The sequence below is a fragment of the Amycolatopsis sp. NPDC045836 genome, from assembly GCF_056431745.1.
The window spans coordinates 110,262-166,337 of the sequence record NZ_JBWKKF010000004.1 but is presented as its reverse complement, the minus strand read 5'-3'; the positions used below and the strand labels follow the sequence as shown (position 1 = coordinate 166,337).

The 56,076-nt window shown below is 72.1% G+C and carries 50 protein-coding genes and 1 pseudogene (1 of these 51 cut by a window edge); 28 read left to right on the top strand and 23 right to left on the bottom strand.

The genetic code is table 11. From position 1 onward, the window contains the following. Positions 1-249 precede the first annotated feature (249 nt). Both AC07EG_RS08170 and AC07EG_RS08165 read left to right on the top strand, forming a co-directional pair. Complete coding sequence (locus AC07EG_RS08170; protein WP_478252315.1) at positions 250-1,878, top strand: ABC-F family ATP-binding cassette domain-containing protein; 1,629 nt, start codon at positions 250-252, stop codon at positions 1,876-1,878. A 200-nt stretch (positions 1,879-2,078) separates the two neighbouring features. After that, on the top strand, positions 2,079-2,288 hold the full coding sequence (locus AC07EG_RS08165) for a helix-turn-helix domain-containing protein (protein ID WP_005437638.1): 210 nt from the start codon (positions 2,079-2,081) through the stop codon (positions 2,286-2,288). Here AC07EG_RS08165 and AC07EG_RS08160 read toward each other — a convergent pair. Continuing rightward, complete coding sequence (locus AC07EG_RS08160; protein ID WP_478252314.1) at positions 2,275-3,561, bottom strand: glycosyltransferase 87 family protein; 1,287 nt, start codon at positions 3,559-3,561, stop codon at positions 2,275-2,277. The two genes, AC07EG_RS08165 and AC07EG_RS08160, sit on opposite strands and share 14 nt — an antisense overlap. A gap of 169 nt (positions 3,562-3,730) precedes the next feature. On the opposite strand from AC07EG_RS08160, the gene AC07EG_RS08155 reads away from it, so the two are divergent. Continuing rightward, on the top strand, positions 3,731-5,596 hold the full coding sequence (locus tag AC07EG_RS08155; protein ID WP_478252313.1) for an ABC transporter ATP-binding protein: 1,866 nt from the start codon (positions 3,731-3,733) through the stop codon (positions 5,594-5,596). A gap of 26 nt (positions 5,597-5,622) precedes the next feature. Here AC07EG_RS08155 and AC07EG_RS08150 read toward each other — a convergent pair whose 3' ends face one another. Continuing rightward, positions 5,623-6,351 carry a sugar isomerase domain-containing protein gene (locus AC07EG_RS08150; protein ID WP_478252312.1) on the bottom strand — a complete coding sequence of 243 codons (729 nt, stop codon included), beginning with the start codon at positions 6,349-6,351 and terminating at the stop codon, positions 5,623-5,625. A gap of 89 nt (positions 6,352-6,440) precedes the next feature. Here AC07EG_RS08150 and AC07EG_RS08145 point away from each other — a divergent pair, with 89 nt between their 5' ends. The 3 genes from AC07EG_RS08145 to AC07EG_RS08135 all read left to right on the top strand — a co-directional run bounded on the left by AC07EG_RS08145 (position 6,441) and on the right by AC07EG_RS08135 (position 9,703). Continuing rightward, on the top strand, positions 6,441-7,145 hold the full coding sequence (locus AC07EG_RS08145) for an alpha/beta hydrolase (RefSeq protein WP_478252311.1): 705 nt from the start codon (positions 6,441-6,443) through the stop codon (positions 7,143-7,145). 14 nt (positions 7,146-7,159) lie between these two features. Next, the gene (locus AC07EG_RS08140) at positions 7,160-8,404 is read left to right on the top strand and encodes a class I SAM-dependent methyltransferase (protein ID WP_478252310.1); all 1,245 of its coding nucleotides are present in this window, start codon (positions 7,160-7,162) and stop codon (positions 8,402-8,404) included. A gap of 93 nt (positions 8,405-8,497) precedes the next feature. Then, positions 8,498-9,703: an LCP family protein gene (locus AC07EG_RS08135; RefSeq protein WP_478252309.1), complete on the top strand. Its 1,206-nt coding sequence runs from the start codon at positions 8,498-8,500 to the stop codon at positions 9,701-9,703. Here the strand turns inward: AC07EG_RS08135 and AC07EG_RS08130 are convergent. After that, complete coding sequence (locus AC07EG_RS08130; protein WP_478252308.1) at positions 9,696-10,619, bottom strand: AraC family transcriptional regulator; 924 nt, start codon at positions 10,617-10,619, stop codon at positions 9,696-9,698. The genes AC07EG_RS08135 and AC07EG_RS08130 overlap by 8 nt on opposite strands. Before the next feature lie 82 nt (positions 10,620-10,701). Here AC07EG_RS08130 and AC07EG_RS08125 point away from each other — a divergent pair, with 82 nt between their 5' ends. After that, positions 10,702-11,115 carry a pyridoxamine 5'-phosphate oxidase family protein gene (locus tag AC07EG_RS08125; protein ID WP_478252307.1) on the top strand — a complete coding sequence of 138 codons (414 nt, stop codon included), beginning with the start codon at positions 10,702-10,704 and terminating at the stop codon, positions 11,113-11,115. Here the strand turns inward: AC07EG_RS08125 and AC07EG_RS08120 are convergent, their stop codons facing one another. The 7 genes from AC07EG_RS08120 to AC07EG_RS08090 all read right to left on the bottom strand — a co-directional run bounded on the left by AC07EG_RS08120 (position 11,116) and on the right by AC07EG_RS08090 (position 21,211). Continuing rightward, positions 11,116-11,574, bottom strand: a complete 459-nt coding sequence (locus AC07EG_RS08120; protein ID WP_478252306.1) for a peroxiredoxin — start codon at positions 11,572-11,574, stop codon at positions 11,116-11,118. Between the two features lie 78 nt (positions 11,575-11,652). Then, a complete protein-coding gene (locus tag AC07EG_RS08115) occupies positions 11,653-13,515 on the bottom strand; it encodes a diguanylate cyclase domain-containing protein (RefSeq protein WP_478252305.1) in 1,863 nt (620 codons plus the stop codon). A 160-nt stretch (positions 13,516-13,675) separates the two neighbouring features. Beyond that, a complete protein-coding gene (locus AC07EG_RS08110; RefSeq protein ID WP_478252304.1) occupies positions 13,676-15,121 on the bottom strand; it encodes a cytochrome P450 in 1,446 nt (481 codons plus the stop codon). 167 nt (positions 15,122-15,288) lie between these two features. Continuing rightward, complete coding sequence (locus AC07EG_RS08105) at positions 15,289-16,368, bottom strand: ribonucleotide-diphosphate reductase subunit beta (protein ID WP_478252303.1); 1,080 nt, start codon at positions 16,366-16,368, stop codon at positions 15,289-15,291. Positions 16,369-16,380: 12 nt separating this feature from the next. Further along, entirely contained in the window at positions 16,381-19,371 is a 2,991-nt protein-coding gene (locus AC07EG_RS08100; protein ID WP_478252302.1) for a ribonucleoside-diphosphate reductase subunit alpha, read from the bottom strand. Between the two features lie 386 nt (positions 19,372-19,757). Continuing rightward, the gene (locus AC07EG_RS08095; RefSeq protein WP_478252301.1) at positions 19,758-20,369 is read right to left on the bottom strand and encodes an acetoacetate decarboxylase family protein; all 612 of its coding nucleotides are present in this window, start codon (positions 20,367-20,369) and stop codon (positions 19,758-19,760) included. Then, the gene (locus tag AC07EG_RS08090) at positions 20,366-21,211 is read right to left on the bottom strand and encodes an enoyl-CoA hydratase-related protein (protein ID WP_478252300.1); all 846 of its coding nucleotides are present in this window, start codon (positions 21,209-21,211) and stop codon (positions 20,366-20,368) included. Before AC07EG_RS08090 ends, AC07EG_RS08095 begins: the two co-directional genes overlap by 4 nt. A 246-nt stretch (positions 21,212-21,457) precedes the next feature. On the opposite strand from AC07EG_RS08090, the gene AC07EG_RS08085 reads away from it, so the two are divergent. From AC07EG_RS08085 to AC07EG_RS08040, 10 genes are all read left to right on the top strand, one after another. Next, positions 21,458-22,249 (top strand): TIGR03084 family metal-binding protein, encoded by a 792-nt coding sequence (locus AC07EG_RS08085; protein ID WP_478252299.1) that lies wholly within the window; start codon positions 21,458-21,460, stop codon positions 22,247-22,249. Beyond that, complete coding sequence (locus tag AC07EG_RS08080; RefSeq protein WP_478252298.1) at positions 22,246-23,928, top strand: acyclic terpene utilization AtuA family protein; 1,683 nt, start codon at positions 22,246-22,248, stop codon at positions 23,926-23,928. Before AC07EG_RS08085 ends, AC07EG_RS08080 begins: the two co-directional genes overlap by 4 nt. Continuing rightward, positions 23,925-25,073, top strand: a complete 1,149-nt coding sequence (locus AC07EG_RS08075) for an acyl-CoA dehydrogenase family protein (RefSeq protein ID WP_478252297.1) — start codon at positions 23,925-23,927, stop codon at positions 25,071-25,073. The genes AC07EG_RS08080 and AC07EG_RS08075 overlap by 4 nt, the downstream gene beginning before the upstream one ends. Further along, positions 25,070-26,668 carry an acyl-CoA carboxylase subunit beta gene (locus AC07EG_RS08070; RefSeq protein ID WP_478252296.1) on the top strand — a complete coding sequence of 533 codons (1,599 nt, stop codon included), beginning with the start codon at positions 25,070-25,072 and terminating at the stop codon, positions 26,666-26,668. Before AC07EG_RS08075 ends, AC07EG_RS08070 begins: the two co-directional genes overlap by 4 nt. Positions 26,669-26,671: 3 nt before the next feature. After that, the gene (locus AC07EG_RS08065) at positions 26,672-28,636 is read left to right on the top strand and encodes an acetyl/propionyl/methylcrotonyl-CoA carboxylase subunit alpha (protein WP_478252295.1); all 1,965 of its coding nucleotides are present in this window, start codon (positions 26,672-26,674) and stop codon (positions 28,634-28,636) included. A gap of 2 nt (positions 28,637-28,638) precedes the next feature. After that, entirely contained in the window at positions 28,639-29,802 is a 1,164-nt protein-coding gene (locus AC07EG_RS08060; RefSeq protein WP_478252613.1) for an acyl-CoA dehydrogenase family protein, read from the top strand. 15 nt (positions 29,803-29,817) lie between these two features. After that, positions 29,818-30,654, top strand: a complete 837-nt coding sequence (locus AC07EG_RS08055) for an SDR family oxidoreductase (RefSeq protein ID WP_478252294.1) — start codon at positions 29,818-29,820, stop codon at positions 30,652-30,654. Between the two features lie 5 nt (positions 30,655-30,659). Continuing rightward, a complete protein-coding gene (locus tag AC07EG_RS08050) occupies positions 30,660-31,319 on the top strand; it encodes a TetR/AcrR family transcriptional regulator (RefSeq protein ID WP_478252293.1) in 660 nt (219 codons plus the stop codon). A gap of 63 nt (positions 31,320-31,382) precedes the next feature. Next, positions 31,383-31,646, top strand: a complete 264-nt coding sequence (locus tag AC07EG_RS08045; RefSeq protein ID WP_478252292.1) for a hypothetical protein — start codon at positions 31,383-31,385, stop codon at positions 31,644-31,646. A gap of 515 nt (positions 31,647-32,161) precedes the next feature. Continuing rightward, positions 32,162-33,412 (top strand): GGDEF domain-containing protein, encoded by a 1,251-nt coding sequence (locus tag AC07EG_RS08040; protein ID WP_478252291.1) that lies wholly within the window; start codon positions 32,162-32,164, stop codon positions 33,410-33,412. A gap of 3 nt (positions 33,413-33,415) precedes the next feature. Here AC07EG_RS08040 and AC07EG_RS08035 read toward each other — a convergent pair whose 3' ends face one another. Together AC07EG_RS08035 and AC07EG_RS08030 are read right to left on the bottom strand one after the other, a co-directional pair. Beyond that, positions 33,416-33,862 carry a nucleoside deaminase gene (locus tag AC07EG_RS08035; protein WP_478252290.1) on the bottom strand — a complete coding sequence of 149 codons (447 nt, stop codon included), beginning with the start codon at positions 33,860-33,862 and terminating at the stop codon, positions 33,416-33,418. Between the two features lie 5 nt (positions 33,863-33,867). After that, the gene (locus AC07EG_RS08030; protein ID WP_478252289.1) at positions 33,868-34,980 is read right to left on the bottom strand and encodes an epoxide hydrolase family protein; all 1,113 of its coding nucleotides are present in this window, start codon (positions 34,978-34,980) and stop codon (positions 33,868-33,870) included. Positions 34,981-35,036: 56 nt separating this feature from the next. On the opposite strand from AC07EG_RS08030, the gene AC07EG_RS08025 reads away from it, so the two are divergent. Then, positions 35,037-35,984, top strand: coding sequence for a helix-turn-helix transcriptional regulator (locus AC07EG_RS08025; protein WP_478252612.1), 948 nt, complete (start codon positions 35,037-35,039; stop codon positions 35,982-35,984). A 43-nt stretch (positions 35,985-36,027) separates the two neighbouring features. Here the strand turns inward: AC07EG_RS08025 and AC07EG_RS08020 are convergent, their stop codons facing one another. Continuing rightward, positions 36,028-36,576, bottom strand: a complete 549-nt coding sequence (locus tag AC07EG_RS08020; protein WP_478252611.1) for a TetR/AcrR family transcriptional regulator — start codon at positions 36,574-36,576, stop codon at positions 36,028-36,030. A 217-nt stretch (positions 36,577-36,793) separates the two neighbouring features. On the opposite strand from AC07EG_RS08020, the gene AC07EG_RS08015 reads away from it, so the two are divergent. The 7 genes and pseudogenes from AC07EG_RS08015 (at position 36,794) to AC07EG_RS07985 (ending at position 41,767) form a co-directional block, all read left to right on the top strand. Beyond that, the gene (locus AC07EG_RS08015) at positions 36,794-37,546 is read left to right on the top strand and encodes an SDR family oxidoreductase (RefSeq protein WP_478252288.1); all 753 of its coding nucleotides are present in this window, start codon (positions 36,794-36,796) and stop codon (positions 37,544-37,546) included. Continuing rightward, entirely contained in the window at positions 37,543-38,325 is a 783-nt protein-coding gene (locus AC07EG_RS08010) for an SDR family oxidoreductase (protein ID WP_478252287.1), read from the top strand. The genes AC07EG_RS08015 and AC07EG_RS08010 overlap by 4 nt, the downstream gene beginning before the upstream one ends. 293 nt (positions 38,326-38,618) lie before the next feature. Then, the gene (locus tag AC07EG_RS08005) at positions 38,619-38,801 is read left to right on the top strand and encodes a hypothetical protein (RefSeq protein WP_478252286.1); all 183 of its coding nucleotides are present in this window, start codon (positions 38,619-38,621) and stop codon (positions 38,799-38,801) included. Further along, positions 38,801-39,457, top strand: a pseudogene (locus AC07EG_RS08000) (carboxyl transferase domain-containing protein); the annotation flags it as partial. The gene AC07EG_RS08005 and the pseudogene AC07EG_RS08000, both read left to right, overlap by 1 nt. A gap of 76 nt (positions 39,458-39,533) precedes the next feature. After that, positions 39,534-39,881 carry a carboxyl transferase domain-containing protein gene (locus AC07EG_RS07995; RefSeq protein ID WP_478252285.1) on the top strand — a complete coding sequence of 116 codons (348 nt, stop codon included), beginning with the start codon at positions 39,534-39,536 and terminating at the stop codon, positions 39,879-39,881. 72 nt (positions 39,882-39,953) lie between these two features. Further along, positions 39,954-41,273, top strand: a complete 1,320-nt coding sequence (locus tag AC07EG_RS07990) for a bifunctional transcriptional activator/DNA repair enzyme AdaA (protein WP_478252610.1) — start codon at positions 39,954-39,956, stop codon at positions 41,271-41,273. Next, a complete protein-coding gene (locus AC07EG_RS07985) occupies positions 41,270-41,767 on the top strand; it encodes a methylated-DNA--[protein]-cysteine S-methyltransferase (protein ID WP_478252284.1) in 498 nt (165 codons plus the stop codon). Before AC07EG_RS07990 ends, AC07EG_RS07985 begins: the two co-directional genes overlap by 4 nt. On the opposite strand, the gene AC07EG_RS07980 is transcribed toward AC07EG_RS07985, so the two are convergent. Continuing rightward, positions 41,749-42,564, bottom strand: coding sequence for an enoyl-CoA hydratase-related protein (locus AC07EG_RS07980; protein WP_478252283.1), 816 nt, complete (start codon positions 42,562-42,564; stop codon positions 41,749-41,751). The genes AC07EG_RS07985 and AC07EG_RS07980 overlap by 19 nt on opposite strands. A 99-nt stretch (positions 42,565-42,663) precedes the next feature. On the opposite strand from AC07EG_RS07980, the gene AC07EG_RS07975 reads away from it, so the two are divergent. Beyond that, positions 42,664-44,310, top strand: a complete 1,647-nt coding sequence (locus AC07EG_RS07975) for a class I adenylate-forming enzyme family protein (protein WP_478252282.1) — start codon at positions 42,664-42,666, stop codon at positions 44,308-44,310. Between the two features lie 105 nt (positions 44,311-44,415). Continuing rightward, on the top strand, positions 44,416-45,045 hold the full coding sequence (locus AC07EG_RS07970) for a TetR/AcrR family transcriptional regulator (protein WP_478252281.1): 630 nt from the start codon (positions 44,416-44,418) through the stop codon (positions 45,043-45,045). Here the strand turns inward: AC07EG_RS07970 and AC07EG_RS07965 are convergent. The 8 genes from AC07EG_RS07965 to AC07EG_RS07930 form a co-directional block, all read right to left on the bottom strand. Then, a complete protein-coding gene (locus AC07EG_RS07965; protein WP_478252280.1) occupies positions 45,042-45,440 on the bottom strand; it encodes a DUF7715 family protein in 399 nt (132 codons plus the stop codon). The two genes, AC07EG_RS07970 and AC07EG_RS07965, sit on opposite strands and share 4 nt — an antisense overlap. 846 nt (positions 45,441-46,286) lie before the next feature. Beyond that, on the bottom strand, positions 46,287-47,372 hold the full coding sequence (locus AC07EG_RS07960) for an acyl-CoA dehydrogenase family protein (RefSeq protein ID WP_478252279.1): 1,086 nt from the start codon (positions 47,370-47,372) through the stop codon (positions 46,287-46,289). After that, positions 47,369-48,547 carry an acyl-CoA dehydrogenase family protein gene (locus tag AC07EG_RS07955; protein ID WP_478252278.1) on the bottom strand — a complete coding sequence of 393 codons (1,179 nt, stop codon included), beginning with the start codon at positions 48,545-48,547 and terminating at the stop codon, positions 47,369-47,371. The genes AC07EG_RS07960 and AC07EG_RS07955 overlap by 4 nt, the downstream gene beginning before the upstream one ends. Next, entirely contained in the window at positions 48,544-49,767 is a 1,224-nt protein-coding gene (locus AC07EG_RS07950) for an acyl-CoA dehydrogenase family protein (protein WP_478252609.1), read from the bottom strand. Before AC07EG_RS07950 ends, AC07EG_RS07955 begins: the two co-directional genes overlap by 4 nt. 2 nt (positions 49,768-49,769) lie before the next feature. Then, positions 49,770-50,798: a phosphotransferase family protein gene (locus AC07EG_RS07945; RefSeq protein ID WP_478252277.1), complete on the bottom strand. Its 1,029-nt coding sequence runs from the start codon at positions 50,796-50,798 to the stop codon at positions 49,770-49,772. A 78-nt stretch (positions 50,799-50,876) separates the two neighbouring features. Continuing rightward, the gene (locus AC07EG_RS07940) at positions 50,877-51,329 is read right to left on the bottom strand and encodes a MaoC family dehydratase (protein WP_478252276.1); all 453 of its coding nucleotides are present in this window, start codon (positions 51,327-51,329) and stop codon (positions 50,877-50,879) included. A gap of 5 nt (positions 51,330-51,334) precedes the next feature. Next, complete coding sequence (gene fabG / locus AC07EG_RS07935; protein WP_478252275.1) at positions 51,335-52,096, bottom strand: 3-oxoacyl-ACP reductase FabG; 762 nt, start codon at positions 52,094-52,096, stop codon at positions 51,335-51,337. 74 nt (positions 52,097-52,170) lie between these two features. Then, complete coding sequence (locus tag AC07EG_RS07930; protein ID WP_478252274.1) at positions 52,171-52,863, bottom strand: DUF998 domain-containing protein; 693 nt, start codon at positions 52,861-52,863, stop codon at positions 52,171-52,173. Positions 52,864-53,037: 174 nt separating this feature from the next. Between AC07EG_RS07930 and AC07EG_RS07925 the strand changes: the two genes are divergently transcribed. Continuing rightward, positions 53,038-53,682: a FadR/GntR family transcriptional regulator gene (locus AC07EG_RS07925; RefSeq protein ID WP_478252608.1), complete on the top strand. Its 645-nt coding sequence runs from the start codon at positions 53,038-53,040 to the stop codon at positions 53,680-53,682. 6 nt (positions 53,683-53,688) lie between these two features. Here the strand turns inward: AC07EG_RS07925 and AC07EG_RS07920 are convergent, their stop codons facing one another. Then, on the bottom strand, positions 53,689-56,076 hold the 3' portion of the coding sequence (locus AC07EG_RS07920; RefSeq protein ID WP_478252273.1) for a helix-turn-helix transcriptional regulator. Its footprint extends 411 nt past the window's final position; the window shows 2,388 of its 2,799 coding nt (coding positions 412-2,799); its start codon lies beyond the right edge, outside the window; it ends in the stop codon at positions 53,689-53,691.

The window sequence follows — 56,076 nt, the reverse complement described above, 5'->3', positions numbered from 1 at the left end:
GCCCACCGAAACTCCCCCCCCCCCCTCCCCCCCCCCTCCCCCCCCCCCCCCCCCCCCCCCCCCCCCCCCCCCCCCCCCCCCCCCCCCCGGCCGGGGTGATCCAGGTCATGGCCCGGGGTAAACCGCTGGACGGGGACCGTACACTGGGGTCGTGGACATCCTCCTGGAATAGCGTGCCGCCCGCGTGAACGCACCGCGGGGCATCCGCCGCTGCCCGGAATCCACCACCTCTCACCTGGGGAGTTTCCCTTGATCACGGCCTCCGGCCTGGAGCTGCGCGCCGGCTCCCGCATCCTGCTCGCCGACACCGCGCTGCGCGTCCAGCAGGGCGACCGCATCGGCCTGGTCGGCCGCAACGGCGCCGGCAAGACCACCACGCTGAAGGTGCTCGCCGGCGAGGGCGAGCCCTACGCCGGTGAGGTCCGCCACACCGGTGAGCTCGGCTACCTGCCGCAGGACCCGCGTGAAGGCGACCTGTCGGTCACCGCCAAGGACCGCGTGCTCTCCGCGCGCGGGCTCGACGCCCTGCTGCGGGACATGGAGAAGGCCCAGTCGGCGATGTCCGAACTGGTCGACGAGAACCAACGCGACAAGGCGATCCGCCGCTACGGCAGGCTCGAGGAGCGCTTCGCCGCCCGGGGCGGGTACGCGGCCGAAAGCGAAGCCGCGCGCATCTGCGCCAACCTCGGCCTCGCCGACCGCGTGCTGGCGCAGACCCTGCGCACCCTCTCCGGTGGCCAGCGCCGCCGGGTGGAACTGGCGCGCATCCTGTTCGCCGCCTCCGAGGCCGGTGCCAGCGGCCGCTCGGACACCATCCTGCTGCTGGACGAGCCGACCAACCACCTCGACGCCGACTCGATCACCTGGCTGCGCGGCTTCCTCAAGGCCCACGACGGCGGGCTGGTGGTGATCAGCCACGACGTGGAACTGCTCGCCGAGGTGGTCAACAAGGTCTGGTTCCTCGACGCCACCCGCGGCGAGCTGGACCACTACAACATGACCTGGCAGCGCTACCTCGACGCGCGCGCCACCGACGAGAAGCGCCGCCGCCGCGAGCGCGCCAACGCCGAGAAGAAGGCGTCCGCGCTGCAGCAGCAGGCGGCCAAGCTGGGCGCCAAGGCGACCAAGGCGGTGGCCGCGAAGAACATGGCCCGCCGCGCCGAGCAGATGCTGGCCAACCTGGACGAGACCCGCCAGGCGGACAAGGTCGCGCACATCAAGTTCCCGGCGCCCGCGCCGTGCGGGCGCACCCCGCTCACCGCGGAGGGGCTGTCGAAGTCCTACGGTTCGCTGGAGATCTTCACCGGGGTGGACCTGGCCATCGACCGCGGGTCCAAAGTGGTGGTGCTCGGGCTCAACGGCGCCGGCAAGACCACCCTGCTGCGGTTGCTCGGCGGCATGGAGCGGCCGGACACCGGGGAAACCATTCCCGGGCACGGCCTGCGGCTGGGCTACTACGCCCAGGAACACGAAACCCTCGACCACGACGCGAGCGTCTGGGAGAACATCCGGCACCTCGCGCCGGACACCGGCGCGCAGGAACTGCGGAACCTGCTCGGCTCCTTCCTCTTCAGCGGTGAGCAGCTGGACCAGCCGGCGGGCACGCTCTCCGGCGGCGAGAAGACCCGCCTCGCGCTCGCCGGGCTGGTTTCCAGCGCCGCCAACGTGCTGCTGCTCGACGAGCCGACGAACAACCTGGACCCGGCCAGCCGCGCCCAGGTGCTCGAAGCGCTGCGCACCTACAGCGGCGCGGTGGTGCTGGTGACGCACGACCCCGGCGCGGTGGAGGCGCTCGAACCCGAGCGCGTGATCCTGCTGCCCGACGGCACCGAGGACCATTGGTCGGCGGACTATCTGGAACTGGTGCAACTGGCCTGAGGTACTTCGCCGCCGAAACCACCGGATCGCGTTGATCATGTGGTTAGTTGATGTTGGACAAACACTGGAATGGCCCAATGTCATAGCGGTTTCGCAGGTTTTTCGCCTGTCGTCTGGCATTCCGCGGCTCAGTGTTCGATCATTGCGGCGGCAGGGGTCGAATGTGGCCCAGAACACGCTCATGCGGAAGGCGGAGAGACGTGGCTGACCTGAAGAAGGGCGCGCGGATCACCGGTAACACGCGCGACAAGCTGGCCGCTGACCTGAAGAAGAAATACGAGAAGGGCGCGAGCATTCGCGCGCTGGCCGAGTCCACCGGACGGTCCTACGGATTCGTCCACCGGGTGCTTTCGGAATCCGGCGTGCAGCTGCGCGGGCGCGGCGGGGCCACCAGGGTCAAGAAGAAGTAACAATCCGCTCGTCCGGGGTTTCACGCGGAAAGCACAGCATCGCGCCGAACAGGGCCACCGGGTACACCAGATAGCCGAACCGGGTGGCCGGGGTGAGCAGGATCGAGGTGCCCAGCCCCACCGCGATGCGGAACATCGCGTCCGCCCCGGTGACCGGTGGCCGCCGCAGCAGCCACCAGCTCAGCGCCAGCGCCGCGGCCACCAGCAGCGCGATCGCCAGCAGGTGGCCGAGTTCGCCGGTGCTGGCGAGCAGGTAGCCGGGGAACGGGCTCGTCGCCGGTGAGCTGACCGCGCCGAGCCCGGCGGGGAACCGCACCACGTGCTCGGCGAAGGCGGCGGGGCCGGTCAGCAGCACGGGCAGGTTGACCGTGGCGCACACGCCGGTGAAGGCGAGGGTGGCGGTGCCGAGCGCGCGAGCGCCGAGGCGGGCGGCGATCAGCACCGCGACCACCACCGCGGCGGGCAGCGCGGTGAGCTTGGCGCTGACCACCAGCGCCATCACCGCGGCGGCGGCCAGCGGGCGGTCCCGCGCGGCGAGCGCGGTGCCGAGCACCACCAGGCCGATGATCGCCAGGTCGGGCCCGGCCACCGCGAAGGTCAGCGCGGTGAGCGGGAAGACCGCGGCCAGCTGCGCGGCGAGCACCGGCACGCGCGGGCGCCCGAGCAGGCGCAGGCTCGCCCACGCGCACACCGCCGCGGTGAGGGCGAAGTACAGCCGCGCGTCGGTGAACGGCCCGTGGCCGAACAACGCCCGCGGCAGGCCGAACACGGCCATCACCGGGCCGTACGGGGTGTAGTCGTTGACCTCGGGCAGGCGGCCGAGCGCGTGCACGTTCACGTACGGCGTACCGTGCTCGAGCAGGAGCGTGGCCGAGCGCTCGATCACCCACACCTCGGGCTGCGCGCTCCACGACCACGGCGTGGCCAGCCAGTCCACCCCGGTCAGCCGCCGGAAGACCAGGGTCAGCAGCGGCGCGAGCATGCCGAGCACGCCCACGCAGGCCACCCCGAGCCAGCGGCTGCGCCACCAGCCACCAGCACCGGCACCGGCACCGGCACCGCGCCGCCCGGCCGCGAGCAGCCAGGCGGTGTGGGCGAAGGCGAGCCCGTAGGCCGCGGTGGCGAAACCGCCCCAGATGCGGAAACCGTAGAACTCGTTGGTGCGGGACAGGATCAGCGCGTAGACCGCGCAGGCGGAGTAGACGGCGAGATCGACGGCCAGCGGGCGCGTGGACAACAGCCGCCGCGGGCCCTCCCAAACTTGACGGACCACGCGCTTTCGCTCACCTTCGCCCCGGAGACCTTCCTGTGGGTGCAGGTTACCGAGCCGGGCACCCGGAAATCCGCCCGATCGGGAACAAGAAGCGGAATTTCACCGTTGTCCAGGGCATATCGGGTGAAAACCTCTATGTTACTTGAGGTTCTGGGGCGGAGGACGGTCGATGGACAACACGTGGTCGCTGATGATGAGCGCGATGCGGGCCGGTGAGGCGCCGCGCGGGCTGGCCAGGGGCACGGTGAAACGCGTGGCGGTGTTCGCACGGCCGCACTGGCGGCGCCTGGCGGTCTTCGCCGGGCTGACCGTGGTCTCCGCGGTGCTGGCGGTGAGCACCCCGCTGCTGGCCGGCCGGGTGGTCGACGTGATCACCGGCGGCGGGCAGGCGTCGGTGGTGGTGTGGCTGGCGCTGGCGATCGCCGGGCTGGCCGTGCTGGACGCCGCCCTGGGCCTGGCCGAGCGGTGGCAGTCCGCGCGCATCGGGGAGGGCGTGATCTTCGACCTGCGGCGCGTGGTGTTCGAGCACGTGCAGCGCATGCCGGTGGCGTTCTTCACCCGCACGCGCACGGGCGCGCTGGTGAGCAGGCTGAACAACGACGTGATCGGCGCGCAGCGGACCTTCACCGCGACGCTGTCCGGCCTGCTGACCAACTCGATCCAGCTGGTGCTGACCCTGGTGGTGATGCTGGCGCTGTCCTGGCAGGTGACCCTGCTCGCGCTGGTGCTGCTGCCGGTCTTCGTGCTGCCCGCGCGGCGGATGGGCCGCCGGATGGCCGCGCTGCAGCGCGAAGCCTCCGGGCTGAACGCCTCGATGACCACGCAGATGACCGAGCGGTTCTCCGCGCCGGGCGCCACCCTGGTGAAGCTGTTCGGCAGGCCGCAGGCCGAGGCGCAGGAGTTCGCCGCGCGGGCCGGGCGCGTGCGGGACATCGGCGTGCGCACCGCGATGCTGACCCGCTGGTTCATGACCAGCCTGACCCTGGTCTCGGCCCTGGCCCTGGCCCTGGTCTACGGCCTCGGCGGCTGGCTGGCGCTGCACGGGCAGCTGGCCGCGGGCACGGTGGTCGCGCTGGCGCTGCTGCTGACCCGGCTCTACACCCCGCTGACCGCGCTGGCCAACGTCCGGGTGGACGTGATGACCGCGTTCGTCTCCTTCGAGCGCATCTTCGAGGTGCTCGACCTCGACCCGATGATCAAGGAGAAGCCGGAGCCGGAGGCCCTGCCTTCCGGCGCGGTCTCGGTGGAGTTCGACGACGTGCGCTTCAGCTACCCGGCGGCGGACCGGTATTCGCTCGCCTCGCTCGAGGAAGTGGCCACTGTGGACGGTCGCGGTGGTGAGGAGGTGCTGCACGGCATCAGCTTCCGCGCCGAGCCGGGGCAGATGGTGGCGCTCGTCGGTTCCTCGGGTGCGGGCAAGTCGACCATCGCTTCGCTGCTGCCCCGGTTGTACGACGTGGATTCCGGCGCGGTGCGGCTGTCCGGTGTGGACGTTCGCGACCTGAGCTTCCCGGACCTGCGCTCGGCGGTCGGCGTGGTCACCCAGGACGGTCACCTGTTCCACGACACCATCCGCGCGAACCTGCGCTACGCGCGCCCGGACGCGGCCGAGGAAGAGCTGTGGGACGCGCTGGAGCGGGCACGGCTGGCCGAGGTGATCGCCTCGCTGCCCGACGGCCTGGACACCCTCGTCGGGGAACGCGGTTACCGCCTTTCCGGCGGCGAACGGCAGCGGCTGACCATCGCGCGGCTGCTGCTGGCCCGCCCGCGGGTGCTCGTGCTCGACGAGGCCACCGCGCACCTGGACTCGTCCTCGGAAGCGGCCGTGGGGGAGGCGCTGTCGGACGCGCTGCGCGGGCGGACCGCGCTGGTCATCGCGCACCGGCTCTCCACCGTGCGCGCGGCCGACCTGATCCTGGTGGTCGAAGGCGGCCGCATCGTCGAACGCGGCACGCACCAGGAACTGCTCGCCGCCGGCGGCCGCTACGCCGAACTGCACCGCACCCAGTTCACCGGCGACCCGGCTCGCGTCTGAGCGGGCGCCGGTGAACCGGGGCGGGCTCAGCCGAGCATCGGCACCCGCGGCTGGTACCGCTCGAACAACGCGGCGTTGGCGGCGTCCCCGCCGTCGACGTTGGAGCTGCGCCACAGCGGGACCTCGACGCCCTCGGCGGCGGCCTGCTCCAGCACCGCGGTCAGCACCTGGCTCCACAGGAAGGCGTTGACCACGGTGGACAGCGGCCCGGTCACCGGGTTCTCCTCCGGGTAGCTGGCGTCACCGGGGCGGATGCCGGTGTCCAGCACGATCGTGCCCTGCTCGACCAGCGTGCTCGCCGACCGCCGCGGGGCCGCGGCGACCGAGGCCCGCGAGCTGACCGCGATCACCGGGGCACCGGCTTCGCGGGCGGCCACGGCCAGCTCCACCGGGTACGGGTTCACCCCGGAGGTGGAGAAGACCACCAGCAGGTCCTCCGGGCCGGGGGCCCTGGCCGCGAGCACCTCGGCGGCCAGCCCGGAACGCCGCTCGGCCCCGGTGCTGCGCTGCGCGCCGTGCAGCGGCAGCAGTTCCTCGTGGTAGAGCGGGTAGACGTTGGCGAGCCCGCCGGCGCGGTAGAAGGTCTCCGCCACCGCGGCCAGCGAATGCCCGGCCCCGGCGGTGAAGACCAGCGCGTCCGCCCGGATGGTGCGCACGATCAGCCGGGCGGCTTCGGTGACGGCGCCGGCGTTGTCCGCGCGCGCCCGGTCCAGCGCGGCCGCGGTGAGGTCGGCGAATGAAGTGGTGCTCACCACATCGTCCCTTCGTGGGAATGGTCGGCTACTAGGCAATTACAAGGCAACTGCGAGGGCAACCTTGCCATGATCGGAGCAGGAGGTGGGCGGTGCGGGAAGAACCCGGCAGGCAGCCCGCGGTCACCGTTCGCCGGGCCCGCGGACCAGTGCGCGCGGTGGTACTGGTGCTGCACGGCGGCGCCGAGCGCGGCCGGGCGGTGGTGCGCCCGTGGCGCCTGGCCTACCTCCGGATGGTCCCGATCGCGAAGTCGGTGCACCGGGCCACCGCCCGCCACGGCGTCGAGGTGCGGCTGCTGCGCAACCGCGTGCGCGGCTGGAACGCACCCGAGCTGGACGCGGTGCGGGACGCCCGCTGGGCGCTCGCGCGCATCCACGACGAGCACCCCGGGGTGCCGGTGGTGCTCGTCGGCCACTCGATGGGCGGACGGGTGGCGCTGCGCGTGGCCGACGACCCGGCGGTGGCCGGTGTGTGCGCGCTCGCGCCGTGGACCCCGCCCGGTGAACCGGTCTCCGGTGTGCGCGACCGGGCGGTGCTCATCGCGCACGGCACCGAGGACTCGATCACCAGCCCGGCCGACTCCCACGGCTTCGGCAGCCGGGCCGAGACCGCCGCTTCGCGGATCGCCCGGTTCGAGGTCACCGACGAGGGGCACGCGATGGTGCGCCGCGCGCCGGTGTGGACCAGGCTGGTCTGTGCTTTCACCCTGGACGCACTCGGGTTGCCGCCGGCGGACGGCATGCTGACCGACGCGTGGACCAGGCCGGCCACCCAGCGGCTGCGGATGCCGCTGTAGGCACCGGGGAGGGGATGTTCACCGTGACGGGTTCCAGGGTCGATGCGGCGGCGCCGGGCGGCGGGGCGTGGGGTGAACTGGCCACCCCGCCGCATTCCCCGTTCCGGGCGAAGATCGCCGAAGCGTTGTTCCGGCGCGCGGTCCGGCCGCTCGACGTGCGCGTGGTGCTGCCGGGCGGGCGCTGGCTCGGCGCGGGCGGCCCCGGCGCCCCGCGCCTGTACCTGCGCCGCCCGGCCGCGTTCTTCCACCGGCTCGGGGTGGACGCGAAGATCGGCTTCGGCGAGGCGTACATGGCCGGGGACTGGACCTCCGACGCGCTGGCCGAGGTGCTCACCCCGTTCGCCGAGCGCACGGCCACGCTGATCCCGCCGGTGCTGCAGCGGTTCCGGCGCTTCGTCGACCGGCGCCAGCCGCCGGAGGAGGCGAACACGGTGGCCGGTGCGCGGCAGAACATCCACCGCCACTACGACCTGTCCAACGACCTGTTCGCCACCTTCCTGGACGAAACGATGACGTATTCGTCTGCGCTGTACGGTTCACCGGGGGAGGACCTCACCACCGCCCAGCGCCGCAAGATCGACGGCGTGCTCGACTACGCCGGGGTGCGCGCGGGCAGCGAGGTGCTCGAGATCGGCACCGGCTGGGGTGAACTGTCCATCCGGGCCGCCCAGCGCGGTGCCAGGGTCACCTCGCTGACCATTTCGGCGGAACAGGCGGCGCTGGCCACCCGGCGCATCGCCGGCGCCGGGCTGGCCGACCGGGTGGACGTGCAACTGCGCGACTACCGGCAGGCCGACGGCGACTACGACGCGGTGGTCAGCGTGGAGATGATCGAGGCGGTGGGCGCGGCCTACTGGCCCGCCTTCTACGACACCATCGGCAGGCGCCTGCGCCCGCACGGCAGGCTCGGGCTGCAGGCGATCACCATGGACCACGACCGGATGCTCGCCAGCGCCTCCTCCTACACCTGGATGCACAAGTACATCTTCCCCGGCGGGCTGATCCCCTCACCCGAGTCGATCGAGACCGGGCTCGCCGAGCAGGCCGGGCTGAAGCTGCGGGCGGCCCGCGAGTTCGGCCAGGACTACGCGCGCACCCTGCGCGAGTGGCGCGAGCGGTTCACCCGGCGCTGGGCCGAGGTGTCCGGCCTCGGCTTCGACGAGGTGTTCAAGCGGATGTGGGAGTTCTACCTGGCCTACTCCGAAGCCGGGTTCCGGTCCGGGTACCTCAAGGTGCGGCAGCTGTCGTTCGGGCGGTAGGCACAACCGGACGGGGGTGTCGCACGTCCTCCTTCTCGGGTTGCGGTTCACTGGACACCGCAGGCGAATCGGACGGCAGGGATCGGTGAGTTGATGACCTACGGCGGAGACTACGGCGGGCAGGAACCCCGCCCGGCCCCCCGAGGCCCGCGGCAGCACCAGCGGGCGCAGATGCTGCCCATCCCCGGCCGGGAGCAGCCGCCGCGGCGCGAGCCGTACCCGCCGCGCCAGGAGCAGCACCGGCCACCCCAGCCGACGATGCGCGCCCCGGTGCCGCCGCGTGAGGCCGAGCCGCCGCCGCGCGGCCCGGAGCGGCCGCCGCGCCCGCCGCTGCGTGAGCGCCTGCCGCGCCGCCGTCCCCGGCGCCCCGGCAAGGTGCTGCTCAGCCTGCTGATGGTCTTCGTGGTCTTCCTCGCCGCGGTGTGGGTGTACCTGGAGTTCTCCATCAACCGGATCGACGCGCTGGCCGACTACGAGGGCCGCCCGGCCGCCGCCGAGGGCACGAACTGGCTGGTGGTCGGCTCGGACTCGCGGGCGGGGCTGGACCCGGAGGACGAGGCGCGGCTGTCCACCGGGGACACCGCCGGGCAGCGGACCGACACCATCATGGTGGCGCACATCCCGGACAACGACACCCCGCCGACGCTGCTCAGCCTGCCGCGCGACTCGCAGGTGAAGATTCCCGGCCACGGCACCAACAAGATCAACGCGGCCTTCTCCTTCGGCGGCCCGCAGCTGCTGGCCAAGACCGTGGAGGGCGCCACCGGCCTGCGCATCGACCACTACGCGGAAATCGGCTTCGGTGGTTTCGCGAACATCGTCGACGCCATCGGCGGGGTGGAGATGTGCATCGAGACCGAGATGAACGACTCGATGACCGGGGCGAAGCTGGCCGCCGGCTGCCAGGAACTCGACGGCGCGCAGGCGCTGAGCTTCGTGCGCATGCGCTACAGCAGCGCGACCCCGCGTTCGGACCTCGACCGGGTGGCCAACCAGCGCAAGTTCATCGGCGCGATGGTCTCCGAGATGGCCAGCCCCGGCACCCTGCTCAACCCGTTCTACCTGTTCCCGCTGCTGTCGGAGGCGCCGGAAGCGCTGACCATGGACTCCGGCGACCACCTGCACAACCTGGTCGGGCTGGCGTTCGCGATGCGCGGCATCTCCAGCGGCGGGGTGGTCACCACCACCGTGCCGGTCACCTCGGCGTCGGCGGAGAACTGGGACAAGAAGAAGTCCGAGCTGCTGTTCGACGCGCTGAAGAACGACAAGCCGATCCCGGACAGCGTGATCGTCAACTGACCGCGGCGCGGAATTCGCTGGGATTGACCCCGCGGACCCGTTTGAACGCCGCGCTGAAGCCGAACGGGTCGGCGTAGCCCACCCGGCGGGCGACGTCGGCGATGGTCGCGGTGTCCCGTTCGGCGAGCAGGTCCGCGGCGAGGGTCATCCGCCAGCGGGTGAGGTAGGTCAGCGGTGGTTCGCCGACCAGCTCGGTGAACCGCTTGGCCAGCGTCGACCGCGAGACCCGGGTGCGCTCGGCCAGCGCGGCGACCGTCCACGGCGCCGCCGGTTCGGCGTGCAGCAGGCGCAGCGCGTGCCCGACCACCGGGTCCCGCTGGGCGGACCACCACCCCGGGGCCCGGCTGCCGGACCGGTCGAACCAGCCGCGCAGGGTGCACACCAGCAGCCAGTCCAGCAGCCGGTCGAGCACCACCTGCTGGCCGGGGGTGTCGATGGCGACCTCGGCGGCCAGGTGGTCCAGCACGGGGTCGGCGGTGCCGTCGGCGTCCACCCGCAGCACCACGGGCAGCGCGTCGAGCAACCGGCGGCTGATCTCACCGCGCACCGGGTAGGCGCCGACGATCAGCGTCGTCGCGCCCTCCCGGGCCTCTTCATGCCAGCCGAGCCGGTGCCGGGTGCCACCCAGTTCGGGTGTCGAGCAGTGCTCACCGCACTCGACCGGTTCGGCCCGGGTGCCGACCTCGTCGACGAAGGTGAACGTCGCGGGCCCGCGCACGACGATCGTCTCGCGGGCACGCAGCGGCTCGGGCGGGCGGCCCTCCGGCACGATCCACCCCGCCCCGGTCAGCACGGTGCACAGGGTCAGCGGCGCGCCGTCGACGAAGTGCAGGGCCCACGGCGGGGTCAGGGTCGAACTGCCGAACAGCGAGCCGTGGGCCCGCACCCCGCGGATGAGGTCACTGAACACGTCCACGTGAGTCAGGTTAGACGAACGGACAGGCGATCCGGCTTCTCACCTATGGGCTCGTCCGAGCGGGCCGGGTTGAATCGGCGGCATGAGTTCACTGACGGAGCAGGACCTCGAATTCCTCCGGCGCCCCCTGCACGGCTTCCTGACCGTGGCCGGTGGGCCGGTCCCGCCGCAGCCGCGGCCGGTGTGGTTCGAGGTCACCGACGACGGCAAGATCCAGCTGTTCACGACATCGGACTCGGCGAAGGTGGCGAGCCTGCGCCGCGACCCCCGCGCGTCGCTCGTGGTCGCCGCGCCGGTGGGGGAACGCGAACGCTGGGTCTCGGTGGCCGGTCGCACCACGTTCGAGCCGGGAGAAGCGCATTTGATCCGCCGCCTGGCCGCCCGGTACTGGGACCTCGGCGACCCGGTCCGCGCCGAACAGCTCGCCGGGATCCTGGCCGACGAACACCTCCGGCTGATCATCCACCCGGAGCGGGTGCGCCGGTACTCGTTCTGATCAGGCGGTGCGCCGGGCGCGCAGCGCGGCCAGCGCGCGGTCGGCGTGCACGCCCATGCGCAGCTCGCTCTTGATCACTTCGAGCACGCGGCGGTCGGTGTCGATGACGAAGGTGTGCCGCTTGGTCAGCAGCGGCCCGAACTTGCGCCGCACGCCGAATCGGGTGGCCACCGCGCCGTCCGGGTCGGACAGCAGCGGGTAGTCGAAGCCGTGGGTGGCGGCGAACAGCTGCTGCTTGGCCACCCCGTCCGGGCTGATCCCGACCCGCTGCGCGCCCACGGCGGCGAATTCGGCGGCCAGGTCCCGGAAGTGGCAGCTCTCCGCGGTGCAGCCGGTGGTCATCGCCGCCGGGTAGAAGAACAGCACCACCGGGCCGTCGGAGAGCAGCCCGGACAGCGTGCGCGGTTCACCGCGGTCGTCGTCGAGGGTGAAGTCCGGGGCCAGGTCTCCCTGCTGCATGAAGCACTCCTCTGCCGTGCGCGTGGTCGCCGCCGATCCTCCCCGGTGCCGGGGGCTGCGCGCGCGGCGGGGCGGTGCTCACCCGGCGTGGCGGCCGATGAGCTCCTCGACGTCGGCGGTGGTGGCCGATTCGGCGATGAACGGGCCGCGCCCGGCGAGCACGCCGAGGCAGCGCAGCCGTTCGGCGTGCGCGGCGTTCTTGACGCCTTCGGCGCCGATGCGCAGCCCCATCTCCTTGGCCCGGGCGACCAGCTGGCCGAGGTGGCGGGCGGCGACCTCGTCGTCGTGCCTCGCCAGCGCGTCGACCACCTCGCCGGTGAGGATGACGTGGCGCACCGGCAGCTGGTGGGTGCGGATCAGCTCCAGGTCCGCGCTGCCGGACACGGCCAGCACCAGGTGCGCGCCGAGGTCGGCGAGCACGGCGAGGGAGTCGATCACCTCACCGTTCGGGTCGAGCACCGACGGGCCGTCCGTGCACAACCGCAGCGCGCCCGCGGGCAGGTCGTTGCGGTCGAGTTCCTCCTTGACCAGCAGCACCAGGTCCGGGTCGGTGGCCAGCCGGTACGGCAGCCGCACGCACACCTCGGGTGCGGCGCCGCCGAACTTCTCCCGCCAGCGCGCCGTCGCCGCCAGCGATTCGGTGAGCAGCCAGCGGCCGAGCGGGATCATCATGCCGGTGGTGGCGGCCAGCGGGTAGAAGTCCTCGGACTCCAGATCGCCGAACTCCGGGTGGTTCCAGCGCAGCCCGGCGTTCACCACGGCCAGCTCTTCCTGCTTGGCCAGCTTCACCGTCGGCTGGAACACCAGGGAGAACTCGCCGTTCTCCAGCGCGCCGGCGATGGTGGCGCCGAGGCGGTAGCGGTTGCGGTCCCGCGCGTCGAGTTCGGGGTCGAACAGCATCCACTGCGCCTTGCCCGCCTCCTTGGCGCGGTGCAGCGCGATCTCGGCGGCGCGCAGCAGGTCGTCGGCCGAGCCGCCGGCCGCCTTGCGCACCACGATGCCGGCGCTGGCGCTCACGCCGATGCCGAGTTCGGCGTAGTAGACCGGCTCGGTCAGCTCGTCGAGCACCTGCTGCACCAGCGCGATCACCTCGGTGGCGTTCAGCTCGCCCTGCAGCAGCACCGCGAACCCGTCACCGGAGAGCCGGGCGATGAAGGCGTTGTGCTCGGCGAAGACGGTGCCCAGCTTGCGGCCGACGGTGCGCAGCACCTGATCGCCCAGCCCGGCGCCGAGGCCGTCGTTGATCACCTTGAAGCCGTCGATGTCCAGGTACACCAGCGCGAGCTGGCCCGCCGCGTCCGCGGCCACCGCCGTGTCGAGCTTGGTGGAGAAGCTCAGCGCGTTCGGCAGCCCGGTCAGCGAGTCGTGCAGGGTCTGGTGGCGCAGCCGCTCCTGCAGCAGGTGCAGGTCGTTGACGTCCTCGACCATCAGCACCGGGAACACCGCGTCGCCGTGGTCGGCGGGCAGCTGGGACAGCGTGATGTTGACCCACAGCGGGTCGTCCTCGGCGTTGGACAGCACGAGCAGCTGGCGGTACAGGGAGAGGTCGGTGGTGGCGAGTTCGGCCAGGCCGGTGCTCAGCGTCGCGGCGCCCTTGACCGTCGAAGCCAGGCTCGGGATCGGCGTGCCGCGCAGCGTTTCCGGCGGGCGGCCGAGCATCCGGCCCAGCGCCGGGTTCGCTTCGACGACCACGCCCTCCTCGTCGGCCAGCGCGATGCCCAGCGGGGAGGCCGAATACAGCTTGGCGAACCGGCGCTTGGCGCCCTCCCGCGCGGGATCGGTGTCGGCGCGCAGCTCTTCGGCGAAGGAGAGCAAGCTTCCCTCGAGTTCCTCGCGCGGAAGCGATACTCCTTCCGTGTCGGCCAATGTGGCCGCCCACCTGCGGGCGATCTCCACCAACCCTGGCGCGTCACCAGGTCTCGGCACACTCCACCTCTTCATGTGATGCAAAGGCCAGCTCACCGCCGGTGCGGGGAGGTTTCCGCCCGCCACGGGCACGAGTCAGCCAAGAGTCATGCCACGTCATCATGCAGCAAGCAGAGTGTCTACCGGCTGAAAGGGTGATGATCGGTACTCGAACGGGTACTCTCAGTGTGACAGTTTATCGCCTGGTCAGGAGGATCGGCAGGCCGTCCGCCGGGACCGGTAGCGAAACGTAGTCCCAGCGCGCCCGGTAGTCCGCCGGGACCGACCAGCGGAACCGCCGCAGCATCTCGTGCAGCAGCGCCTTGACCTCGAACACGCCGAAGTGCAGCCCGATGCACTTGTGCGCCCCGCCGCCGAAGGGCATCCAGGCGTAGCGGTGGCTGCGGTCTTCGCGCCGCGCCTCGGAAAACCGCTCCGGGTCGAAGCGCATCGGGTCGGTCCAGCACTCGGGCGCGAAGTGGTTGACCGCCGGGGACACCCCGACCAGCGAGCCGCCCGGCACGTGGAAGCCCAGGACTTCGGTGTCGTGCAGGGTTTTGCGGACCAGCGACGGCACCGGGGCGAGCAGCCGGAGCGACTCCTTGACCACGAGTTCCAGTGTGGACAGTTGACCGAGCGCGGCGGCATCCGGTACGGCGTCACCGAGGCGCAGCGACTCCTCCCGCACGCGTTCCTGCCACTCCGGGTGCTTGGCCAGGTAGTACACCGCGGCGGCGCTGGTGATCGTGGTGGTGTCGTGCGCGGCCATCATCAGGAAGATCATGTGGTTGACCACGTCCTGGTCGGAGAAGCGCTCGCCGTCCTCGGTGGTGGCGTGGCAGAGCGCGGAGAACAGGTCCTCCCCGTCGGCGCGCCGCTTGGCGGGCAGGTTCTCGCGGAAGTACCGTTCGAGCACCCGGCGGCCGTGGAGCCCGGCGGCCCAGCGCCCGCCGGGCACCGGGACCCGCACGATCGCGGTGCCCGCGCGCACCGAGTCGACGAACGCGCGGTTGAGCCGGGCCGCGGTGGCGCCGCCGGTGCTCGGCATGTCCATGAACACCCGGCCGGCCACGTCGAGCGTCAGGCGCTTGAGCGACCAGTACAGCCGCGGGCGCGAACCCGGTGCCCAGGCGGCGATCCCGTCGCGCAGGGCCGGTCCCATCTGCCCGACGTACCCGGCGAGGCGGTCGCGGGTGAACGCGGACTGCATGATCCGGCGGTGGGCGTGGTGCTCACCGAAGTCGAGCAGCATCAGGCCGCGGTGGAAGAACTTCTCGATGAAGAAGTTCCAGCCCTGCTGGGAAAACGCCTTGTCCTTGTTGACCAGCGCGATCTGCGTGGCCTCGGGCCCGGACAGGCTGATGATCCGGCGGCCGAAGGCACCCATCCAGGAGACCGGCCCGTAGGTCTCGTGGCGGCGCAGCGCCCAGTCGACGCCGAAGCGCATGAAGTCCAGCGAATGCCCGATCAGCGGCGCCCCGTCGTCGCCGGGAATGGCCTTGAGCCCGCTGCCCGGCGGCGGGGTGGTCAGCTCGCGGACCGGCCAGCTCTGCCCGAGCAGCCGCCGGTCGACGGCACGGGGGAGCGGGATGGAGGTCAGCGGCGGGACGCGTTCGCGCAGGGCGGTGGTCACCTTGGGCACGGCCGGCTCCTCTCGGTGCTGAGAGACCTACACCGGTACACCTTGCCGCCTTGTTGGCGCCCTGACAAGAACGCGAAGGGGTGGAGTCGGCCGAACCCCGCACCCCGGAACGGGCTCGGCCACGCCACGGGTGATCCCGTGACGTGGCCGAGTTCGACGCCGGGGGATCAGTCCCAGTCGAGGGCGCCGCCGCTCTGGTACTCGATGACGCGGGTCTCGAAGAAGTTCTTCTCCTTCTTCAGGTCCATCGCCTCCGACATCCACGGGAACGGGTTCTCGTTCTCGCCGTAGATCGGGGCCAGGCCGATCTGCTGGGCGCGGCGGTCGGTGATGAAGTGCATGTACTGCTCGCACAGCTGCGCCGAGAGCCCCAGCATGCCGCGCGGCATGGTGTCGCGGGCGTAGGCGACCTCCAGCTCGCACGCCTCCACCAGCATGCCCCGCACCTCGGCCTGGAACTGTTCGGTCCACAGGTGCGGGTTCTCGATCTTGATCTGGTTGATGCAGTCGATGCCGAAGTTCAGGTGGATCGACTCGTCGCGCAGGATGTACTGGTACTGCTCGGCGATGCCGACCATCTTGTTCCGGCGGCCCAGCGACAGGATCTGCGCGAAGCCGGTGTAGAACCACATGCCCTCGAAGATCACGTAGAACGCCACCAGGTCACGCAGGAACGCCTGGTCGGCCTCCGGGGTCCCGGTCTCGAAGTCCGGGTTCTCCAGGTTCTGCGTGTACTTCAGCGCCCACGCGTCCTTGTCGGAGATCGACGGCACCTCGCGGTACATGTTGAACAGCTCGCCCTCGACCAGGCCGAGGCTTTCGCAGATGTACTGGAAGGTGTGCGTGTGCACGGCCTCCTCGAACGCCTGGCGCAGCAGGTACTGGCGGCACTCGGGATTGGTGATCTGCCGGTACACCGCGAGCACGATGTTGTTCGCCACCAGCGACTCCGCGGTGGCGAAGAAGCCCAGGTTCCGCTTGAGCATCTGCCGCTCGTCCTCGGTGAGGCCGTCCGGCGACTTCCACAGCGCGATGTCGGCCTGCATGGCGACCTCGGTCGGCATCCAGTGGTTGTTGCAGCCGGCCAGGTACTTCTCCCACGCCCAGCGGTACTTCAGCGGGAGCAGCTGGTTCACGTCGGCGCGGGCGTTGATCATGCGCTTGTCGTCCACGCTGATCCGCTCGGCGCCCCGCTCGATCTCACCGAGGCCGGTGGCGTCGGTGAGCGGGATTTCGGTGTTCGTCATGCTCGATGTTCCTTACTGGCAGGCTTCGCAGTCGGGGTCGTCGATCCGGCAGGCGGCGCCTTCGGTGGCGGCGAAGTCGACGTCGGTGACCTTGGGCAGTTCCTGGGGCTGGGCCGGCGGCACCGCCGGCACGGCCGCCGAAGCCGACGGCGACGGCGACGGCGAGGGTGCCGGGGCGGGCGAGGGTGCCGGGGCGGGCGAGGGTGCCGGGGCGGGCGAAGCGGCCGGGGCCGGGGTCGCCGAAACCGCGTTCAGCTTGCCGTCGGTGCCGCGCAGGGTGCTCTTCTCCACGTGCGTCGCGGACTGCGCCCGCAGGTAGTACGTGGTCTTGAGGCCCTTGTGCCAGGCGTAGCGGTAGAGCTCGTCGAGCTTGCGCCCGCTCGGCGCGGCGATGTAGAGGTTCAGCGACTGCGCCTGGTCGATCCACTTCTGCCGCCGCGAAGCCGCGTCGACCAGCCACTTGCTCTCCACCTCGAACGCGGTGGCGTAGAGCGCCTTGAGGTCGTCCGGCACGCGGTCGATCTGGCCGAGGCTGCCGTCGAAGTACTTCAGGTCCGAGACCATCACCTCGTCCCACAGGCCACGCTCCTTGAGCGAGCGCACCAGGTGCGGGTTGACCACGGTGAAGTCACCGGACATGTTCGACTTGACGAACAGGTTCTGGAACAGCGGCTCGATCGACTGCCCGACCCCGCAGATGTTGGAGATCGTCGCGGTCGGCGCGATCGCCATCACGTTGGAGTTGCGCATGCCGACCGTGCGCACGCGCTGGCGCAGCGGCTCCCAGTCCAGCGTGGTGGAGGTGTCGACGTCGAGCGCGTCCCCGCGGCGGGCGCTGATCAGCAGCTGCAGCGAGTCGATCGGCAGGATGCCCTTGCTCCACAGCGAGCCCTCGAAGGTCTGGTACTGCCCGCGCTCGGCGGCCAGGTCCGTCGACGCCGAGATGGCGTAGTAGCTGATGTGCTCCATGCTCCGGTCGGCGAACTCGACCGCGGCCTCGGACGACAGCGGCAGGCCCAGCTCGAACAGCGCGTCCTGGAAGCCCATCAGGCCCAGCCCGATCGGGCGGTGGCGCAGGTTGGACCGGCGGGCCTCGGGAATGGTGTAGAAGTTGATGTCGATGACGTTGTCGAGCATCCGCACCGCGGTGCGCACGGTCTTCTCGAGCCGCTGGGTGTCCAGCCCGTCCGGGCCGACGTGCTTGAGCAGGTTGACCGAGCCGAGGTTGCAGACGGCGACCTCGTCGGCGCTGGTGTTCAGGGTGATCTCGGTGCACAGGTTCGACGAGTGCACCACGCCGGTGTGCTGCTGCGGCGAGCGCAGGTTGCACGGGTCCTTGAAGGTGATCCACGGGTGCCCGGTCTCGAAGAGCATGGTCAGCATGCGGCGCCACAGGTCCACCGCGCGGACCTTGCGGAAGACCTTGATCTCCCCGCGCTCGGCGGCGGCCTCGTACTCGCGGTAGCGCTCGGCGAAGGCGTTGCCGTAGAGGTCGTGCAGGTCCGGCACCTCGTTGGGGGAGAACAGGGTCCAGCCCGCGTTCGCCTCCACCCGGCGGAGGAACTCGTCGGGCACCCAGTTCGCGGTGTTCATGTCGTGGGTGCGGCGGCGGTCGTCACCGGTGTTCTTGCGCAGGTCGAGGAACTCCTCGATGTCCACGTGCCAGGTCTCGAGGTAGGCGCAGGCCGCGCCCTTGCGCTTGCCGCCCTGGTTCACCGCGACCGCGGTGTCGTTGGCGATCTTGAGGAACGGGACCACGCCCTGCGACTGCCCGTTGGTGCCCTTGATGTGCGCGCCGAGGCCGCGGACCGGGGTCCAGTCGTTGCCCAGCCCGCCCGAGTACTTCGCCAGCAGCGCGTTGTTCTTGTACGCCTGGAAGATCGAGTCCAGGTCGTCGTCCACCGTGGTGAGGAAGCAGGAGGACAGCTGCGGGCGGGTGGTGCCGGAGTTGAACAGGGTCGGCGTCGAAGCCATGAAGTGGAACGAGGACAGCAGCTCGTAGAACTCGATGGCCCGGGCTTCCCGGTCGCTCTCGCGCACGGCCAGGCCCATCGCCACGCGCATGAAGAACGCCTGCGGCAGCTCGAACCGGGTGCCGTCGTGGTGCTGGAAGTAGCGGTCGTAGAGGGTCTGCAGGCCGAGGAAGCCGAAGTCGAGGTCGCGCTCGGGCTTGATCGCGGCGGTGATCCGGTCCAGGTCGAACGTGGCCAGCTCGCCGTCGACCAGCTCCAGCTCGATCGCGCGGCGCAGGTAGTCGCGGAAGTAACCTGGGTAGATCCCGGCCATCTCGTCCTGGCTGGCCTGGCGCGGGCGCCCGGCCAGGTAGCTCAGCGCCTCGGCCCGCAGCTTGTCGGCCAGCAGGCGGGCGCTGACGTAGGAGTAGTTCGGCTCCTGCTCGACCAGGGTGCGGGCGGCCATGATCTGGGCCAGCGCCAGCTCGTCGGCGGAGATGCCGTCGTAGAGGTTGCGCCTGGTCTCGGCCAGCACCGGCTCGCTGCTGACGTCGGAGAGCCCGGCCACGGCCTCGCCGACCACGTGCGCGACGCGGTCCCAGTCCAGCGAGCGCAGGACCCCGTCGGTGCCCTTGACGTGCACGACGTTCTCGTCGCGGGCCGGAGCGGCGGCCTCGGCGGCGGCGCGGGCCTTGGCGCGCTCGTCGCGGTAGAGCACGTAGGCGCGGGCGACCTTGTGGTGCTCGCCGCGCATCAGGATCAGCTCGACCTGGTCCTGGATCTGCTCGATGTGCAGGGAGGTCTCGGGCCCGGCGTGGCGCAGCAGCGACTGCTCGACCTGCTCGGTCAGCTCGGCGACCAGGTGGTGGAGGCGCGAGGACGCGGCGGCGTCGTCACCTTCGACGGCGAGGAACGCCTTGGTCATCGCCACCGAGATCTTGTTCGCGTCGAACGGCGACACGCTGCCGTCACGGCGGATGACGCGCACGGTGGCGGTCTGGTCCGTGACCGACGGTGTTCGCGGGTCTGTCTCGGTGATGTCCAGTGACATGCGGGGCTCCAAAAAGGCGCGTCGGGTCGCCACACCGTCTCGAAAGGCGGTGCGCTCGTGGTCGTGCAGGTCTGACCGAGTCGCCGTACCAGTGGTCTCCCGTCACTGGCGCGCTCTCGGTGCCCAGAGACTACATGTAGGGGTGCGGGCGCGCACATGCCCCAACGGGTGGCGTGTCGCGGGGTTCCGGATGCTGAACTCCGGCCTCCCCCAGGCAGGTTAGGGGGAGTCGCTCGACCGCTGCTCAGGGCGGTTTTGACCGTTGTGCAACCACCCGCCGCGCCGGGTCGCTCCGGGCGGGCGTCAGCACGCAGCGTGACGCCCCGGCACCGCGCGGTGCCGGGGCGGGACCCGGTGGAGCGGGCCGGCTCACCCGGCCCGGTGGTTCACTCGCCGAACGTGAGGCGGAAGTCGGCCAGGTGCACGCTCGGGCCGGGGCGGCGGCCGGCCAGGAAGCCGAGCGGGCCCTCCGGGTTGAGGTTCCAGTTCGCCGACGCCAGGTGCGGGCGGGCGGTCGCGCGCACCGGCGTGCACTTCAGCGCACCGGCGAGTTCCTGGGCGATGCTGAACGCGGCCGGCGGCGCGAACGGCAGCCCGGCGCGCCGGGTGAAGGCGGCGGTGGCGATCCAGCCCTGGCTCAGGCTCGCCGACGCGGTGAACGTGCGGCCGTGGGTGAAGTCGAAGCCGGCGAGGTCCTTCGGAATGCCCCACAGCCCGCGCCCACCGGCCAGGGAGACCTCGCTGTCGACCCAGATGCCGGTGATCGAGCCGGTGGCGCGGGTGCCGTTGCGGACCGCGACGGTGGCCAGCAGTTCGCGGTAGGAGAGCTGACCGGGCGGCTGGTAGTCCAGCCACGCGGTGATCACCGTCGCGCGGCCGGCCAGCACCAGCGGCTCCAGCCCGCCGGGCAGCGCGGGCAGTCCGGCCGCGGGCACCCGCCAGGTGGTGGCGTACGCCTGACCGGCCAGGTGCCAGGGTTCGGGTGGGTAGTCGGTCACTGGTCCTCCAGCCAGGGCAGGTGACCGGGCAGGTCGCCCGGCACGCGGAGCTTGAATTCCGGCGGGCGCTTCTGCAGGAACGACAGCACGCCCTCGACCGCGTCCGGATTGGCCGGCAGCCCGCCGATCAGCCGTGAATCCACCTCGTGCACCGGGAACGGTGAATCCAGGGCGGACATCCGGTAGAGCAGCTGCCGGGTCACCGCCACCGAGACCGGTGCGGTGGTCCGGATCAGTTCGCGGGCCAGTTCGCGGGCCTTGTCCAGCAGTTCTTCCGGCTCGTGCAGGCGTTGCACCAGGCCGGCCCGGTGGGCTTCCTCGGCGCCGAACACGCGTCCGCTGATCATCCAGTCCATCGCGGTGCCCAGGCCGACCAGCCGGGGCAGGAACCACGCCGACGCGCCTTCGGGGTAGATGCCGCGCCGCACGAAGACGAAGCCGAACCGGGCGTCGGTCGAAGCGAGCCGGTAGTCGGCGGAGAGCGTGATGGTCACCCCGCCGCCGATGGCCGCGCCGCGGATCGCCGCGATCACCGGCTTGTTCATCGTGAAGATCCGCTTGGAGCAGCGGCCCGCCGGTTCCTGCCAGGCCGGGTCGGGGCCCTTCTCGGCGTCGAAGTCGAAACCGCCCTGCGACAGGTCGGCGCCGACGGAGAAGTCGTCCCCGGCGCCGGTCAGCACCACCACGCGGACCCGCTCGTCGTGATCGGCCCGGTCGAAGGCGTCGCCGAGTTCGTCGGCCATGCGGATGGTGTAGCCGTTGCGGGCTCCGGGCCGGTTCAGCGTGATCGTCGCGATGCCGTCGGCGACTTCGTAGGTGATGTCGGTGTACCCGGTGGACACAGGCGCTCCTTTGCTCCGCGTGCGACGACGGTAAGCGGTCCGCAGCTTACTGGCAACATGTCAACAAGTCGGGTAAGTGAGGTCGCCCAGGCGAACGCCGAGTTCTCCGGGGCCGGGCAGGCCGTGGTGAACGCCGACGAACGGGGCGAGACCGGGGCCGCTCGCAAAACAATCATGCACGCTTGATTTTTTCTTCTCCCGGTGCCACGCTCGGCGGCACGAGCCGTTGTGCGAGGAGGTGCCGCCGTGGCGGATGTGGGCGCGATCCTGCGGGATCTCGCGGCCGAAAGCGGGGAGCTGGACGAACTGGTGGCGGCGCTGCCCCCGGCGGACTGGGCGCGGCCGACCCCGGCCGAAGGCTGGACCGTCGCACACCAGATCGCCCACCTGGCCTGGACCGACGACAAGGCGCTCATCGCCGTGCGGACCCCGGAGCGGTTCGCCGCCGAGGTGGAGAAGGCGTTCGCCTCCGGCGGCCGGGACGTCGACGAGGGCGCCGAAGCGGGAGCCGGGGCCCCGCCGGGGGAACTGCTCGCGCGCTGGCGCCGGGCCCGCGAAGAGCTCGCCCTGGCGCTGGCCGAGGTGCCCAGCGGGCAGAAGGTGCCGTGGTACGGCCCGCCGATGAGCGCGGCGTCGATGGTCACCGCCCGGCTGATGGAGACCTGGGCCCACGCGCAGGACGTCTTCGACGCGCTCGGCGTGCGGCGCGAGCCGTCGGCCCGGCTGTGGCACATCGCCCGGTTCGGCGTCCGGACCAGGGACTTCGCCTACACGATCAACTCACGCACCCCGCCGGGGGAGGAGTTCCGCGTGGAGCTGACCGCGCCGGACGGCTCGACCTGGGCGTGGGGCCCGGAGGACGCGGCGGAGCGGGTCACCGGCAGCGCGCTCGGCTTCTGCCTGGTGGTCACCCAGCGGCGGCACCCGGGCGACACCGACCTGCGGGCCGAGGGTGAGCAGGCACGCACCTGGCTCGGCCTGGCTCAGGCCTTCGCCGGGCCACCCGGGTCCGGGCGCGCGGAAGGGCAGTTCAGGTGATCCGGATCGGGAACGCCTCCGGCTTCTACGGCGACCGCTTCGCCGCGGTGCACGAGATGCTCACCGGTGGCCCGCTGGACGTGCTGACCGGCGACTACCTGGCCGAGCTGACCATGCTCATCCTCGGCCGCGACCTGCTCAAGGACCCCGATCGCGGGTACGCCAAGACGTTCCTGCGGCAGATGGCGGAAAACCTGGCGCTGGCCAGGGAACGCGGTGTGAAGGTGGTGACCAACGCGGGCGGGCTGAACCCGGCCGGGCTCGCCGCCGCGCTGCGCGAGCTGGCCGCGAAGTCCGGTGTGGACGTTTCGATCGCCCACGTCGAGGGGGACGACCTGCGGCACCGCGCCGGGGAACTCGGGTTCGGGGATCCGCTGACCGCCAACGCCTACCTCGGTGCGTGGGGCATCGTCGAATGCCTGAACGCGGGTGCCGACGTGGTGGTCACCGGGCGGGTCACCGACGCCTCGCTGGTGGTCGGCCCGGCCGCCGCGCACTTCGGCTGGGCACGCGACGACTACGACCGGCTGGCCGGTGCGGTGGCCGCCGGGCACGTGATCGAATGCGGGGCGCAGGCCACCGGCGGCAACTACGCCTTCTTCACCGAGCACGAGATCGGCCACCCCGGTTTCCCGATCGCCGAGGTCCACGCCGACGGCAGCAGCGTGATCACCAAGCACGAGGGCACCGGCGGGGTGGTCACCACCGGCACGGTCACCGCGCAGCTGCTGTACGAGATCACCGGCGCGCGCTACGCCGGTCCCGACGTGACCACCCGGTTCGACACCCTGAGCCTGACCCAGGAGGGCCCCGACCGCGTCCGGATCAGCGGGGTGACCGGCGAGCCACCGCCGCCGGCGCTGAAGGTCTGCCTCAACGCGCTCGGCGGCTTCCGCAACGAAACCACCTTCGTGCTCACCGGACTCGACATCGAGCAGAAGGCGGCGCTGGTGCGCGGGCAGCTCACCGAGGCGCTGCAGGAGAAGCCGCCGGAGCGGATGCGCTGGACGCTCGCCCGCACGGACCGGCCGGACGCCGACACCGAGCAGACCGCGAGCGCGCTGCTGCACGTGGCCGTCACCGATGCCGACCCGAAGGTGGCGGGCCGGGCGTTCAGCCAGGCGGCGATCGAGCTGGCGCTGGCCAGCTACCCCGGTTTCCACGTCACCGCACCGCCGTCGGACGCCACCCCGTACGGCGTCTACCGGGCGTCCTATGTGGATGCTGCCGAGGTGCCGCACGTGGCGGTCACCGGTGACGCCCGGATCGACGTGGCTCCCGCGGCCGAGACGCGGGAACTGGCCGACGTCCCCGACCCGGCATTGCCGCAACCGCTGCCCGGCGAGCCTTCCCGGTGGGCTCCGCTGGGCACCGTGCTCGGTGCGCGCAGCGGGGACAAGGGCGGTGACGCGAACGTCGGGGTCTGGGCCACCACCGACGAGGGCTGGCGCTGGCTCGCGCACACGCTGACCGTGGCCGAATTCCAGCGGCTGCTGCCGGAGACCGCGAAACTGCCGGTGCGCCGCCATATGCTGCCCAACCTGCGAGCGGTCAACTTCGTGGTGACCGGCATCCTCGGCCAGGGGGTCGCTTCGCAGGCCAGGTTCGATCCACAGGCCAAGGCGCTCGGCGAGTGGCTGCGCGGCCGGTACGCCGAGATCCCGGAGGTGTTGTCGTGAGCGATCCGTTCGCCACACCGGAGCGCAACGCGCTGCGAGAAACGGTGCGCGGCTTCATGAAGGCCGAAGTGCTGCCCCATCTCGACGATTGGGAGCGCGACGGCGAGCTGCCGCGTGAGCTGCACCGCAAAGCGGGTGCGCTGGGGCTGCTCGGGGTCGCCTTCGAGGAGAAGGCCGGTGGTGGTGGCGGGGATTTCCTCGACGCCATGACCGTCGCCGAGGAAATCCACTACGCCGGTGGTTCGGGCGGGCTGGTCGCCTCGTTGTTCACCTGCGGCATCGCGGTGCCGCACCTCGCCGCCGCCGGGGACGAGGCGCAGCTGGCGAAGTGGGTGCGGCCCACCCTGGCCGGCGAGCTGATCGGCGCGCTCGCGGTCACCGAGCCGGACGGCGGGTCCGACGTGGCCGGCATCCGCACCACCGCGCGCCGGGACGGTGGGCACTACATCGTCAACGGGGCCAAGACGTTCATCACCTCCGGGTGCCGCGCCGACTTCGTCACCACGGTCGTGCGCACCGGCGGGGAGGGCGCGCACGGGCTGTCCCTGCTGGTGGTCGAACGCGGCACGCCGGGGTTCACCGTCGGCCGCAAGCTGGCCAAGATGGGCTGGCACTGCTCGGACACCGCCGAACTGTCCTATGTGGATGCACGCGTGCCGGTGGCGAACCTGGTGGGGCCGGAGAACTCCGGGTTCGCGCAGGTGGCCACCCAGTTCGTCGCCGAGCGGCTGTCGCTGGCCGTGCAGGGTTACGCGCACGCGCAGCGGGCGCTGGAGCTGACCCTGGACTGGTGCCGGCTGCGGGAGACCTTCGGCCGCCCGCTGATCTCACGGCAGCTGGTCCAGCACAAGCTGGCCGAGATGGCGCGCAGGATCGACGTGGCCAGGACCTACACCCGGCACGTCGGGGTGCGGCACGTCGCCGGGGAAGAGGTGATCGCCGAAGCCTGCTTCGCCAAGAACACCGCCGTCGAAACCGCCGAGTGGGTGGTCAACGAAGCCGTGCAGCTGCACGGCGGCCTCGGCTACCTGAGCGGGACCGAGGTCGAGCGCCACTACCGCGACGTCCGCATCCTCGGCATCGGCGGTGGCACCAACGAAATCCTCGCCGGGCTGGCCGCGAAACGATTGGGATACACCGCATGACCACACTGAGGTCCACAGTGGACAAGCGGGGCGCGGACTTCGCCGCGAACCGCGAAGCCATGCTGGCCAAGCTCGCCGAACTCGAAGCCGAGCAGGCCAAGGCCGTGGCCGGGGGCGGGCAGAAGTACGTCGAGCGCCACCGCAAGCGCGGCAAGCTGCTGGCCAGGGAACGGATCGAGCTGCTGCTCGACGAGGACTCGGCGTTCCTGGAGCTGTCGCCGCTGGCCGCCTGGGGGTCGGACTACCAGGTCGGCGCCAGCGTGGTCACCGGCATCGGCGTGGTCGAGGGCGTGGAGTGCCTGGTCTGCGCCAGCGATCCCACGGTCAAGGGCGGCGCGAGCAATCCGTGGACGGCCAAGAAGACCTACCGCGCCGCCGACATCGCCGCGCAGAACCGGCTGCCCACGATCAACCTGGTCGAATCCGGCGGCGCGGACCTGCCGGCGCAGAAGGAGATCTTCATCCCCGGCGGGCGGATCTTCCGCGACCTGACCCGGTCCTCGGCGGCCGGGGTGCCCACCGTGGCGCTGGTCTTCGGCAACTCCACCGCCGGCGGGGCCTACCTGCCCGGCATGTCCGACCACGTGGTGATGGTCAAGGAACGCGCCAAGGTCTTCCTCGGCGGGCCCCCGCTGGTGAAGATGGCCACCGGCGAGGAGTCCGACGACGAATCGCTCGGCGGCGCCGAGATGCACGCGCGCACCTCGGGGCTGGCCGACTACCTGGCCGAGGACGAGCCGGACGCGATCCGGATCGGGCGGCGCATCGTGCGCCGGCTCAACTGGCGCAAGCAGGGCCCGCCGCCGGAACCGGACTACGCCGAGCCGGTGCACGACCCCGAGGACCTGCTCGGCATCGTGCCCGCCGACCTGAAGGTGCCGTTCGACCCGCGCGAGGTGATCGCCAGGGTGGTCGACGGCTCGGACTTCGACGAGTTCAAACCGCTCTACGGCTCGAGCCTGGTCACCGGCTGGGCGGGCGTGCACGGGTACCCGGTGGGCATCCTGGCCAACGCGCGCGGGGTGCTGTTCTCCGAGGAGTCGCAGAAGGCCGCGCAGTTCATCCAGCTGGCCAACCAGCGCGACACCCCGCTGCTGTTCCTGCACAACACCACCGGGTACATGGTGGGCAAGGAGTACGAGCAGGGCGGCATCATCAAGCACGGCGCGATGATGATCAACGCGGTGTCGAACTCGCGCGTGCCGCACCTGTCGGTGCTGATGGGCGCTTCCTACGGCGCCGGGCACTACGGCATGTGCGGACGGGCCTACGACCCGCGCTTCCTGTTCGCCTGGCCGAGCGCGAAGTCCGCGGTGATGGGCCCGGCGCAGCTGGCCGGGGTGCTCTCCATCGTGGCGCGCCAGGCCGCGGCGAGCCGGGGCCAGGAGTACAACGAGGAGCACGACGCCGCCATGCGCGCCATGGTGGAGGGGCAGATCGAGGCGGAGTCGCTGCCGATGTTCCTCTCCGGCATGCTCTACGACGACGGCATCATCGATCCACGGGACACCCGCACGGTGCTCGGGCTCAGCCTGTCGGCGATCCACAATGGACCGATCAGCGGCGCCGGTGGCTTCGGCGTCTTCCGGATGTGAGAGATGATCGAGAACCTGCTTGTCGCCAACCGCGGGGAGATCGCCCGCCGGGTGTTCCGCAGCTGCCGTGACGCCGGTATCGGCACGGTCGCGGTGTTCTCCGACGCCGACGCGGACGCCCCGCACACCGCCGAGGCCGACGCCGCGGTGCGCCTGCCCGGCAACGCGCCGTCGGACACCTACCTGCGTGCCGACCTGCTGATCGAGGCCGCCACCCGTGCCGGGGCCGACGCGGTCCACCCCGGCTACGGCTTCCTGTCGGAGAACGCCGCCTTCGCCCGCGCCGTGCTCGACGCCGGGTTGACCTGGGTGGGGCCGCCGCCGGAGGCCATCGAGACGATGGGCTCGAAGGTCGAGTCGAAGCGGCTGATGGCCGCGGCCGGGGTGCCGGTGCTCGCCGAACTCGATCCCGAAGAGGTGACCGAGGCCGATTTCCCGTTGCTGGTCAAGGCGTCCGCCGGTGGTGGCGGGCGCGGGATGCGGGTGGTGCGCGCGCCGGGTGAGCTGGCCGCCGCGGTGGAAAGCGCCCGTGCCGAAGCCGCTTCGGCCTTCGGTGACCCGACGGTGTTCTGCGAGCGCTACCTGGAAACCGGGCGGCACATCGAGGTGCAGGTGCTCGCGGACGGCCACGGCACGGTGTGGGCGCTGGGCGAGCGGGAGTGCTCCATCCAGCGGCGGCACCAGAAGGTGGTCGAGGAGGCGCCGTCGCCGATGGTCGGCGCGGCCATGCGCGAGGAGCTGTTCGAAGCGGCCCGCAAGGCGGCCAAGGCGATCGGCTACGTCGGCGCGGGCACGGTCGAGTTCCTCGCCGGTCCCGGCGGCCGGTTCTACTTCCTGGAGATGAACACCCGGCTGCAGGTGGAGCACCCGGTCACCGAATGCGTCACCGGCGAGGACCTGGTCGCCCGCCAGCTCCGGATCGCCGAGGGCGACCGGCTGCCCGCCGATCCCCCGCGGTGGACCGGGCACGCCATCGAGGTCCGCCTGTACGCCGAGGACCCGGCGGCGGACTGGCAGCCGCAGAGCGGCACGCTGCACCGGTTCGCCGTGCCGGGGGTGGACGCGCAGTTCCGCGTCCCGGCCGGTTTCGGGCTGCGGCTGGATTCCGGGGTGGCCGCTGGCTCGGTGGTCGGCGTGCACTACGACCCGATGCTGGCCAAGGTGATCGCCTGGGGCCCCGACCGCGCTTCGGCGGCGCGGCGGCTGGCCACCGCGCTGGCGGGTACCCGCATCCACGGCGTCCGGACCAACCGCGACCTGCTGGTGAACGTGTTGCGGCACCCGGCTTTCCTGGCCGGTGACACCGATACGGCCTTCTTCGCCACCCACGGCCTGGACACGCTGTCCCGGCCGCTCGCCGACGCCGAGACCACCCGGATCGCCGCACTGGCAGCGGCCCTGGCGGGAGCCGCCGGGAACCGCCGGGCCGCGACCGTGCAGGGCCGGTTGCCCGGTGGCTGGCGCAACGTGCGCTCGGCCCCGCAGCACAAGCGGTTCGCTTCGGGTGGTGCCGAGTTCGACGTGCGGTACGTGCTCGGCCGCGCCGGGCTGCGGGCCGAGGAACACCCGGGTGCCGAACTGGTGTCCGCGCGACCGGATCGGGTGGTGCTCGACCTCGGGGGCGTGCGCCGGAGCTTCGAGGTCGCCCGCTACGGCGACCGCGTGCACGTGGATTCCGCGCTCGGGCCGGTGGTGCTGGAGGCGGTGCCGCGCTTCGCCGATCCGTCGGCGGCGCTGGCCGCGGGTTCGCTGGTCGCGCCGATGCCCGGCAACGTGGTGCGGATCGCGGTCGGCGCGGGGGAGCGCGTCGAGGCCGGGGCACCGCTGCTCTGGCTGGAGGCGATGAAGATGGAGCACAAGATCACCGCCCCGGCGGCCGGGGTGGTCGCCGAACTGCCCGTCGAGGTCGGACAGCAGGTCGAACTGGGCACCGTGCTCGCGGTGGTGCAGGAGGAGGAGCCGGGATGACGATGAACTTCACCGAACCGGAAGAGCGGATCGCCCTGCGCAAGGCGGTCCGCGAACTGGGCAAGAGCTACGGCCACGAGTACTACCTCGGCAAGGCGCGCTCGGGTGGCAAGACCAAGGAGCTGTGGGACGAGGCCGGGCGGCTCGGTTACCTCGGCGTGTCGGTGCCGGAGGAGTTCGGCGGCGGCGGCGCGGGCATCGGCGACCTCGCCGCGGTCTGCGAGGAACTGTGCGCCACCGGCACCCCGCTGCTGCTGATGGTGGTGTCCCCGGCGATCTGCGCCACGGTGATCGCGCGGTACGGCACCGAGGAGCAGAAGGAGCAATGGCTGCCCGGGTTCGCCACCGGTCAGGTGCGGATGGCCTTCGCCATCACCGAACCCGACGCCGGGTCCAACTCGCACCGGATCACCACCACCGCGCAGCGGGCCGCTGGCGGGGGAGGCTGGGTGCTCAACGGCCGCAAGGTCTACATCTCCGGGGTCGACGAGGCCGACGCGGTGCTGGTGGTCGGCCGCACCGAGGACGCCAGGACCGGCAAGCTCAAGCCCGCGTTGTTCATCGTGCCCACGGACACCCCCGGCTTCGAGTACCGCGAGATCGAGATGGACCTGGTCTCCGCGGACAAGCAGTTCGGGTTGTTCATGGACGACGTGAAGCTGCCGGCGTCGGCGCTGGTCGGCTCGGAGGACGCGGCGATCGCGCAGCTGTTCGCCGGGCTCAACCCCGAACGCATCATGGGTGCGTCGTTTTCGCTCGGCATCGCCCGGTACGCACTGGACAAGGGCGTGGCCTACGCCAAGGAACGCCAGGTGTGGGGCACGCCGATCGGCGCCCACCAGGGCCTGGCCCACCCGCTCGCCCAGGTCAAGATCGAGCTGGAGCTGGCGAAGCTGATGACGCAGAAAGCCGCCGCGCTCTACGACGCCGGCGACGACTTCGGTGCCGGGGAGGCCGCGAACATGGCCAAGTACGCCGGGGCCGAGGTCGCCATCCGCGCGGTCGACCAGGCCGTGCAGACCCACGGCGGCAACGGGCTGGCCTCGGAGTACGGGCTGGGCACGCTGCTGGCCGCGGTCCGGCTGGGGCGGATCGCGCCGGTGAGCCGGGAAATGGTGCTCAACTTCGTCGGGCAGCACTCGCTCGGCCTGCCGAAGTCCTACTGAGTCACACTGAGAGGGGTGACCGTGTCTCTGTCCGGGAAGACCATCGTCATGTCCGGCGGCAGCCGGGGCATCGGTGAGGCGATCGCGCTGCGCGCGGCGGCCGACGGCGCGAACGTGGCGCTGATCGCGAAGACCGCCGAACCGCACCCGAAGCTGCCCGGCACCATCCACACCGCCGCCGAGGCGATCGAGGCGGCGGGCGGGCAGGCGCTGCCGATCGCCGGCGACATCCGCGACGACGAGTCGGTGGCCGCCGCGGTCGAGCAGGCGGTGGCGCGCTTCGGCGGCATCGACATCGTGGTGAACAACGCCAGCGCCATCGACCTGACGCCGACCGAGCCGATCAGCATGAAGCGCTACGACCTGATGCAGGACGTCAACGCACGCGGCTCGTTCCTGCTGTCGAAGCTGGCGATCCCGCACCTGCGCCGGGCGGAGAACCCCCACGTGCTCACCCTGTCCCCGCCGATCAGCCTGGACCCGAAGTGGTTCGAGGCCGGGCACCTGGCCTACAGCATCGCGAAGTACAGCATGAGCCTGGTGACCGTCGGGCTGGCCGCGGAGCTGCGGGCGGACGGCATCGCGGCGAACTCGCTGTGGCCGCGCACCACCATCGACACCGCGGCCATCCGCAACGTGGTCGGCGCGGAGCTGGCCAACCGCTCGCGCACGCCGGAGATCATGGCCGACGCCGCGTACGCGATCCTGACCAAGCCGAGCCGGGAGACCACCGGGAACTTCTTCCTCGACGACGAGGTGCTCGCCGCCGAGGGCGTCACCGACTTCTCGAAGTACCGCATCGCCGGACAGGAGCCGGACCTCCAGCTCGACCTGTGGGTGGAACCGGCCTGAGCACCATGCGCGAACCACAGCAGGAGCGGAGCCGGACCACCCGGCGGCGGCTGGTCGAGGCCGCCGTCGAGTGCCTGGCCACGCGGGGCTGGCACGGCACCACGGTGGCGATGGTGGCCGAGCAGGCCGGGGTCTCCCGTGGTGCCGCCCAGCACCACTTCCCGACCCGCGAGGACCTGGTGGTCGCCGCGGTGGAGCAGGTGGGGGAGGTGCAGCTGGCCGAACTGCGGCGGCACGTGGAACTGCTGCCGGGTGGCCCGTCCCGCGCCGAGGCGGTCGCCGAGATGCTGCTGAACCTCTACACCGGCCCGATGTTCCGCGCGGCCCTGCAGCTGTGGGTGGCGGCTTCCACCGACGAGAAGCTGCTGGCCGTGCTCGCGCCGCTGGAGGCGCGGGTCGGCCGGGAGGCGCACCGGGTCGCGCTGGAACTGCTCGGTGCCGACGAGTCCCGGCCGGGGGTCCGGGAAACCGTGCAGGCCACGCTGGACCTGGCCCGGGGGCTCGGCCTGGCGAACCTGCTCAGCGACGACGCCCGGCGGCGGCGCCGGATCGTGCGCCAGTGGGCCCGGATGCTGGAGCCCGCGCTCGCCGGGACCCTGCCGGAACGGGCGGGAACCAGAACCGGGAACCAGAACACTGTGAAATCCGTCTCACCAACTGGCTAACGCTTTCGGACCAACGTTCGATAGCCAAGTAACAGAGGGTTACATATCCAGGGGGACAGTCTGATGTCCGAGCAAAGTGACGAACTGAGCCATCGCGCCTTGGCCATGCTCCGCGCCGTGGCCGAGCAGCGGGCGATGATGTCCGGCAGCTGCGAGCCCGACCTGTTCATCGACGGCTTCGCCTGCTGCGACCAGGTCACCGCGCACGCACTGGCGCACGGCGGTTACCTCCGCCCGGCCGAGGCCGCGCTGCCCGGCAGCCGCGTCCGCGCCGAACTCACCCCGGCGGGCTGGGCCGTGGTCGGCGGCACCGTCGCCGCCGCCTGAGCTCCACCCACCGGTTCCCTTTGCCTTTCAGCGCCGCGGGGCCTCGCCCGCCCGTCCGGCCCGCACCCGATGCCGGCCAGGCCGCGGCACTGAGGCCAGCACTCGCACGGGGGTCGCCCGGCTGGTCACCACACGCACCGGCTTCCCGGCGGCAGACACCTCGCCGCCGTGCCCCCGGCTGGGCACCTCGCCGCCGTGCGCCCGGTGGCTCGCCCTTGGGCTTGGCTGGTGTGCCTGCCGCGATGAAGTTCAGCGTTGTCTGCTGAGAGGCTGGAGGCCGCACACGGGTCCTGCGCCGCCGCCCCACGTCGAGCCCTTCGGCGGCACCGGCTTCCCTGCGCCGCTCGCCCTCAGCGGGCACCGGTACCCCCGGCGTGGGTCGGGGGCTCGGCCGAGCACGCGGCCGTCACCAAGATCCCGGTGCTCGCGCGCCCCCCGAAACCCGGCTCGCCGTTGGGAGCGGTTCGTGCTCGTTGCGTGGCCGGGGTTCCGCCGATTGCCCGAGTCATTCCGGGATGAACAGTGGTTTCCTTGACGAGGTGGAGGGGGAGGGGTCCCGGTCCGGCTGGGAACCGTTCGGGGTGTTCGCCGTCGGCCGCTGGCGGCTGTGGCGGCTGCCCGACCGGTTGCTCGTCGGTTACGTGCTCGCGGTCGACCTGGCCGCGCTCACCGGCACGGCCGCGGCCTTCCACCAGCTGCCGGTGCCGCCGGGCGACTGGCGTCCGTTCTGGACCCTGCTCGCCTGCTGCCTGCTCTACGTCGAGGTGTCGCGGTCGATCGAACGCAGCCGCGCCGAACTGCTCGACCGCCCGCACATCGACCTCAACTCGGTCTGGATGTTCGCCGCGGCGCTGCTGCTGCACCCCGGCCTGGCCGCGGTGGTCATCGCCGTCTCCTTCGCCTACCGCTGGCTGCGCGTGCGCCACCGGCCGGTCTACCGCCAGACCTTCAGCGCCGCCGCCTCGATCGTGGCGGCGTTCCTGGCGAACCTGGTGCCGTTCGCACCGCGGGAGTTCGCCATCTTCGCCGCCGCCCTGCTCTACGGGCTGAGCAACACCGCGCTGATCACCTTCGCGGTGCACCGCAGCCGCCCCGGCACGCGGTTGCGCGAGGCGATGTTCTCCCCGGCGGAGTACGCGCTCGAAGCGGCGACGATCGGGCTGGGCGTGCTGCTGGCCTGGGCGCTGGTGGACTGGCCGCCGGTGCTGGTGCTGATCCTGGGCGTGACCCTGGTGCTGCACCGGAGCACCCTGGTCCAGCAACTGCGCGAGCAGGCCGAAGCCGACGGCAAGACCGGCCTGCTCAACGCCGTGCGGTGGACCGAGATCGCCACCGCGGAACTGGCCAGGGGCGTCAGGCGCGGCCTGCCCGCCGGGGTGCTGATGCTGGACCTCGACCACTTCAAGGTGATCAACGACCGGCACGGGCACCTGGCGGGCGACCGGGTGCTGCTGGCGGTGGCCGCGGCGTTGCGGGCCGAGGTGCGTGCCGCCGACGTGCTGGCCCGGTTCGGCGGTGAGGAGTTCGTGATCCTGCTGCCGGCCACCAACCGGTTCGACGCGGTCACCATCGCCGAGCGCATCCGCCACCGGGTGGCCGCGCTGACCATTCCGGTGGCGGGCGGCGAAATCGGCATCACCGTCTCGATCGGCGTGGCGGCGCAGCCCCGCGACGGCCACACCCTCGACCTGCTGATCGCCGCCGCGGACCGGGCGCTGTACGTGGCCAAGGAAGCGGGCCGGGACCGGGTGCGCACCATGCCGTGACGCCTATTCCCGCCCGATGTCCTCAAACCACAGCTCCGGCCGCGCGGCGATGAACTCGCGCATCAGTTCCGTGCACGCCGGGTCGTTCAGGACGCTGATCGCCACGCCGTGCTCGGCGAGCCAGTCGTGCCCGCCGTGGAAGGTTTCGGCCTCGCCGATCACCACGCGGCCGATGCCGAACTGGCGCACCAGCCCCGAGCAGTACCAGCACGGCGAGAGCGTGGTCACCATCACCGTGTCTCGGTAGTGCGGGCGGCGGCCCGCGTCGCGGAACGCCGCGGTCTCCGCGTGCATCGATGGATCACCGTCCTGCACGCGGCGGTTGTGCCCCCGGCCGAGCAGCTCACCGTCCACGGTGAACAGAGCGGCGCCGATCGGCACCCCGCCCCCGGCCCCGCCGCGGCGGGCTTCCTCCCTGGCCACGGCCAGCATGCTCTCCTCGTCCAGCATGCCGGTCACCCTAGTGCGCGGAAGAACTCCCGGATGTCCGCCGCCAGCAGGCCGGGGGCCTCCATCGCGGCGAAGTGCCCGCCGCGGTCGTATTCGGCCCAGTGCACGACGGTGTGCTCGCGTTCCACGGTCCGCCGGATCGACACGTCGTTCGGGAACACCGCGACCCCGGTCGGCACCGCCGACTTCTCCGCCGCACTCCACGCGCCCGCGTGCGCGGTCTCGTGGTACAGCCGGGCGGACGACGCGGCGGTGCCGGTCAGCCAGTAGAGCGTGACGTTGGTGAGCAGCCGGTCGCGGTCGACGGCCTCCTCCGGCAGCTTCGCCGCCGGATCGGTCCATTCGAAGAACTTCTCCACGATCCAGGCCAGCTGCCCCGCCGGGGAGTCGGTGAGCCCGAACGCCAGCGTCTGCGGGCGGCTGATCTGGATCATCGCGTACCCGGACTGCTCGGCTTCGAGGTAGGCGAGCCGGTCCACCCTGGCCTGCTCGGCCTCGGTGAGCACCTCGTCCGGTCCCGGCGGGGTGAACGCGGTCAGGCCGTTGCAGTGCACGCCGATGACCCGGCCGGGGACCAGCCGGGCGATCTCCGGCGAGACGATCGCGCCGGTGTCCCCGCCCTGCACGCCGAACCGCCGGTAACCGAGCCGGTCCATCAGCTCGACCCAGGCGCGGGCGATCCGCGGCGAGGTCCAGCCGCTCTCCGTGGTCGGCCCGGACAGCCCGAACCCCGGCAGCGACGGCACCACCAGGTGGAATTCGCCGCTCAGCAGGTCGATCACGTCCAGGAACTCGACGATCGAGCCGGGCCAGCCGTGGGTGAGCAGCAGCGGCGTGGCGTCCGGGTTTCCCGACCGCACGTGCAGGAAGTGCACCCGCTGCCCGTCGATCTCGGTGGTGAACTGCGGGTGGGCGTTCAGCTCCCGCTCCGCCGCGCGCCAGTCGTACCCGGTGCGCCAGTACTCGGCCAGCTCCCGCAGGTAGGTCACCGGCACGCCCTGCGCCCAGCCGACGCCGGGCAGTTCGTCCGGCCAGCGGGTGCGGGCGAGCCGCGCGCGCAGGTCGTCGAGGGCGGCTTCGGGGAAGTCGAGGCGGAACGGCTTGATCTCTTCGCTCATGGTCCCCAAGCTAGGGGGCATTCAGGACAGGTTGTGTCCTCGGTGGAAAGGTGACCATGAAGACTTCGGCCAGGGTGCTGCGCCTGCTGGCGTTGCTGCAGGTGCGCCGCGAGTGGGCGGGGGCCGAACTCGCCGCCCGCCTCGGGGTGGACGTGCGGACCGTGCGCCGGGACGTCGACCGCCTGCGTGAGCTGGGTTATCCGGTGCGCTCGTCGCCGGGGGTGACCGGCGGGTACCGGCTCGGCGCCGGGGCGGCGCTGCCGCCGTTGCTGCTGGACGACGACGAAGCCGTGGCCGTCGCGGTCAGCCTGAGCACCGCGGCCGGCGGCACGGTGACCGGGATCGAGGAGTCCTCGCTGCGGGCGCTGACCAAGCTCGACCAGGTGCTGCCCGCCCGGCTCCGGCACCGGGTGCACGCGGTGCGCTCGGTGACCCTGCCGCTGGCCGGGGGCGTTTCGGCGGTCGAACCCGCCCGGCTGACCGTGCTCGCCGCCGCCTGCCGCGACACCGAACGGCTCCGGTTCGCCTACGCGGCCGCCGACGGCACGGCCACCGAACGCCGGGTCGAACCGCTGAAGCTGGCCTGCACCGGGCGCCGCTGGTACCTGCTCGCCTGGGATGTCGGCAAGGCGGCCTGGCGCACCTTCCGCGTCGACCGGATCACCGACGAACCGCGTGCCGCCGGGCGGTTCACCCCGCGTGAACCGCCCGCCGACGACCTCCGCGCCTACGTCACGCGTCAGCTCTCGGACGCGCCCTACCGGTACCACTGCCGGGTGAAGCTGCACGCGCCCGCCGAGCAGGTGGCCGAACTGGTCGGCGCGTCCATCGGCGAGGTCGAGCCGATCGACGAGCACAGCTGCCGGTTGCACGCCGGTGGCGCCCGGCTCGAGGAAATCCCGTTCTACCTGGCCAGGTTCGGCTGCGACTTCGAGGTGGAGGACCCGCCGGAGCTGGCCGCGCACGTGCGTGAGCTGGCCGCGCGGTTCACCCGGGCTGGCTGACCGACCGCTTAGTATGTCATCCTGTGGCCGTGCGGACCCCTCGTCAGCGCTTGGCGCCCAGCATGCCGAGCACCAGGCCGGCGTACTCCCGGCCGAGTGCGGTGGGTGACTTGCGCATCCGGTCGCTGTACCAGCGCGCCACGTCGACGCCGAGGGAGAGCACCGCCCTGGCGGCGGTGCGCGGCTCCGGCACGGTGAACTCGCCGGACGCCACGCCCTCGGTGATCAGTTCGCGGACCAGTTCCTCGATGCGCCGCCGCAGCCTGCCGACCTCTTCGTACTCGGCCTCGGGCAGGGCCTGCAGTTCATACTGCACCACCCTGGCCACGGTGTGCCGCCGCGCGTGCCAGGCGACGAAGTCCTCCACCAGCGCGACCATCTTCTCGGTGGCCGGAGCCTGCCGGGCCACCACGCGCTCGACCAGCAGCAGCGTCTGCTCGTGGCCGTACTTGCTGATCGCGAACAGCAGCGCCGCCTTCGACGGGAAGTGCACGTACAGCGCCGCCGGGCTCATCCCGGCGCGCCCGGCGATGTCCCGGGTGGTGGTGGCGTGGAACCCGCGGCGCGCGAAGGACTCGACCCCGGCCAGCATCAGCCGCCGGGCCGCGTCGGGCTGCACGTCGGGCCACAGTTCGGCGGGCAGTTCGGCAGGCAGTTCGGCAGGCTCGGCGGACACCGCGCCGTCCGGCTCGCTCGGCACGCTCATCGCGGCAACCTCCCCGATCGTGGCGGGCTTGACAGGCCGCCCACCGCTTCGCATTGTAAGCGAGCGCTTAGCTCGCTGTTCGGCTGACAAGGGAGACCACACAGTGAACTCGTTGAAGGACCGGGTCGCGATCGTCACCGGCGCGAGCCGCGGCATCGGCCTCGGCATCGCCCGCACCCTGGTCGAGCGCGGCGCCAAGGTGCTCATCACCGCGCGCAAGCCGGAACCGCTGGCCGAGGCCGTGCGGGAACTGGGCGGGCCGGACCACGCCGTGGCGGTGCCCGGCAAGGCCGACGACCCGGCGCACCAGGCCGAGGCGGTCGCCACCGCGGTGGACACCTTCGGCAGCCTCGACATGCTGGTCAACAACACCGGCATCAACCCGGTCTACGGCCCCACGCTGGACATCGATCCCGAGGCGGCGGCGAAGATCCTCGCGGTCAACGTGCTCGCGCCGCTGGCGTGGACCCGGCAGGCGCGGGACGCGTGGATGGGCGAGCACGGCGGTTCGGTGGTCAACGTGGCCTCGGTCGCCGGGCTGGGGGCCTCACCGGGCATCGGCATGTACGGCATCAGCAAGGCCGCGCTGATCCGGCTGACCGTGGAACTCGGGGCCGAACTGGGGCCGGGTATCCGGGTCAACGCGGTGGCGCCCGCCGTGGTGAAGACCAAGTTCGCCACCGCGCTCTACGAAGGCCGCGAAGAAGAGGTTTCCGCGGCCTACCCGATGAAGCGGCTCGGCCTGCCCGAGGACATCGCGGGTGCGGTCGCCTTCCTGCTCTCGGACGAAGCGGGCTGGGTCACCGGCCAGACCATGGTGCTCGACGGGGGCCGCACGCTGGTCGGTGGCCTGTGAGCGCCGGACTGGCCGACGCCGGGATCGTCGTCACCGGGGGTGGCGCCGGCATCGGCGCCGCGATGGCGCGGCGGTTCCGGGCCGAGGGCGCCCGGGTGGTCGTGGCCGACCTGAACGGGGAAGCGGCCGCCGCGGTCGCCGAGGAGATCGGCGGCACCGCGTTCGCCGGTGACGTCGCCGAAGCGGACGGCGTGCAACGGCTCATCGAGCACGCGCGGGCAGCGCTCGGCGAGATCGACGTCTTCTGCGCCAACGCCGGGATCGCGCCGCTGGGCGGGGTGGACAGCGCCGAAGAGGCGTGGGCGGCGGCCTGGGAGGTCAACGTGATGGCGCACGTGCGGGCGGCCGGCGCGCTGCTGCCCGCCTGGCTCGACCGCGGCCGGGGCCGGTTCGTCGCCACGGTGTCCGCCGCGGGCCTGCTGACCAGCCTGGGTTCGGCGCCGTACTCGGTGACCAAGCACGGTGCGCTGGCCTTCGCCGAATGGCTCAGCGCGACCTACCGCCACCGCGGCATCGACGTGCACGCGGTCTGCCCGCAGGGCGTGCGCACGAACATGCTGGCCAACACCGGCAAGGGCGGGCAGTTGCTGATGGGCGCGTCGGCGATCGAGCCGGAGCAGGTGGCCGACGCGCTGGTGGAGGCGATCGAGGCCAAGCGGTTCCTGGTGCTGCCGCACCCCGAGGTCGCCGGCTACTACGCCGCCCGCGCCACGCAGACCGATCGCTGGCTGGGCGGGATGAACAAGCTGCAGCGGAAGGTCGAAGCGCTGGAGGGGTGAGATGACCGGCGACTGGCGCCCGGAGGCCGGGAAATCGCCCGGCGGCGCGAACTGGCCCACCGCATGGGCGGGGAGGCCAAGATCGCCCGCTAGCACGCCGCCGGGCGGCTCACCGTGCGCGAGCGGATCGAGGCACTGGCCGATCCGGGCAGCTTCGACGAGATCGGCGTGCTCGCCGGGTTCGGCGAGTACACGGAGGACGGTGAGCTGACCGGGTTCACCCCGGCCAACTTCGTCTGCGGACCGCCCGCCTCGACGGCCGCCGGGTTGCGCTCGGCGCGGACGACTTCACCGTGCGCGGTGGCGCGGCCGACGCGGGCATCATCGGCAAGCAGATCCACGCCGAGCAGCTGGCGAACGAACTCGGCATGCCGCTGGTGCGGTTGATCGAGGGCACCGGCGGTGGCGGCAGCGTGAAGTCGCTGGAGGGCTTCGGGTTCACCTACGTGCCCGTCAACCGGGCTGGGACCTGGTAGTGGACAACCTCTCCGCGGTACCGGTGGTCTCGGCCTGCCTCGGCCCGGTCGCCGGGCTCGGCGCGGCGCGGGCGGTGATGTCGCACCTGTGCGTGCTGGTCGAAGGGGCCGGGCAGCTGTTCGCCGCCGGGCCGCCACTGGTCCGGCACGCCACCGGCGAGGACCTGTCCAAAGAGGAGCTGGGCGGGGCGGCGGTGCACCGGCGCAGCGGTGCGGTCGAGCGGATCGTGCGCAGTGAGGCCGAGGCGTTCGCGGTGATCAGGGCCTTCCTGTCCTACCTGACGTCCAATGTGGACTCGCTGCCGCCGGTGGGGCCGGTTTCCGGCGACCCCGCCAGGGCCGAGGAGGGCCTGCTTTCGCTGGTGCCGCGTGACCGGCGCAAACCGCACCGGTTGCGGCCGCTGCTGGACGCGGTGTTCGACGAGGGCTCGGTGTTCGACCACGCCTGCTACGGCGGCTCGGCCTGCACCGGGCTGGCGCGGCTGGCCGGGCACCCGGTCGGCGTGCTGGCCACCGACCCGTACCGCGGGGCGACGCTGACCGCCACGGGGGCCGACGCGATCACCCGGCTGGTCGACCGGTGCGAGACCTTCCACCTGCCGCTGGTCAGCCTGACCGACCAGGCGGGCATGGTGATCGGCCTGGCGGGGGAGCGGCGGGGCTCGATCCGCCGCGGCGCACGGGCGATCACCGCGGTCTACCAGGCGGGGGTACCTCGCGGCCGAGGTGATCGTGCGGCGGGTGTTCGGCGTGGGCGGCGCCGGGATGACCAACCGGCACCGCCTGGTGCGGCGCTGGGCGTGGCCGTCGGGGGACTGGGGTTCCCTGCCGGTCGAGGGCGGCATCGAGGCCGCCTACCGCGCCGAACTGGAGGCCGCCGAGGACCCGGGCGCGCTGCTGGCGCAGCTCCGCGAGCGGCTGGACCGGGTGCGTTCGCCGTTCCGGACGGCGGAGCGGTCCGGCGTGGAGGACGTCATCGACCCCCGCGAAACCCGGGCCCGCCTGTGCGACTGGGTCACCGACGCCTACCGCGTCCTGCCGAGGCTGCTCGGCCGCCCGTCGTTCGGGGTACGCCCCTAGGCAGCTGTCGTTTTTTCGCTAGCGCGGCGGCGCGGGTCCGGCGATGCTGGTGCGGTGCGGGAAAACCAGGACGTGCACCAGGACACCGAGCGCTGCGTGCGGGCCGTGCGGTCGAAGGACGCCCGGTTCGACGGCTGGTTCTTCACCGCCGTGCTGACCACGCGCATCTACTGCCGCCCGAGTTGCCCGGTGGTCCCGCCCAAGGTGGAGAACATGCGGTTCCTGCCCAGCGCGGCAGCCGCGCAGCAGGCCGGGTTCCGCGCGTGCAAGCGCTGCCGCCCCGACGCGAGCCCCGGTTCACCGCGCTGGAACGAGCGTGCCGACCTGGTGGCCAGGGCGATGCGGCTGATCGCCGACGGGGTGGTCGACCGCCACGGCGTGGACGGGCTGGCGCGGCGCCTCGGCTACAGCGTGCGCCAGGTGCAGCGGCAGCTGCTGGCCGAACTCGGCGCCGGGCCGCTGGCGCTGGCCCGCGCGCAGCGGGCCCAGACCGCGCGCCTGCTGATCGAGACGAGCACCCTGCCGATGGGCGAGGTCGCGCTGGCCGCCGGGTTCGCCAGCCTGCGCACGTTCAACGACACCGTGCGCGAGGTCTTCGCGATGTCCCCGACCGAACTGCGGCGCCGCGCCGGGACCGGTGGCGGGGGTCCCGGGGTGCTGTCGCTGCGCCTGCCCTTCCGCGCCCCGCTGCACGCCGACGCGCTGTTCGCGACCCTCGCCGCCGAAGCGCTGCCGGGCGTGGAGGAGTGGCGTGACGGCGCGTACCGCCGCACGCTGCGGTTGCCGAACGGGCCGGGCATCGTCGCGCTGCGCCCGGCACCCGGGCACATCGCCGCCGACCTGTCGCTGACCGACCTGCGGGACCTGCACACCGCGATCAACCGCTGCCGCCGCCTGCTCGACCTCGACGCCGACCCGGCGGCCGTCGACGCCCAACTCGCCGAGGACGCCACCCTGGCCCCGCTGGTCGCGGCGGGCCCCGGCCGCCGGGTGCCGCGCACGGTGGACGGCGCGGAGTTCGCCATCCGGACGGTCGCGGGGGAGCGGGCGGCGGACCTGGCCGCCCGGCACGGCGACCCGGTCGGCGACCCCGCCGGCGGGCTTTCGCTGCTGTTCCCGGAACCGGCGCGACTGGTCGGCGAGGAACCGGTCGCGGAACTGGCGCGTGCCCTGGCCGGCGGTGAACTCGAACTCGGCGCGGGCAGCGACTGGGTGCGCGCCAGGCAGCGGCTGGCCGAAATCGTGCCGGACGAGGTGGAGCTGATCGCGATGCGTGCGCTGGGTGATCCCGACGCCTTCCCCCGGCCCGGTGACGGGCAGCGGTGGCGGCCGTGGCGGGCCTATGCCGCGCAATACCTGGAAAACCCCATCGAGGAAAGGGAAATCGCATGACCACCCGGGTGCACACGGTGGTGGACAGCCCCGTCGGCGCGCTGACCCTGGTCGCCGCCGGCGACCGGCTGGCCGGCCTCTACATGGAGCAGCAGCGCCACCGCCCGCCCCAGGAGAGCTTCGGCCACCGCGACGAGACGCCGTTCGCCGAGACCACCCTGCAGCTCAAGGAGTACTTCGCCGGGCAGCGCACCGAATTCGACCTGCCGCTGCACTTCGACGGCACCGAGTTCCAGCGTGCGGTGTGGACGGAGCTGTGCCGGATCCCGTTCGGGGAAACCGTTTCCTACGCCGAACTGGCGGCGAGGGTGGGCCGGCCGAGCGCGGTGCGCGCGGTCGGCGCGGCCAACGGCCGCAACCCGATCAGCATCGTGGTGCCGTGCCACCGGGTGATCGGCAGCGGCGGCAGCCTCACCGGCTACGGCGGCGGGCTGCCCCGCAAGGAGTACCTGCTCGCCTTCGAAGGCGTGCCCGGTCAGCTTTCGCTGGGGTAGGGCGGAAAAACCGGGGCCCGGCGCTCGTTCCAGCTGTGCACGCCCTCGGCGAGCTCGGGGCGGCCGAACGAGGCGAGCATCAGCTCCGTGGCGCGCCGGGCCGATTCGGCCAGTGGCATCGCGGCCTCCACCCGCACCTGCTCCTTGATCAGCGCCATCGACCGGGGTGCGCTGTGGGTGGCGAGTTCGCCCGCGTACGCGGTGGCCGCGCCGAGCAGTTCGTCCGCCGGGACGACCTCCTGCACCAGCCCGTAGTCCAGCGCCTGCGCCGCGGTGAACGTGCGCCCGGACAGCAGCAGGTCCAGCGCCCGGCCCCGGCCGACGAGTTCGGGCAGCAGTTTCGCGATGCCGTACTCGGCGATCAGCCCGCGCCGCACGAACGCGGTGGTGAACTTCGCGCCTTCGGCGGCGAACCGGACGTCGGCGGCGCAGGCGACCACGAAGCCGAGCCCGGCGCAGCCGCCGTTGATCGCGGCGACCACCGGTTTCGCCACCGCCGCCGCCGCGAGCACGTCGGCGTGGCCGCCTTCCCCGGCGGTCACGGCGTCCTCGGGCACCCCGGTGGCGCCGATGCTCGCCAGCGCGTCGAGATCGGCGCCGGGGCAGAACGAGCGGCCCGCGCCGGTGACCACCACCGCGCGCACCGCCGGATCCCGCTCGGCTTCCCGCAGGGTGTTGCCGTACCTCGTGCGCATCGCCGGGTCCATCGCGTTGTGCCGCCCGGGGCGGTCGAAGGTCAGCGTGGCGACCCCGGCCGCGGAAACGGCGTAGTGCACCCCGTCGGTGGTTTCGGTCATCGGGCACCTCCCTTTCCGCCCCAGACTAAGCGGTTGCTTAGGTCGGCGTCGAGGCGTAGCTTCGTCGATACCGACTGGTCGGTGCGTGATGGAGGACTGGTGAGCTGGTACGAGAGCAGGCCGTGGGTGGCGCAGTACGACCGGCGGTTGTTCGCCGCCGACCCGGTCTGGCACGACTCGGTGCTTTCGGCGTTCCGGCAGGCGGTCGCCGCGGCCCCCGACCGCGCCGCGATCGCCTACTTCGACGGCCGCCTCACCTACGCCGAGGTGGACCGGCTCAGCGACGGCGTGGCCGGCCACCTGCTGTCGCGGGGTTTCCGGCGCGGCGACCGGCTCGCGCTGATCCTGCAGAACATCCCGCAGTTCGTGCTGGCGCTGCTCGGCACCTGGAAGGCGGGCGGGGTGGTGGTGCCGGTCAACCCGATGTACCGGCAGGCCGAACTCGCGCACGTGTTCGCCGACGCCGGGGTGCGCGCGGTCGTCTGCTCACAACGCGGCTGGAACCGCGGGGTTTCCGAGGCGGCGCGGGACATCGAGATCGCGCTGACCACCAGCGAACTGGACCTGCAGACCCGCGACGACGACCGGGTGTTCGCCGCGGTGGTCGGTGAAGCCACCGAAGGCGCCGCCGATCTGCTCGACGTCGCCAACGACGCTCCCGGCACCCCGCCCGGCCCGGACCCCGGCGGTAGCGAAGTGGCGTTGATCAGCTACACCTCCGGCACCAGCGGCCTGCCGAAGGGCGCCACCAACACCCACCGCAACCTCGCGGTCAACGCCGGTTCGCTGCGGAACTTCAGCGGCATGGCCGAGGGCAGCACGCTGTTCGCGCTGGCGCCGCTGTTCCACATCACCGGCATGGTCTGCGAACTCGCGTCGGCCATCGACCTGGCGGGCACGCTGGTGCTGGCGTACCGGTTCGAACCGGGCGTGGTGCTCGACGCCTTCGCCGAGCACCGGCCCGCCTACACCGTCGGCCCGGCCACGGCGTACCTCGCGCTGATGTCGCACCCCGCGGCCGGCCGTGAGCACTTCGCCTCCTTCGAACTGCTCTACTCCGGCGGCGCCGCCCTGCCGCCGGCCGTGGTCAAGACCTTCGAGGAACGGTTCGGCCACTACCTGCACAACGGCTACGGCCTCACCGAAACCACCGCGGGCTGCATCACGGTGCCCGCGTCCCTGCGCGCGCCGATCGACCCGGGATCCGGCACCATCTCCGTCGGCCTGCCGACCCCGGACACCGTGGTGCGCATCCTCGACGACCGCGGTGCCGAGGTCCCGCCGGGACAGCCGGGGGAGATCGTGATCGAGGGGCCGACGGTGGTGCCCGGCTACTGGAACCGGCCCGCCGACACCGCCGCCGCGTTGCCTTCGGGCCGCCTGCGCACCGGCGACATCGGGTTCATGGACACCGGCGGCTGGGTGTACGTGGTCGACCGCAAGAAGGACATGATCAACGCCTCGGGCTTCAAGGTGTGGCCGCGCGAGGTGGAGGACGTGCTCTACACCCATCCGGCGGTGCGGGAAGCCGCCGTGGTCGGCGTGCCGGACGACTACCGCGGCGAGACGGTGAAGGCCTACGTCAGCGCGCGGCCGGGGCAGCGGCCGGACCCCCGCGAGCTGATCGGCTACTGCGCCGAACGACTGGCCGCCTACAAGTACCCGCGTTCGATCGAGGTGCTCGACGAGCTGCCGAAGACGGTCAGTGGCAAGATCCTGCGCCGGGAGTTGCGGGCCCGGGGGTGACCGCCGGGGCGGTGTACGTACGGTGATCATCGTCTCGGTACGCTCGGCGCCTGCGCAGGGAGGGCTCGCCGCAGGTGAGCCGGGTGACGGGAAGGGGGCCGGGCGATGACTCGGGCCAACGCGGGCAAGCCGGGCACCACCGTGGAGGAGAACGGTTACGCTCCGGGGTCGGTACCGCGGCGGCTGCTTTCGGTGGCCACCAAGCTGTTCGCGAAGAAGGGTTTCGACCGGACTTCGGTGCAGGAGATCGTCGAGGCGGCCGGGGTCACCAAGGGCGCGATGTACCACTACTTCGGCTCGAAGGACGACCTGCTCTACGAGATCTACGCGCGGGTGCTGCGGGAGCAGACCGAGCAGCTGGAACGGCTGGTGGCCGGGGACGCGCCGCTGCCCGAACGGCTCAGCGCCGCCGCGTCGGACGTGGTGGTCAGCACGATCGCCAACCTCGACGACGCCACCATCTTCATGCAGTCGATGCACCACCTCAGCCCGGAGAAGCAGAAGTCGGTGCGGGCCGAGCGCCGCAAGTACCACGAACGCTTCCGCTCGCTGATCGAGGAGGGGCAGGCCAGCGGCGAGTTCCGCGCCGACAAGCCCGCGGACCTGGTGCTGGACTTCTTCTTCGGCGGCGTGCACCACCTCGGCTCGTGGTACCGCCGCAGCGGCTCGCTGTCCGCCCAGCAGGTCGGCGACCACTACGCCGACCTCCTGCTGTCGGCGCTGCGGCCGGTCTAGCGCTGCCTCCGGTACGGCACGACGGCCCGGGGGAAGATGTCGTCGAGGCGGCGTTCGACCACCGTGCCCGCCGGGTAGTGCGCGGCCAGCCGGAGCAGGCTGGCCGCCAGCTCCCCGGCGATGTCCGCCGGGTAACCCTGCTGGTCCAGGCTGGAACGGATGGCCTCGGTGTAGTCGGCCTCGGTGAACCCCGGCCGGTCCACCACCATCGCCGTGGTCCCGGCGCGGTGGGAGTTCAGCCCGGAGAAGGCGCGGCCGCAGCCGCAGCCCCCGTCCGGATCGGCCTGGTCCGCACTGCAGACCAGGCCCACCCAGACCAGTTCACCGTCGACGCAGTAGCTGAAGTCGTTCCGGCGTGTGCCCTGGGTCACCGAAGTGGCGACGAGCAGTCTCATGACGGGCCTCCTCCCGGCTCGGCTGAACCAATCGCACCAGGAGTACCACCCGCCACCGACAGTTTTGGTGGCCGTGCCTCCGGCACGGCGGGTGAGGTCGCTGTTGAACCGGCCCCCACTCCAGACACCGGCGCGACCTCACGAGGGGTTCAGGGTGTCGGGAGGTTTATCGGGGTGGTGGGGGGCATCGGCGCTGCCTTGTGGGGGTGGGCTGCTCAGGTTGCGGGGGCTGGCCGGGCCGGTTGGTGCGGCCTGGTGGACATCGGCGCGACCTCCGGGGCAGGTTGCCGAGCTGGTCGGTGCGGCCTGGTGGACAGCGGTGCTGCCGCTCGGAGGAGGTGGTTCAGGTCGCTGGGAGGTCTGCCAAGCCGGTCGGTGCGATCGCGCGGCCGCACCGGGGCGGGTTGCCGGGAGGTCGGCCGGGCTGGTTGGTGCGGTCCGGTGGGTGTGGCGCGGTCGCACCGGGGCGGGTTGCCGGGAGGTCGGCCGGGCTGGTTGGTGCGGTCCGGTGGGTGTGGCGCGGCCTCGCCGGGGTGAGTTGCCGGAAGGTCCACCGGGTCGGTGGTGGGTGTGGCGCGGCCGCACCGGGGCAGGGCGCTGGAAGGTCCACCAGGCCCGGTTGGTGCGGCTTGGTGGACGGTGGCGCGGGAGCAGGGGGCGGGTTGCCGGGAGATCGACCGGGCCGGGCAGGTGCGGCCCGGTGGACATCGGCGCGGCCTCATCGGGGGTGTGGGTCCACCAAGTCGGTTGGTGCGGCTTGGTGGACGGTGGCGCGGGAGCACGGGGCGGGTTGCCGGGAGGTCCACCGGGCCGGGCAGGTGCGGCCCGGTGGACATCGGCGCGGCCTCACAAGGGGGGCAGGTCCACCAGGCCGGCCAGGGCGGCTCGGTGCCGTCCGGCGGTGCCCAGGGTGAGCTGGTCGGCCTTCGCCCGCTTCAGGTACAGGTGCGCCGGGTGCTCCCAGGTCATGCCGATCCCGGCGTGCAGCTGGACGCACTCCTCCGCCGCGTGCACCGCGACCTCCGAGCACAGCGCCTGCGCCACCGCCGCCGCCACCGGCAGGTCCGGGTCCCGCCGGGCCAGGCAGTCCGCGGCGTAGCGCGCCGCGGCGCGGGCCGAGACCAGTTCCAGCCACAGGTCGGCGAGCCGGTGCTTGAGCGCCTGGAACGAACCCACCGGGCGGCCGAACTGGTACCGCCCCTTGAGGTAGCGCACCGTCTCCTCGAGGCACCAGTCCGCCAGCCCCAGCTGCTCCGACGCCAGCAGCGCGGACCCGGCGGTCAACGCCGCGGTCAGCGCTGCGGTGGCCGCCTCGCCGGTCGCGATCGGGGTGCCCCGCGCGCCGGAGAAGGTCACGTCGGCGACCCGGCGGGTCAGGTCCAGCGAGACCAGTTCCGACACGGTGAACCCGGAGTCCACCACATACAGCCCGTCACCGGCGGGCACGACGAGGTACTCCGCGACCGAGGCGTCGGCGACCGTGCCCACCCGGCCGGTCAGCACCCCGTCCGCCACCTCCACCGCGGGCTTGAACCCGCCCGGTGTGGTGGACAGCGGCACGGCCAGCGCCGCGGTCGCGGTGCCCGACGCCAGTTCGCCCAGCAGTTCGTGGTCCGTGCCGGAAGCGAGCAGGGCGTTGGTGGCCAGCACCGTGCTGCCGAGGAACGGCACCGGCGCCACGCTGCGGCCCAGTTCCTCGGCCACCAGCGCGACCTCCCGCGCCGACGCCCCGTGCCCGCCGCGGTCCTCGGGCACCTGCAGCCCGGCCGCCCCCAGGTCACCGGCCAGCGCCCGCCACAGCTCCAGGTCGTACGGCTCGGCGCTCTCGGCCCGCTTCAGCAGCGCCGGCGGCTCGCAGTGGGCGGCGAGCAGCGAGCGCACGCTCGCCCGCAGGTCTTCCTCGACTTCGGAGTACAGCAGGTCCGCGGTCATCGGGGCAGGTCCTTCCAGGCGACGTCCTTGTCCACGCGCGGCTCGGACGGCAGCCCGAGCACCCGCTCCGAGATGATGTTGCGCAGGACCTCCGAGGTGCCGCCCTCGATCGAGTTCCCCTTGGCCCGCAGGTAGCGGTACCCGGCCTCGCGCCCGGTGAAGTCCACCTTGTCCGGACGGCGCATCGTCCAGTCGTCGTAGCGCAGGCCCTCTTCGCCGAGCAACTCCAGTTCCAGGCCGGAGATCTCCTGGTTCAGCGTGGAGAAGGCGAGCTTCATCGCCGAGCCCTCGGGACCGGGTGAGCCGGCGGCGAGCTGCTGGCGCAGCCGTGCCCCGGCCAGCCGCACGCCCTCCGAGCGCACCCACAACCGCAGCAGCCGGTCGTGCAGTTCCGGCGTGCGCAGCTCCGGGCGCTCGCGCCACAGCTTCGCCGCGATGCCGATCATGCCGCCTTCACGCGGGATGGCGTGCCCGCCGATCGCGACGCGTTCGTTCATCAGCGTGGTCTGCGCGACGCGCCAGCCGTCGCCGACCTCGCCGAGCCGGTTCGCGTCCGGGATGCGGACCCCGGTCAGGAAGACCTCGTTGAACTCCGCCTCACCGGTGATCTGGCGCAGCGGCCGGACCTCCACGCCGGGGGCGTGCATGTCGCAGATGAAGTAGGTCATGCCCTGGTGCTTGGGCACGTCGGGATTGCTGCGGGTGACCAGGATGGCGAACCGGGCGGTGTGCGCGCTGGAGGTCCACACCTTCTGCCCGGTGACCACCCAGTCTTCCCCGTCGCGCACCGCGCGGGTGCCCAGCGCGGCCAGGTCCGAACCGGCGCCTGGCTCGGAGAACAGCTGGCACCACACTTCCTCACCGGTCCACAGTGGACGCAGATAGCGCTCGCGCTGCTCTTCGGTGCCGAACCGGAGGATGGTCGGCGCGGCCATGCCCAGCCCGATGCCGATGCGGCGCGGATCGTTGTCCGGAGCGCCCGCGGCGGCCAGTTCGGCGTCCACGACGGACTGCAGCGCCCGCGGCGCGTCGAGCCCGCCGAGCCCCACCGGGAAGTGCACCCAGGCCAGCCCGGCGTCGAACCGGGCCCGCAGGAACGCCGGCCGGTCGCTGGAGTCGTGCTCGGCGAGCAGCTTCTTGGTGCGCTCGCGCAATTCCTCCGCGGTGACGCTCATTTGGCACGCTCCGTCCGGTACTGCTTGAGTTCGCGGTGGGCCAGCGAGCGCTTGTGCACCTCGTCCGGGCCGTCGGCCAGGCGCAGCATGCGCGCGGACATCCACAGCTCGGCCAGCGGGAAGTCCTGGCTGACCCCGCCGGCGCCGTGGGCCTGGATGGCCTTGTCGATGATCCACTCCACCGAGGCGGGGGTGGCGATCTTGATCGACTGGATCTCGGTGTGCGCGCCCTGGTTGCCCACGGTGTCCATCAGCCACGCGGTCTTGAGCACCAGCAGCCGCAGCTGCTCGATGCGCACCCGCGATTCGGCGATCCAGTCCTGGACCACGCCCTGCTCGGCGATCGGCTTGCCGAAGGCGGACCGCGACAGCGTGCGCTCGCACATCAGCTTCAGCGCGCGCTCGGCCATGCCGATCAGCCGCATGCAGTGGTGGATCCGGCCGGGGCCGAGCCGGGCCTGGGCGATGGCGAACCCGCTGCCCTCCTCGGTGAGCAGGTTCTCCGCGGGCACCCGAACGTTCTCGAAGACGATCTCGGCGTGCCCGCCGTGGTCGCCGTCGCTGTAGCCGAAGACCTTCATGCCGCGCTTGATGGTCAGGCCCGGCGTGTCGCGCGGCACCAGGATCATGCTCTGCTGCTTGTGCGGCGCGGCGTCCGGATCGGTTTTGCCCATCACGATGAAGATCTGGCAGTTCGGGTTCATCGCGCCGGAGATGAACCACTTCCGGCCGTTGATCACGTACTCGTCGCCGTCGCGCTCGATCCGGGTGGCGATGTTGCGCGCGTCGGAGGAGGCCACGTCCGGCTCGGTCATCGCGAACGCCGAGCGGATCTCGCCCTCCAGCAACGGTTCCAGCCACTGCTTGCGCTGCTGCTCGTTGCCGAACATGGCGAGCACCTCCATGTTCCCGGTGTCCGGGGCGGCGCAGTTCAGCGCGGCCGGGGCCAGCCGCGGGCTGTGCCCGGTGATCTCCGCCAGCGGCGCGTACTGCAGGTTGGTCAGGCCGCCGCCGTGCTCGCCGGGCAGGAAGAAGTTCCACAGCCCGCGCCGCCGCGCCTCGGCCTTGAGCTCCTCGACGACCGGCACACCGGCCCACTCGCTGTCGCGCTCGGCGAGCTGCTCCTCGAACACCGCCTCGGCCGGGTAGACGTGCTCGTCCATGAAGGACAGCAGGCGCTCCCGCAGCTCCTCGGTCTTCGCGTCGTAGGCGAATTCCATCGTCACTTCTCCTCTTTGAGAATCTCGTTGCCGTGTGCGACCAGCGGAGCCACGCCCGCCCCGACCTTCTCGAAGCCCTCGCCCACCGTTTTCCCCTGCGTGAAGCGGAAGTAGATGCCTTCGAGGATCACCGCGAGCTTGAAGAAGGCGAAGCCGACGTACCAGTTCAGCTTCGACACGTCCCGGCCGGAGCGTTCGGCGTAGCGGGCGACCACCTCGTCCGCGCTCGGGTACCCGGCCGCCGAGGTGGCGCTGGAGACAAAACCGAGGTTCACCGCGTCCCGCTCGGCGTAGGCCAGCAGGAGCGCGACGTCGGTGAGCGGGTCGCCGAGGGTGGACATCTCCCAGTCCAGCACCGCGTTGATCCGGTCGTCCGCCCCGACCAGCACGTTGTCCAGCCGGAAGTCACCGTGGACCACGGTGGGCGGCGGCGAGACCGGCACCGCGGCGGCCAGCCGGTCGTGCAGCCGGTCGATGCCGGGGACCTCGCGGCTGCGCGAGCCGTCCAGCTGCTTCTTCCAGCGCCGCAGCTGCCGTTCGAGGAAGCCGTCCGGGCGGCCGAAATCGCTCAGGCCCACCGCGTCCGGGTCCACCGCGTGCAGTTCGACCAGGGTGTCCACCAGCGCCAGCGCGATGTCGCGGGTGCGCTGCTCGCCGAGCGCCTCCATCTCCGCGCGGGCGCGGTACGGCGTGCCCGGCACGAACTCCATCAGGTAGAACGGCGCGCCGAGCACCTCGGTGTCCTGGCACAGCAGCAGGGTCTCGGGCACCGGCACCGGGGTGTCGTGCAGCGCGGTGATCACCCGGTGCTCGCGCACCATGTCGTGCGCGGTGGGCAGCACGTGACCGAGCGGCGGCCGGCGCACCACCCACCGGCCGGTGCCGTCGCCGACCACGTAGGTGAGGTTGGAGCGGCCACCCTCGACCACCGTGCCGTGCAGCGGGCCGGACAGCAGTCCGGGCAGCACCTCGTCCACGTGCGCGCGCAGGCGCTCGAGGTCGAGTCCTGGCAGGTCTTCGCGGGTGGCCATCTGCTCTCCTGTCAAAGATCGATCGGTCCCGGTAGCATACCGACTAGTCGGTATGGAGTACAGCCGGGTGGGCGGGGCTCAGCGGATCAGCCGGGCGACGGTTTCGGCCACGCACGCGGGTTTCGCCTCGCCGTCGATTTCGATCGTCCACCGCACCACCGCCTGCTTGCCGCCGGTCACGTCGGTCACCTCGGTCAGTTCGGCACCGGCCCGGACCTTCGAGCCGACCTTCACCGGCTGCGGGAACCGCACCTTGTTCAGGCCGTAGTTGATGCCCATGGACAGCCCGTCCACCCGGTAGATGTCCTGGCCGAACCGCGGGATCAGCGACAGGGTCAGGTAACCGTGCGCGATGGTGCCGCCGAACGGCCCGGCCGCGGCGCGCTCGGTGTCGAGGTGGATCCACTGGTGGTCACCGGTGGCGTCGGCGAACAACTGGACCTGTTCCTGGGTGATCCGAACCCAGTCGCTGTAGCCGAGGTGCTCGCCGGCCGCGGCGGCGAAGGCGTCGACGTCGGGGAAGGTACGCATCGGCCTCAGTCCTTCGGCCCGCCGGCCACGTAGATGACCTGGCCGGAGACGAAGCCGGCGCCTTCGCTGACCAGGAACGAGGCCACGTTGGCGATGTCGGCCGGCTCACCGACGCGGCGCACCGGGATCTGCTCGGCGGCGGCCTTCTTGAAGTCCTCGAAGTCCATGCCCACGCGCTCGGCGGTGGCGGCGGTCATGTCGGTGGCGATGAAGCCCGGCGCGATGGCGTTCGCCGTGACGCCGAACTTGCCCAGTTCGATGGCCAGCGTCTTGGTGAAGCCCTGCAGCCCGGCCTTCGCCGCGGAGTAGTTGGCCTGGCCGCGGTTGCCCAGCGCCGAGGTGCTCGACAGGTTCACGATCCGGCCCCAGCCCTGCTCGGTCATGTGCTTCTGGACCGCCCTGGTCATCAGGAACGACCCGCGCAGGTGCACGCCGATGACCGAGTCCCAGTCCTGGTCGGTCATCTTGAACAGCAGGTTGTCCCTGGTGATGCCGGCGTTGTTGACCAGCACCGTCGGCGGGCCGAGTTCGGCGGCCACCTGGGCGACCGCGGCCTCGACCTGCTCGGCGTCGCTGACGTCGAGGCCGACGCCGAGCGCGCGGCCACCGCCCGCGGTCAGCGTTTCGGCGCCCTGCTCGACGGCGCCGGCGTCCAGGTCCAGCAGCCCGACGGCGAAACCGTCCGCGGCCAGCCGCGCGGCCACCGCCGCGCCGATGCCGCGACCGGCACCGGTGACGATCGCGACACGGGAAGGGGACTGGGTCACTTGTTCCTCCTGAAGCGAGTACGAAGAGCGCGACGGCTTCGAGCATGCGCCGGGCCGCCGCGCTAAGCAAGCGCTTAGGAAGTTACCGCGACAGGTTCGTCCTCAGGTGTGACCTGCGTCATGCCCGGCGCCCCGCCCGGGCGGAGGGCGCCGAAGCCGAGCGCGGCGATCGCGAACACCTCGTTCAGCGCCATCAGCCGCTCCACCAGGCCCAGCGGCACGAAGGTCCACCACGGCTCGCCACCCGCCAGCATGTTCACCACACCGGCCAGGATCGAGCCGAACCACAGCAGCGAAGTGAGGCCGAAGAACACCGTGAGCCGGCGCGCGGCGGGGGAGTGCCGGAACACCGTGCGGGCCCCGAAGATGACCGCCAGCGGCAGCGCGACGAAGGCGGCCACGCTGGCGTAGCGGTGGATGGTGCCGCCGAGGCTCGGGCCGATCGCCCAGTTCGTCTTCGGGAACGCCACGATCAGCAGCAGGCTGGCCGTCCACACCGCGCCGAACACGCTCGCGGCGGAGAACCGCTCGACCAGGCCGCGCCGGATCAGCGCGTAGAACAACGCGGCCGAGCCGACGGCCACCAGCGCCACACCGAGGTCGAAGATCCAGCGGCTGTCGGTGAGCGCGTACTGGCTGATGGTGCGGCGCACCGGGCTGATGCCGGCGGTGCCCGGCAGCACGTGCAGCAGGGCGAGAAGGACGACGCCGGTGGCCAGGGCGGCGAACCCGGCCACGGCGTCGGCCGGGGAGGGGCGGGCGGTCATGGAACTCCTCGGGTCGAATGTCCGGTTCCGAGGGTATGGAGCGAACATGACGAAATCCTGAGAGCAAGCTGTCGACCGGCTGCTTGACACCGGGTGGCCGCCGTGTCACGTTGTATCGCCATGAGCCTGTCAGACAGGCGGACAGGCGCTGCGCCACCGCGCCGGGTGACCGCGATGGAGGCCGTGCTCGGCGAAATCCGGGCCGCCATCGAACGCGGGGAGTACGGGGTCGGCGACAAGCTGCCGGCGGAGGCGTCGCTGGCGCAGTCGTTCGGGGTCAGCCGGTCGGTGATCCGGGAGGCCCTGCGGGCTTCGGCGGCGCTCGGGCTGACGGTTTCGCGCACCGGCAAGGGCACCTACGTGCAGGCGGCGGGCGTGGCGCCGAACCCCACCTTCGGCTCGTACTCGGCGCGGGACCTGCTCGAAGTGCGGCGGCACGTGGAGATCCCCGTGGCGGGTTACGCCGCCCGCCGCCGCGCCGCCGGCGACCTCGACCGGCTCGGTTCGCTCGTTTCCCGGATGCGGCAGGAAACCGACGACACCGCCTGGGTCGCGCTGGACACCGTGTTCCACATCAGCGTCGCGCAGGCTTCGGGGAACCCGGTGTTCGCGAAGGTCATCGAAGACATCCGGGACGCGCTGCGGCAGCAGTCGTTCTTCCTCAACCAGTTCGCCGACCGCCGGACCCGCTCGGACCACGAGCACGAGGCGATCGTCGGCGCCATCGGCACCGGTTCCGCGGAGGCCGCCGAAGCCGCCATGACCACCCACCTCGACCAGGTCGAACGCACCCTCACCACGATCATCACCCCGGCCTGACCCGGTTCAGAACGGGGTGGTGGAGCCGACCAGGGACTGGGTGAGCTGGTTCCGGCGGGAGATGCCGAGCTTGCGGTAGATGTTGGTCAGGTGGAATTCGATGGTGCGGCGGCTGAGCACCAGCGCCTGCGCGATCTCCGGATTGCTCTTGCCCTGGGCGGCGAGCGTGGCGATGTTGTGCTCCCGCCGGGTGAGCACCTGCGGCTGCGCGGTGGCGGGGGAGTGCAGCTGCTGGTGGATCCGGCCGGCCAGGGCGATGGCACCGCAGCTGGTGGCCGTCGACATGGCCTGGTGCAGCATGGCGGGCGACTGCTCACCGCCGAGGTGCACCGCGAGTTCCGCTTGCGCCTGCGCGAATTCCAGCTTCGCCTGGGAGCGGCCGAGCACCTCGACGGCCTCGGTCAGCAGGTCCGCCGAACGCGCGTCCTCGGTGACCGTGGCGGCGGTGTGCAGCGCGATGCCGAGCATGCGCGGCAGCCCGCGCTTGCGCGCGAAGGCCAGCTGGGTCTTCGCCAGCAGGATGGCCTCTTCGTGGTTGCCGAGCTGGAACTGCGCCAGCGCGGCGGGCACGCGCCACGGGAGCTGCGGGTGGTCGACGTAGCCGAACCGCTCCAGCCGCCGCCCGCAGTCGAGCTGGTCGGTCAGCGCCGCGGTGTGGTTGCCCAGTGACGCGTGCAGCAGTCCCCGCCCGTGCAGCGCCAGGCAGGTGCGCAGGTAGGTCGACTTGGCGATGTGCCGGTGCCGCGCCAGCAGCCGCTCGGCGGCCTCGGTGTCGTGCTGCACCGCGGCCAGCCGCATCTCGGTGCCGTCGAGCAGCGCCGGGATGATGCCGCGCCGGATCTCGAAGGCCTCCAGCTCGTCCCGCGCGGCCTGCGCGTCCGACCGCGCCGCGGTGAGCTGGCCGATCTGGTACCGGATGTCCGCGCAGTAGGCGCTGGCCAGCCCGGTCGCCAGCGGCAGGCTGCGCCTGCGGTCGTCGAGCACCTCCTCGCAGATCTGCAGCGCGAGGTCGTATTCCTCCAAATTGGACAGTGCGCTGACCACCGCGCCGAACGCGCGCAGTTCGCCGAGGTCGTTCAGCGGGCCCGGCGGTGTCGAGTCCAGTGCCAGCCGCCGCAGGGCCGCGGCCGACATGTGGTCCAGCGCCACCGCACCGTGTTCGGCCACGAAGGCGTTCAGCCTGCGCCGCGCCTGCGGTGTGGAACTGTTGCGGCGCCGCAGGTTCGCCAGCCGCTGCGGCACCGTGGTCGCGGTGTGCGGATCGTGCCTGGACAGGTAGAGGATCTCGGTTTCCAGTTCCGAAGCCAGTTCCGGGTGCTCCGGGTCGAGCCGGTCGACCGCGTTCTGCAGCACGTTCAGCGATTCGCGGAACCGGTCGCATTCGGACAGGGCACCGGCCAGCAGGGCCGCCACCGCGGCCTGGCGCTCCGGTGCCGCGGACTCCGCCTCCACCACGCTCAGGTGCTGCACGGCCGCGGGCGGATCGACGTGGATCTCCGCCGCGCCCAGTTCGGACAGCACCTCGTCGCGCTGCTCGGGCGTGAGCGGTTCGTGCAGCACCCGGCGCAGGTGGACCACGGCGGTGTTCGGGTCGCCGTCGGCGATCGCCTCCCTGGCCGCGGCCAGCAGCGTGCGCACCGCCCAGTCCTGGCCGATCTGACGGGTTTCCTGCAGGTGCGCGGCGACGCGGGCGCACGGCGCGTGCACCCCGTTGAGGAACCGGGCGGCCTTGGTGTGCGCGGTGTGCAGGTCCTGCGGGGTCAGCCGGCAGGCGATCGCGGCCTGGATGCCGCGCTCGGTGAAGGAAAGCGCTTCGGTGTCGGCGAGCAGGTTCATCTCACGCAGCCGCCGCGCGGCCCAGAAGGTGGCCGAGGCGGGCAGCCCGGCCACCGCGGCGGCCAGTTCCAGGTCGGCGTCGGTGCCCTCCAGCGCGGCGATCGCCTGCGCCAGCGCCACCAGCGCGGTGTCCTCCTGCGCCAGCCGGTGGTAGACCGTGGCCGCCAGTTCCTGCGCGCCGAACCGGGACAGGTCCAGCCGCTCGCCGCGGGTGCCCGCGGCCCGGCACGAGCGCAGCAGCCCTTCCAGCAGCGCCGGGTTGCCCGCGGTGACGGTGTGGCAGGTGCGGACGAACTCGGCGGAGACGTCCTCGCCGAGCACCTCGGTGACCAGGCCGGTGAGCGCGTCGGTGTCCAGCCCGCCGACCTCCAGCTGCTCGGCCCCGGTCACCCCGGGTGCCCGGCGGAACGGGCCCCCCTCGGTCCCGCGGGTGCTCGCGGTGAAGATGCCGATCCGCTGCCCGGACAGCCGCCGGGACACGTAGTCGAGCCACTGGGTGGACAGCGGATCCGCGAAGTGCACGTCGTCGACCACCAGCAGCAGCGGTGCCCCCTCGGC

Excerpts from the sequence above, each read along its gene's own strand:
- AC07EG_RS08155 (WP_478252313.1), top strand. The coding sequence starts at position 3,731 with ATGGACAACACGTGGTCGCTGATGATGAGCGCGATGCGGGCCGGTGAG.
- AC07EG_RS08140 (WP_478252310.1), top strand. The coding sequence starts at position 7,160 with ATGTTCACCGTGACGGGTTCCAGGGTCGATGCGGCGGCGCCGGGCGGC.
- AC07EG_RS08135 (WP_478252309.1), top strand. The coding sequence starts at position 8,498 with ATGACCTACGGCGGAGACTACGGCGGGCAGGAACCCCGCCCGGCCCCC.
- AC07EG_RS08125 (WP_478252307.1), top strand. The coding sequence starts at position 10,702 with ATGAGTTCACTGACGGAGCAGGACCTCGAATTCCTCCGGCGCCCCCTG.
- AC07EG_RS08120 (WP_478252306.1), bottom strand. The coding sequence starts at position 11,574 with ATGCAGCAGGGAGACCTGGCCCCGGACTTCACCCTCGACGACGACCGC.
- AC07EG_RS08115 (WP_478252305.1), bottom strand. The coding sequence starts at position 13,515 with ATGAAGAGGTGGAGTGTGCCGAGACCTGGTGACGCGCCAGGGTTGGTG.
- AC07EG_RS08105 (WP_478252303.1), bottom strand. The coding sequence starts at position 16,368 with ATGACGAACACCGAAATCCCGCTCACCGACGCCACCGGCCTCGGTGAG.
- AC07EG_RS08100 (WP_478252302.1), bottom strand. The coding sequence starts at position 19,371 with ATGTCACTGGACATCACCGAGACAGACCCGCGAACACCGTCGGTCACG.
- AC07EG_RS08070 (WP_478252296.1), top strand. The coding sequence starts at position 25,070 with ATGACCACACTGAGGTCCACAGTGGACAAGCGGGGCGCGGACTTCGCC.
- AC07EG_RS08065 (WP_478252295.1), top strand. The coding sequence starts at position 26,672 with ATGATCGAGAACCTGCTTGTCGCCAACCGCGGGGAGATCGCCCGCCGG.
- AC07EG_RS08060 (WP_478252613.1), top strand. The coding sequence starts at position 28,639 with ATGAACTTCACCGAACCGGAAGAGCGGATCGCCCTGCGCAAGGCGGTC.
- AC07EG_RS08050 (WP_478252293.1), top strand. The coding sequence starts at position 30,660 with ATGCGCGAACCACAGCAGGAGCGGAGCCGGACCACCCGGCGGCGGCTG.
- AC07EG_RS08045 (WP_478252292.1), top strand. The coding sequence starts at position 31,383 with ATGTCCGAGCAAAGTGACGAACTGAGCCATCGCGCCTTGGCCATGCTC.
- AC07EG_RS08040 (WP_478252291.1), top strand. The coding sequence starts at position 32,162 with ATGAACAGTGGTTTCCTTGACGAGGTGGAGGGGGAGGGGTCCCGGTCC.
- AC07EG_RS08035 (WP_478252290.1), bottom strand. The coding sequence starts at position 33,862 with ATGCTGGACGAGGAGAGCATGCTGGCCGTGGCCAGGGAGGAAGCCCGC.
- AC07EG_RS08030 (WP_478252289.1), bottom strand. The coding sequence starts at position 34,980 with ATGAGCGAAGAGATCAAGCCGTTCCGCCTCGACTTCCCCGAAGCCGCC.
- AC07EG_RS08025 (WP_478252612.1), top strand. The coding sequence starts at position 35,037 with ATGAAGACTTCGGCCAGGGTGCTGCGCCTGCTGGCGTTGCTGCAGGTG.
- AC07EG_RS08020 (WP_478252611.1), bottom strand. The coding sequence starts at position 36,576 with ATGCTGGCCGGGGTCGAGTCCTTCGCGCGCCGCGGGTTCCACGCCACC.
- AC07EG_RS07985 (WP_478252284.1), top strand. The coding sequence starts at position 41,270 with ATGACCACCCGGGTGCACACGGTGGTGGACAGCCCCGTCGGCGCGCTG.
- AC07EG_RS07980 (WP_478252283.1), bottom strand. The coding sequence starts at position 42,564 with ATGACCGAAACCACCGACGGGGTGCACTACGCCGTTTCCGCGGCCGGG.
- AC07EG_RS07970 (WP_478252281.1), top strand. The coding sequence starts at position 44,416 with ATGACTCGGGCCAACGCGGGCAAGCCGGGCACCACCGTGGAGGAGAAC.
- AC07EG_RS07965 (WP_478252280.1), bottom strand. The coding sequence starts at position 45,440 with ATGAGACTGCTCGTCGCCACTTCGGTGACCCAGGGCACACGCCGGAAC.
- AC07EG_RS07960 (WP_478252279.1), bottom strand. The coding sequence starts at position 47,372 with ATGACCGCGGACCTGCTGTACTCCGAAGTCGAGGAAGACCTGCGGGCG.
- AC07EG_RS07955 (WP_478252278.1), bottom strand. The coding sequence starts at position 48,547 with ATGAGCGTCACCGCGGAGGAATTGCGCGAGCGCACCAAGAAGCTGCTC.
- AC07EG_RS07950 (WP_478252609.1), bottom strand. The coding sequence starts at position 49,767 with ATGGAATTCGCCTACGACGCGAAGACCGAGGAGCTGCGGGAGCGCCTG.
- AC07EG_RS07945 (WP_478252277.1), bottom strand. The coding sequence starts at position 50,798 with ATGGCCACCCGCGAAGACCTGCCAGGACTCGACCTCGAGCGCCTGCGC.
- AC07EG_RS07940 (WP_478252276.1), bottom strand. The coding sequence starts at position 51,329 with ATGCGTACCTTCCCCGACGTCGACGCCTTCGCCGCCGCGGCCGGCGAG.
- AC07EG_RS07930 (WP_478252274.1), bottom strand. The coding sequence starts at position 52,863 with ATGACCGCCCGCCCCTCCCCGGCCGACGCCGTGGCCGGGTTCGCCGCC.
- AC07EG_RS07925 (WP_478252608.1), top strand. The coding sequence starts at position 53,038 with ATGGAGGCCGTGCTCGGCGAAATCCGGGCCGCCATCGAACGCGGGGAG.